Raw genomic sequence first — 56344 nt, 5'->3', positions numbered from 1 at the left:
ACCTCGACCAGCTGTTTTTCCAACCCGGCAGTGTGCTGACCAAGACCGGCACCTACTTCCAGGTATTCAGCCAGTTCCGCAAGGTCTGCTACACCCGCCTGCACAGCGCCTTGCCGCGCCTGGTTGCAACGCCAGAAGCCCAGCAGCCGATCAAGCTGAAAAGCGATCCGATCCCTGAACACGTCGAAGGCTTCGAACCACCCAGCGACACCCTGCGCGCCCTCTGGCCCGCCGGTGAAGACGAGGCCCGGCGGCGCCTGGATGCTTTCGCCGACCAACAGATCAGCTACTACAAAGACGAACGCGACTTCCCGGCCAAACCCGGCACCAGCCAGCTTTCCGCCTACCTTGCGGCGGGCGTGGTGTCGCCGCGCCAGTGCCTGCATGCCGCGCTGCAAACCAACCGGGGCGAGTTCGAAACTGGCGACATCGGCGCCATCACCTGGATCAACGAGCTGCTGTGGCGTGAGTTCTACAAGCACATCCTGGTGGGCTACCCGCGGGTTTCGCGGCACCGCGCGTTTCGCCCCGAGACCGAGGCGGTGGCCTGGCGCAATGCGCCCAAGGACCTCGCCGCCTGGCAGGAAGCGCGCACCGGTTTGCCGATCATCGACGCAGCGATGCGCCAATTGCTGGAAACCGGCTGGATGCACAACCGCCTGCGCATGGTGGTGGCGATGTTCCTGACCAAGAACCTGCTGATCGACTGGCGTGAGGGCGAGCGCTTCTTCATGCGCCACCTGATCGATGGCGACTTGGCGGCCAACAACGGCGGCTGGCAATGGAGTTCATCCACCGGCACCGACTCTGCGCCGTACTTCCGGATTTTCAGCCCGCTGAGCCAGTCGGAAAAATTCGACGGCGAAGGCGTGTTTATCAAGCACTGGCTGCCGGAACTGGCCGCGCTGAACAAAAAGGAAGTGCACAACCCCGAAGCAGCCGGCGGCCTGTTTGGCGTGGCGGACTACCCGCGCGCCATCGTCGACCTGAAAAAATCCCGCGAGCGCGCGCTGGCCGCCTTCCGCAGCCTGCCTTCACGTCAGGAGGTGGCTGAACATGAGTGACTTCCTGCGCCGCTTCGCCCAGGCCTTTGCCACGCTGGACAAGCACAACCTGCAGCTGCTCGACAGCCTCTACAGCAAAGACATCGCCTTCACCGACCCACTGCACGAAGTGCACGGGCTGCCGGCGCTGCACCAGTACTTCGCCGAGCTGTACGGCAACGTCAGCCAGCTGCGTTTCGACTTTCACGGGTTCGACCAGATCACCGAAGGCGAAGGCTACCTGCGCTGGAAAATGAGTTTTTGCCACCCGCGCCTGGCCAACGGCAAGGTGATCCGGGTGGAAGGCTGCTCGCACCTGTTGTGGCGCGATAACAAGGTGTATCGCCATCGTGATTATTTCGATGCCGGCGCCCTGCTCTATGAACACCTGCCAGTACTTGGCCGCGTCATCAGCTGGCTGAAAAGGAGAATGGGATGAGCCTTACACCGCCTCGCCGTTATTGGTTGACCGGTGCCAGCAGTGGCATCGGCGCGTCGCTGGCCGTGGAGCTGCTCAACAGCGGCGCCCACGTGGCGCTCAGTTCGCGCAGCAAAGGCCCGCTGGAAGCCCTGTCCCAGCGTTTTCCCGGGCAAGTGCTGATCGTCGCCGGCGACCTGACCAACAGCCAGACCGTGCGCGAGATCGGTGAACACATCGGTGCAGTCTGGGGTTCGCTCGACACGGTGATCCTCAACGCCGGCACCTGTGAATATGTCGACGCGCGGCAGTTCGATTCATCGATCGTCGAACACGTGGTGCGCACCAACTTGCTCGCCAGCAGTTATTGCATCGAGGCCGCGCTGCCGCTGTTGCGCGCCGGGCGTACCCCGCACCTGGTGGGCGTAGCGAGCGCCGTGACCTACCTGCCGATGCCGCGTGCCGAAGCCTATGGCGCGTCCAAGGCCGGGCTGCGTTACCTGTTCGAAGCCCTGCGCATCAGCCTGTCGCCGGAAAATATCGACGTCACGGTCATCAGCCCGGGCTTTGTCGAAACGCCGCTGACCGAACGCAATGACTTCCCGATGCCCCTGAGCTGGACGGCCGACAAGGCCGCGCGGCATATCTTCGCCAAGCTGGAAAAACGCCCGCTGGAAATCGCCTTTCCCGCGCTGTTTATCGCCACCCTGTGGCCGCTGTCGAAACTGCCCAACCGCGCGCAACTGATCATCGGCAAGCGCATGCTGCGCAGCCCGCCACCGCAGAAGGACGACCTGTGAAAGTCGCCATCATCGGCAGCGGCATCGCCGGGCTCACCAGCGCCTACCTGCTCAGCCGGCGCCACGACATCGTGCTGTTCGAGGCCGGCGAACGCATCGGCGGGCATACCCACACGGTCAACGTGACCGTCGAGGATAAAAGCTACGCGGTGGACACCGGTTTTATCGTGTTCAACGACTGGACCTACCCCAACTTCATCCGCCTGCTGGGGCACATCGGGGTGACATTCAAACCCACCGAAATGAGTTTTTCGGTGTGCGACCAGGAAACGGGCTTCGAGTACAACGGCAACAACCTCAACAGCCTGTTTGCCCAGCGCCGCAATATCCTGTCGCCGGGGTTCTGGGGCATGTTGCGCGACATCCTGCGTTTCAACCGCGAGGCGCCGCTGGACCTGCAAGAGCAGCGCATCAGCGCCGAGATGACCCTGGGCGACTATCTTGAAGCCAAGGGTTACGGCCCACGGTTTATCCGGCATTACATCGTGCCGATGGGCGCGGCGATCTGGTCGATGTCGCTGGCGGACATGCTCGGTTTCCCCTTGCAATTCTTTGTGCGCTTCTTCAAGAACCATGGCTTGCTGTCGGTGAGCAACCGCCCGCAATGGTGTGTGATCGAGGGCGGCTCCAGCCGATATATCGAACCGCTGACCCGCAGCTTTCGCGAGCAGATCCGCCTCAATTGCCCCGTGCACCTGGTCGAGCGTGACGCCGAGGGTGTGATTGTCCACAGCGCCGCCGGTACCGAAGCGTTCGACAAAGTGGTGTTCGCCTGCCACAGCGACCAGGCACTGGCGATGCTCGGCGACCCCAGCCAGGCCGAACAGGAAATCCTCGGCGCCCTGCCCTACGCCGACAACGACGTAGTGCTGCACACCGACACCGGCCTGCTGCCGGACCGCAAGCTGGCCTGGGCCAGCTGGAATTACCGCCTGAGCGACGACGCGCAGAGCCAGGCCGCCGTGACCTACGACATGAACATCCTGCAAGGCATCGACAGCGCTACTACCTTTTGCGTCAGCCTCAACCAGACGCCGATGATCAACCCGCTCAAGGTGCTCGCCCGCTACACCTACGCCCACCCGCAATACAGCCTTGGCGCCGTGGCCGCGCAAAACCGTTGGGAAGAGTTGAACGGCACGCGGCACACGCATTATTGCGGCGCCTACTGGGCCAATGGCTTCCATGAAGACGGCGTGGTCAGCGCGCTGCGCGTAGCCAAGGCCTTTGGGGAAAGCCTGTGAACAGTGCGCTGTACAGCGGCTGGATTGCCCATCGCCGGTTTGCGCCCAAGGCCCATGCCTTTCGCTACCGCATCGGCCTGCTGTACCTGGACCTGAGCGAACAAGACCAAGTGCTCGGGCTGTCGCCCCTGGCCGGCCACAGCCGGCTGGCGCCCTTCGGTTTTCGCCAGCAGGACTACCTGCGTGAATTGACGCGCCACGGCATGAGTTTGTCCGATGCCGTGCGCCAGGAAGTCGGCAAGGCCTTGGGGCGAACGCCCCAGGGCGTTATCTGCCTGCTGACCCAGGCCCGCAGTTGGGGCCTGGCTTTTAATCCGGTGAGTTTCTTCTACTGTTTCGAGGCCGACGGGCAACTGGCCGCGATCCTCTGTGAAGTGACCAACACCCCATGGCGCGAACGCTACCACTACGTGCTACCGGCCCAAGCCCTTGAAGCGCATGAGCACCAGCACTTCGCGGTGGCCAAGGCGTTTCATGTGTCGCCGTTTTTGCCGCGCGACCTGGAATACCGCATGAGCTTCAGCCCGCCCGCCGACCGGCTCGGCGTGCACATGGCCGACTGGCACGGCGAGCACAAAGTCTTCGACGCCACCCTGAGCCTGCAAAAAGAACCGCTGACCCGCGCCAGCCTGCACCGTTACCTGTGGCGCTTTCCGTGGATGACCGCCAAGACCTGCCTCGCCATTTACTGGCAGGCGCTGCGTCTGCTGCTCAAACGCACACCGATTTTTTCCCATCAGGCCGCCGATGGCGCCTCTCGCACCGCAGTCGGGTATACCAAGGATCGCCGCCATGAAATCCCCTAGCTTATCGGTCAAGACCAACCGCCTGAACGTCAACGGCATGACCAGCGCCCTGTTGCGCAAAGGCGTGCTGCGCCAACTCAGCCAATTGCGCCACGGCCATCTGGTGGTGATCGAGGATGGCGAACGGCAAGTATTCGGCGCACGCGAAGCGCACCTGCTGGGCGAGATCCATATTCTCGATTCGGCGGTGTGGGGCCTGGTGGCGGCCAACGGTTCGATCGGCGCGGGCGAAGCGTTTATCCACGGTTATTGGAGCAGCCCGGACCTGACCGCGGTGGTGCGCGTGATGGTCAGCAACCTGGACGTGCTCGACGCCCTGGAAGGCGGCCTGGCGCGCCTGGCGCGGCCGTTCACCCAAGGTTTGCACTGGCTCAACCGCAATACGCGCAAGGGCTCGCAAAAGAACATCGCCGCCCACTACGACCTCGGCAATGACCTGTTCGAAGAATTCCTCGACCCAACCATGATGTATTCCGCCGCACAGTTTCTGACGGCCGATGACACCCTGGAACAGGCGCAACTGAACAAGCTCGAACGCATCTGCCAGAAGCTGGCCCTCAAGCCGACCGACCACCTGCTGGAAATCGGCACCGGCTGGGGCAGCATGGCGCTGTATGCGGCGCAGCATTACGGCTGCAAGGTCACCACCACGACCCTGTCCAAAGAGCAGTTTGCCTACACCGAAAAGCGCATCGAGGCCCTCGGCCTGCAAGACCAGGTCACCCTGTTGCTGCAGGACTACCGTGACCTCACCGGCGAATACGACAAGCTCGTCTCCATCGAGATGATCGAGGCGGTGGGCCATCGCTTCCTGCCGACCTACTTCAAACAGTGCGCGCACCTGCTCAAGAGTGACGGCCTGATGTTGCTGCAAGCCATCACCATCCGCGAGCAGCGTTTCGAACAGGCAAAGAACAGCGTTGATTTCATCCAGCGCTACATCTTCCCCGGCGGCGCCCTGCCCTGTGTGCAGAACATGCTGCAGATCGTCAGCCGCGACACCGACATGAACCTGCTGCACATGGAGGATTTCGGCCTGCATTACGCGCGAACCCTACGCCTGTGGCACGAGAACTTTCGCCGCGCCCATGGCCGGTTGATGGAATTGGGCTACGACGAATACTTCCTGCGGCTGTGGGAGTTTTACCTGTGCTACTGCGAGGGCGGCTTCATGGAGCGCACCATTGGCACCGCGCAGTTGCTGCTGGCCAAGCCGTCGGCCATCAACCCACCGCTGCTCGGGCGTTTCAGTGCTTAAGACGCTGGCCAATGCCGCGCTGTTCCAGTGCGGCTGGTTTGCCTGTGTGCTGGGGGGAGACAGCCGCTGGTTGCTGGTAGGGTTGGCGGTTCTGGCGGTGCATCTGCGGTGGATGAGTACGTGGTCGAAGGAGGGCCAGGTGATTCTGGCGGTGACCCTGTTGGGAACGGTGGTCGACACCTCGTTACGCACCTTCGGCGTGTTTCACTTCAACGTCCCCGGGCCGCTGATCCCTTTTTGGTTGATCCTGCTGTGGGCACTGCTGGCGACCACCTTGCGTCATTGCCTGGCATGGAGCGCCGAACCCTGGTGGCGCGCCAGCCTATTGGGCGCGGTGGGCGGCCCGCTGTCGTATTACGCCGGCAGCCAGTTGGCGGGGGTCAGTTTCGGCTATGGCACCACGCCCACCCTGATCGGCCTCGCGCTGCTCTGGGCCCTAGTGTTTCCGCTGCTGCATTGGGTCGCCAACCAATTGGGGCACTGACGCCCGTCAGAGCATTTACCGCCCATCACCGGCTTGCCTTACACTGCGCGCCTATGACCACCATCCCCCACACTCAAATCACCGAACCCGCCGTTACCTGCTCGACGTGCGCGGCCTGTTGCTGCCAGCTGGAAGTGATGCTGATCACTGACACCGGCGTACCGGAGCGCTATATCGACACGGACGATTGGGGCGGCGAAGTAATGCTGCGCCTGGACGACGGCTGGTGTGCGGCACTGGATCGGGACACGATGATGTGCACGATCTATGACCGGCGACCGCTGATTTGCAGGGAATTCGAGATGGGCGCACCGGAGTGCCTGACCGAGCGCGAAGGAATTGCGACGGCCTACCGCTGACAGTGAATGTTGCGAAGAGCCAATGTGGGAGGGAGCAAGCCCCCTCCCACAGTTTTTTGCAGTGTTCTGAAGACTTACAACGGCATGGTGTAGTGCAGCGCGTAGCTCTCTACCCCGTCGTTGTTGCTGCTGATCCCGGCGTTGGAATAGTGCGTGGCACGAATGCCCACTTCATGCCCACCGGTAAAACGCAGGCCGAAACCCAAACGGTCTTCGAACTGGAAGGCCTGGCCGATATTGTTGTCTTCCAGCTTGGTGCGCGAGAACACCGCCACGCCAATGCCCGCCTCGATGTAAGGCTTGACCGACTGCCCGGCGAACTCATACACGAATACCGGGGAGAACGACAGGCTGCTCGCGCCCGCACGGTCATCACCTTCCCAGTAGGTGTAGGCGCCGCTCCAGTAGCCGGTCAGGCGGCCGACATCGCTTTGCATCCAACTCTTGTCCCAATCCGACGTCAGCCCTAATCGGTAAGTGAGCGTCGAATCACTGGTGGCCCCCAGGCCAAACTCAAGGCCGGCCGCTTGCGCCGAAAAAGAGTGTCCCACCACAACGGCCGCAATCGCGGCCAAACAGAACAAGCGCTTCATAAGAAACATCCTTTCCGAACGAAGTTATATGATTGTGTACAGGCTATCTCGCTATAGAAGCTTGCGTATAGTCAGAAGTTCAGCCGCTATCCGCGATATTTCACGAATTTTTCACGCGATGAAGCTTCGCACAACTCCAGGATGTTTCCATAGTGTCGGTAGGATATTTCTGAGGTGATACACATCACCGCTGGTCCAGAACTGCGCCGGCTGCGGATTACCACTGGCCAGCAGGTCTCGCTCACCGAGCAAACGCTTCAGTTGACGGGCCACGGCGGCACCGGTGTCGATCAAGATGATGCTGGGGGGCAGCATCTGTGCGAGCAGCGGCTTGAGGAAGGGATAGTGCGTGCAGCCGAGGATGATGGTGTCGCAGCCGGCGCTGAGCAGCGGCTCGATATAACCCTGTAATAACTGGCGCAAGGCCGGGCTGTTCAGGTCACCGGTCTCGATCAGCTCCACCAGGCCGGGGCATGGCTGGGTAACCACCCGTACATCGGTGGCAAAGCGGTCGAGCAGCGCAGCAAATTTTGCGCTTTGCAGCGTGCCGGTGGTGGCGAGCACCCCGACCACACCCCTTTGGGTGGCCGCGGCGGCCGGTTTGACCGCGGGCTCCATGCCCACCAAAGGCCAATCGGGGTAATCCTGGCGCAGGTCCGCAACCGCCGCGACCGTCGCCGTGTTGCAGGCGATCACAAACGCCTTGGCGCCGTGCTCGCGGAAAAACTCGGCCACTCGCCGGGAGCGCTCAAGAATGAACGCAGGAGATTTCTCACCGTAAGGAATATGCCCGCAATCCGCCACGTACAGCAGCGACTCATGGGGCAGCAGTTGCTGGATTTCGTCCAGCACCGACAAGCCGCCGACGCCGGAATCGAACACACCGATCGGTGCGTCCTTAACCATGTTGGCTCCCACATACGCTGCAACCCGGGTCGCGCTTGACCCGCAGCTCACGAAAGCGCGTGGTCAAGGCATCGATCAGCAACAGTCGACCTACCAGCGGCTCGCCGAAACCGGCCAGCAACTTCAGGGCTTCCAGTGCTTGCAGGCTACCGACCAGCCCCACCAGCGGGCCGATCACACCGGCTTCGCTGCAGGTCAGCTCGGTGTCACTGCCATGCCCGTATAAACAGTGGTAGCACGGGCTGTCGGTGCGACGCGGGTCGAAGACCGACAATTGCCCCTCAAGGCGAATCGCCGCGCCGCTGATCAACGGCTTGCCGGCAACCACACAGGCGGCGTTGACCGCTTCGCGGGTGCTGAAGTTATCGCTGCAATCGAGCACTACGTCCACCGCCGCGACCGCCGCTGCCAGGCAATCGGCATCCAGCGCGGTGCGATGGGCAATCAAGGTGATTTCAGGGTTGATCGCGTGCAGGCGGCGCAGCGCCGAGTCGACCTTGGTCTGCCCGACGCTGTCGGTGTCGTGGATGATCTGGCGTTGCAGGTTGGTCAGGTCGACGCTGTCGAAATCCGCCACGTGCAACTCGCCCACGCCTGCTGCCGCCAGGTACAGCGCCACCGGCGCACCCAGGCCACCCAGGCCGATGATCAGCGCGCGGCTGTTTTTCAGGCGCAATTGGCCGTCGATGTCGACATGCGGCAACAAGATCTGTCGGCTATAGCGCAACAGCTCTTGATCGGTCAGCACGGCCGGCGCCCGAGGGTGATGCGCTCGTGGCCGCCGAGGTCGATACGGCTGTGCACGTCCTCAAAACCCTGGTTCAGCAACAGGTCACGCACGGCCGCAGCCTGGTCGTAACCGTGCTCGAGCAGCAGCCAGCCAGCGGCGTTCAGATGGGCCGGAGCTTGCCGGATGATCAGGCGCAAGTCGTCGAGGCCATCATGGCCAGCCACCAATGCGCTGGCCGGTTCGAAGCGCACATCGCCCGCCACCAGATGCGGGTCGTTGGCGGCGATGTACGGCGGGTTGCTGATGATCAGGTCGTAAGTGTGACCTTGTAACGCGCTGAACCAATGGCTGTTGAGCACGGTGGCGTTGTTCAGGTGCAAGCGCTGGCGATTGCGTTCGGCCAGGGCCACGGCTTCGAGCACGCGGTCGACGGCGGTGACGTGCCAGGCCGGACGCTCGCTGGCCAGGGCCAGCGCAATCGCCCCACTGCCGGTGCCCAGGTCGAGGACCTGGGTCGGCGTTGCCGGCAACAACGCCAGCGCCGCTTCCACCAGCAACTCGGTGTCGGGGCGAGGGATCAGCGTGTGCGGCGCGACCTCCAGGTCGAGTTTCCAGAAGCCTTGCTGGCCAAGGATATACGCCACCGGCTCACCGCCACGGCGGCGCTGCAGGTAGCCAGCAAAGGTCAGCGCGTGTTCGCTGCTGACGATTTTTTCCGGCCAGGTGTGCAGGTAGCTGCGTGACTTGCCCAAGGCAGCCGCCAGCAATAGCTCGGCATCCAGGCGCGCAGTGGGCGAGTCCGGCAGGTCGGCGGCGCGCAGCAAGCTGGCAATGATGGTCATTTATTCACCTATCGCTGCCAATTGATCGGCCTGGTATTCGGCGAGCAACGGCTCGATCACCGCGTCCACCCCACCGGCGAGAATTTCGTCCAGGGAGTACAGCGTGAGGTTGACCCGGTGGTCGGTGACCCGGCCCTGGGCAAAGTTGTAGGTACGGATGCGTTCGGAGCGGTCGCCTGAGCCCACCAGCAACTTGCGCTCGCTGGCAATCGCATTGGCGGCGGCGCTGGTTTGCTGGTCATTGAGCTTGGCCGACAACCAGGACATGGCCCGCGCACGGTTCTTGTGCTGGGAACGCTCTTCCTGGCATTCCACCACGATGCCCGACGGCAAGTGAGTGATGCGGATCGCCGAGTCGGTCTTGTTGACGTGCTGGCCGCCAGCGCCCGACGAGCGGTAGGTGTCGACCCGCAGATCCGCCGGGTTGATCTCGATGGCTTCCTGCTCGTCCGGCTCGGGCAACACGGCCACGGTGCATGCCGAGGTATGGATACGGCCTTGGGATTCCGTCGCCGGCACCCGTTGCACGCGGTGCGCGCCGGACTCGAACTTGAGCTTGCCGTAGACGTTATCGCCTTCAACCCGCGCGATGACTTCTTTATAGCCGCCGTGCTCGCCCTCGTTCTCGGACAGGATCTCGACCCGCCAGCCGCGACGCTCGGCGTAACGCGAGTACATGCGGAACAGGTCGCCGGAAAAAATCGCCGCCTCGTCGCCACCGGTGCCGGCGCGGATTTCGAGGAACACGTTGCGCCCATCGTTAGGGTCTTTGGGCAACAGCATGCGCTGCAGGTCGCCTTCCAGCTCGACGAGTTTTTCCTTGGCCTCGCGCACTTCTTCCACGGCCATTTCGCGCATGTCCGGGTCGCTGTCCTTGAGCAGCGCCTGGGCGCCTTCGAGGTCGGCCTGGACTTTGGTCAGGTGCTTGTAGGTCGACACAATCGGCTCGACTTCGGCGTATTCCTTGGAATAGGCGCGGAACTTGGTCTGATCGGAGATGACCTCGCCATCGCCGAGCAAGGCGGTCAGTTCTTCGAAACGGTCCTGGAGCACGTCCAGTTTATTGAGCAGTGACGCTTTCATTGCGGTTTTTTATCCGAAGAGCTATCTGACGCGCCCTCACCGAGGGCAAAGAGTTCCTGAGCCATGGCCAGCGCATCGAGGCGGCCTTCGGCGGTCAATTTCTTAAGTTGTACGCTGGGCGCATGAAGCAGTTTATTGGTCAGGCCACGGGCCAATTGCATCAACACCTCTTCAGCACTGCCGCCATTGGCAAGCAGGCGCTGGGCCTTGAGCAACTCTTCGTCGCGCAGGCGTTCGCCTTGCTGACGATACGCCTTAAGCACGTCCACCGCCGCCAGTTCGCGCAGGCGCACCATGAAATCGTCGGCGCCGACGCTGACCATTTCCTCGGCCGCCTGGGCAGCGCCCTGGCGACTCTTGAGGTTTTCGGCGACCACTTCATGCAAATCGTCGACGCTATACAGGTAAACGTCGTCCAACTCGCCGACTTCTGGTTCGATATCCCGCGGAACGGCGATGTCGACCATAAAGATCGGTTTGTGCTTGCGCAGCTTCAATGCGCTTTCCACCGCACCCTTGCCGAGGATCGGCAACTGGCTGGCGGTGGAGCTGATGACGATATCGCTGCGCACCAGCTCGGCGGGGATATCCGACAGCAGCACCGCGTGGGCGCCGAATTGTTCGGCGAGAATGCTGGCGCGTTCCAGGGTGCGGTTGGCGACCACGATACGCTTCACGCCGAGGTCGTGCAGGTGGCGGGCGACCAGGGTGATGGTCTCGCCGGCGCCGATCAGCAAGGCCTGGCTGCGCTGCAAGTCACTGAAAATCTGTTTGGCCAGGCTGACGGCGGCAAAGGCCACGGACACCGGGTTCTCGCCGATGGCGGTGTCGGTACGGACCTGCTTGGCGGAGTTGAAGGTGGCCTGGAACAGGCGCCCCAGCAGCGGCCCGACGGTGCCGGCCTCGCGGGCCACGGCGTAGGCGGACTTCATCTGGCCCAGAATCTGCGGCTCGCCAAGCACCAGCGAGTCGAGCCCGGCGGCGACGCGCATCATGTGACGAACTGCCGCATCGTCTTCGTGCACATAGGCACTCGCGCGCAGGTCATCCAGATCCAAATGGTGATAATCGGCCAGCCAGCGCAGCACCACATCCGCTGAAAGATGTTCCTGCTCTATATAAAGCTCGCTGCGATTGCAGGTCGAAAGGATCGCAGCTTCGCGACTGTCGGTGAGCCGGCAGAGCTGCTGCAAGGCCTCAACCAACTGCTCCGGAGTAAACGCCACGCGCTCGCGGACGTCTACAGTAGCAGTCTTGTGGTTAATACCGAGTGCAAGGAAGGCCATTCAATATCGCTGATGATGTCGGGAAGCCGACAATTGTCCTACTTCGAAAGATCCAGAACAACCACCGTCGTCTATTGTCCTAATGCCTTGTGTCTATAAAGGCGCCAACTGAGACTCGGTTATGTTTGGCCGAAGGCTTGTGTCATGATGATCCGACCGCAGGTTAGTCGTCCTCTTCCTATATGAATAGATCTTCCGCGTTGCTCCTTGCTTTAGTCTTCCTCAGCGGCTGCCAGGCCATGGCACCCGTGCCGCCGGACGGTACGCCGCCGGTAGAAGACAGCACCCCCGCCCCTGAAAAGCCCAAGGTTTATTCCTCGTTCAGTGAAGAAACGGTGTTCAGCCTGCTGAGCGCGGAGCTGGCCGGCCAGCGCAATCGCTTCGACATTGCGCTGGATAACTACGTGACCCAGGCCATCAACACGCAGGACCCGGGCATTTCCGAGCGCGCGTTCCGCATCGCCGAGTACCTGGGCGCCGATCAGGCCGCGCTGGACACCTCGCTGATCTGGGCCAAAAACGCCCCGGATGACCTGGAAGCCCAACGCGCAGCGGCCATTCAACTGGCGCGCGCCGGGCGCTATGACGACTCCATGATCTATATGGAGAAAGTCCTGCAGGGCAAGGGCGACACGCATTTCGACTTTCTCGCGCTGTCGGCGGCCGACACCGACCAGGACACGCGCAATGGCTTGATGAAAAGTTTCGACCGCCTGCTGCAAAAACACCCAAAGAACAGCCAGCTGATTTTCGGCAAGGCCTTGCTGCTGCAACAGGACGATGAAGCCGAAGCCGCCCTCAAGCTGCTGGAGCAGAACCCGCCGGAAGACGGCGAGATCGCGCCGATCCTGTTGCGTGCCCGTCTGCTGCAAAATCTCAATCGCGGCAAGGAAGCGATTCCGCTGCTGGAAAAAAGCATCAAGAAGTACCCGGAAGACAAGCGCCTGCGCCTGACGTACGCGCGTACGCTGGTGGAGCAGGACCGTATGGGGGACGCCAAAGTGCAGTTCGCCAACCTGGTCCAGCAATACCCGGACGACGACGAACTGCGTTACTCCCTGGCGCTGGTATGCCTGGAAGCCAAGGCGTGGGACGAGGCCAAGGGTTACCTGGAAGAACTGATCCAGCGTGAAAGCCATGTGGACTCGGCGCACCTGAACCTCGGCCGCATTGCCGAAGAACGCAACGACCCGCAGGCTGCCCTGCTCGAATACGCCCAAGTCGGCCCCGGCAATGACTACCTGCCGGCCCAGTTGCGCCAGGCTGACATTCTGATGAGCAACGGCCGCACCGACGAGGCGGAAAAACGCCTGGCCGCAGCCCGCGACGCCGAACCGGATTACGCGATCCAGCTCTACCTGATCCAGGCCGAGACCTTGTCGGCCAATAATCAGGGCGAGCGCGCCTGGAAAGTCTTGCAGCAAGCGTTGCTGCAATTCCCCGACGATTTGAATTTGCTGTATACCCGCGCCATGCAGGCGGAAAAACGCAACGACCTGACGCAGATGGAAAAAGACCTGCGCCTGATCATCAAGCGCGACCCGGACAACGCCATGGCCCTGAATGCCTTGGGTTACACCTTGTCCGACCGCACCACGCGTTATGACGAAGCCAAGGTACTGATCGAGCAAGCCCACAAGCTCAACCCGGAAGACCCGGCCGTACTCGACAGCCTCGGTTGGGTGAATTACCGCCTGGGCAACCTGGACGAGGCCGAACGTCTGCTGCGCCAGGCGCTGGAACGCTTCCCCGACCAGGAAGTCGCCGCCCACCTGGGCGAAGTGCTCTGGGCCAACGGCAAACAACGCGAAGCCCGACAAGTCTGGGAAAAATTCCTCAAGGAACAACCCGAAAGCCCTATCCTGCGCGGCACCATCAAGCGCCTGACCGGATCCGAGACCCTTTAAACTTATGTTCTTGCGCCACGTTATCGTTTTCAGTTTGATCGCCCTGCTCGCCGGTTGCGCGGGCTTCGGTTCCCGTGAATCCGTTGAAGGCCAGGGCAACCCGGCGCAATGGCAACAGCACAAGGACCAGCTCAGCAGCATTGATGGCTGGCAGATCGAGGGCAAAGTCGGGGTTCGCGCGCCGAAGGATTCCGGCAGCGGCACTTTGTTCTGGCTGCAACGCCAGGATTACTACGACATTCGCCTGTCCGGTCCGCTGGGCCGAGGCGCAGCCCGTCTGACCGGCCGACCGGGGCAAGTCAGCCTCGAAGTGGCCAACCAGGGCCGTTATGAGGCGACATCGCCGGAAGAATTGCTCGAACAGCAGATGGGCTGGAAGCTGCCCGTCTCGCACTTGGTGTGGTGGGTGCGCGGCCTGCCGGCGCCCGACAGCAAAAGTCGCTTGAGTCTTAACGGCGACAGCCGCTTGGCCACCCTGGAGCAGGATGGCTGGCAGGTCGAGTACCTGAGCTACGTGCAACAGGGCGGCTACTGGCTGCCCGAGCGTATCAAGCTGCACGGCACCGACCTTGACGTCACGCTGGTGATCAAGGACTGGCAACCACGCAAGCTGGGGCAATAAACGTGTCTGTACAAACGTTGACCCTGCCCTCCCCGGCCAAACTCAATCTGATGCTGCACATTCTCGGGCGCCGTGAAGACGGCTACCACGAGCTGCAGACGCTGTTTCAATTTCTCGACTATGGCGATGAGCTGACCTTCGCCGTGCGCGACGATGGCGTGATCCGACTGCACACCGAATTCGAAGGCGTGCCCCACGACAGCAACCTGATCGTGAAGGCCGCACAAAAACTTCAGGCGCAATCCGGCTGCGCGCTCGGCATCGACATCTGGATCGATAAAATCTTGCCCATGGGCGGCGGTATCGGTGGTGGCAGCTCAAATGCCGCGACCACACTGCTGGGCCTGAACCACTTGTGGCAGCTCGGTTGGGACCACGATCGCCTGGCCGCGCTGGGCCTGACACTGGGCGCGGACGTCCCGGTTTTCGTGCGTGGGCACGCGGCTTTTGCCGAGGGTGTGGGCGAGAAACTCAGCCCCGAATACCCCGAAGAGCCGTGGTATGTCGTGCTTGTTCCGCAAGTATCTGTAAGTACAGCAGAAATTTTTTCAGATCCACTGTTGACACGTAACTCTCCTCCCATTAAAGTGCGCCCCGTTCCCAAGGGAAACAGTCGAAATGACTGCTTACCGGTTGTAGCAAGGCGTTATCCAGAGGTACGTAACGCTTTGAATTTGTTAGGTAAATTTACCGAAGCAAAATTAACCGGAACTGGAAGTTGTGTGTTTGGGGGCTTCCCAAGCAAAGCTGAAGCTGATAAAGTCTCGGCCCTTCTTACAGAGACCCTTACAGGGTTTGTAGCAAAGGGAAGCAACGTTTCGATGTTGCATCGCAAGCTGCAAAGTCTGCTCTAAAAGGAATCGAGTACTGGGTACTCGTTGCAACAGATACAGGGGCGTCGCCAAGCGGTAAGGCAGCAGGTTTTGATCCTGCCATGCGTTGGTTCGAATCCAGCCGCCCCTGCCATTTTCCTATACTCATCCAGGTTACCCTCAGCCTCTAGGTACTGCGCGTGTCCAAGATGATGGTCTTTACGGGGAACGCCAACCCCGATCTGGCTCGACGTGTCGTACGTCAGCTGCATATCCCTCTCGGTGACATCTCTGTCGGTAAGTTCTCCGACGGCGAAATTACAGCCGAGATCAATGAAAACGTCCGCGGTAAAGACGTCTTCATTATTCAGCCGACCTGCGCTCCGACCAACGATAACCTGATGGAACTCGTCGTGATGGCTGATGCCTTCCGCCGCTCCTCAGCGACTCGAATCACAGCTGTAATCCCTTACTTTGGTTATGCCCGTCAGGATCGCCGTCCGCGTTCCGCACGTGTGGCTATCAGCGCGAAAGTCGTGGCTGACATGCTGACCGTGGTAGGCATCGACCGTGTTCTCACGGTTGACCTGCACGCTGACCAAATCCAGGGGTTCTTCGATATTCCGGTAGATAACATCTACGGTTCGCCAGTATTGGTGGACGACATCGAAGACCAGCGCTTTGAAAACCTGATGATCGTGTCCCCGGACATTGGTGGCGTCGTGCGTGCACGGGCTGTTGCCAAATCCCTGGGCGTGGACCTCGGGATCATCGACAAACGCCGTGAGAAAGCCAATCACTCTGAAGTGATGCATATCATCGGTGATGTCGAAGGGCGTACCTGTATTCTGGTTGATGACATGGTCGACACCGCCGGCACCCTGTGCCACGCGGCGAAAGCCTTGAAAGAGCACGGTGCGGCTAAAGTCTTCGCCTACTGCACACACCCTGTGCTGTCGGGCCGAGCGATCGAGAACATCGAGAATTCCATGCTGGACGAATTGGTGGTGACTAACACCATCCCGTTGTCCGCAGCTGCTCAAGCCTGTTCGCGTATCCGTCAATTGGATATCGCACCGGTAGTTGCCGAAGCGGTTCGCCGCATCAGCAACGAAGAATCGATCAGCGCGATGTTCCGTTAAGGCTCAACCCTTCGGAACACCTCACTGACGAAAAGCGCCCCGCCCCAGCATACTGCCGGGGCGGGGCTTTTTTGCCCATATCGCCTTTAGCGCTGGTCGCAAACGCTAGGGCGAATGTGGTTATTTTGGAGATACAACATGAACGATTTTACTCTGAATGCTGAAGCGCGTTCCGACCTGGGGAAAGGTGCGAGCCGCCGCCTGCGTCGTCTCGCAAGTCTGGTTCCAGCTGTAGTTTACGGTGGCGAAAAAGCCCCTGAATCCATCAGCATGCTGGCCAAAGAAATCGCCAAACTGCTGGAAAACGATGCGGCCTACAGCCACATCATCGAGCTGAACGTTGGCGGCAAGAAGCAGAACGTCATCATCAAGGCACTGCAACGTCACCCAGCCAAGGGCCACGTACTGCACGCCGACTTCATTCGCGTTGTAGCCGGTCAAAAACTGACCGCTATCGTGCCTGTGCACTTCATTGGTGAAGAAGCTCCAGTCAAGAAAGGCGGCGTTGTTTCCCACACCGCTACCGAGCTGGAAGTAACCTGCCTGCCGAAAGACCTGCCTGAGTTCATCGAAGTCGACCTGTCGGCTGCTGAAATCGGCACCATCATCCACCTGTCCGACCTCAAAGCCCCTAAAGGCGTTGAGTTCGTAGCACTGGCTCACGACGACGACAAGGCTGTTGCCAACGTCCACGCGCCACGTGTTGTAGCAGAAGATGAAGAAGGCGAAACCGCTGCAGAGTAATTTGCTCTGTAACGTCGGAGCTTGAGGAAACATCGCGGACCGGAACGTAGCGAGAAAGCGGGCGACAACGCGAAGTTTATCTCTGGATAAGTTAGCTCCCGTCGTCCACTTTCGCCGCACACTGATTGCGGCGATGTTATCCACAACTCCAAAGGAAGGGCCCCTGTCGTGACTGCCATTAAACTGATCGTTGGCCTGGGAAATCCAGGCGCCGAATACGAACAGACCCGGCATAACGCGGGGGCCCTTTTTGTTGAGCGCATCGCCCACGCTCAAGGTGTGAACCTTGTGGCCGATCGCAAATATTTCGGCCTGACCGGGCGCTTTTCGCATCAGGGTCAGGATGTTCGTCTGCTGATTCCCACCACCTACATGAACCGCAGCGGCCAGGCTGTCGCGGCGCTTGCGGGCTTCTTCCGGATCAAACCCGAGGAAATCCTGGTGGCCCATGACGAACTGGACCTGCCACCCGGGGTTGCCAAGCTCAAGCTGGGCGGCGGGCATGGTGGGCACAATGGCCTGCGCGACATCATTGCGCAGCTGGGCAATCAGAATAATTTTTACCGTCTGCGGCTCGGCATTGGCCACCCAGGCGTTGCCAGTATGGTTTCAAATTTCGTCCTGGGTCGTGCGCCACGCGCCGAACAGGAAAAACTCGATGCCAGCATCGACTTTGCCCTCGGCGTGCTGCCGGATATCTTCGCCGGTGAATGGAACCGTGCGATGAAAAACCTGCACAGCCAGAAGGCCTGACTCTTACCGAGGGGAAACACCATGGGATTCAATTGCGGCATCGTCGGCCTGCCCAACGTCGGCAAATCCACCCTGTTCAACGCGCTGACCAAATCCGGTATTGCGGCGGAGAACTTCCCCTTCTGCACCATCGAACCCAACAGCGGCATCGTGGCCATGCCGGACCCGCGCTTGCAGGAACTGGCGGCTATCGTCAACCCGAAGCGCATCCTGCCGACCACCATGGAATTCGTCGACATCGCGGGCCTGGTCGCCGGCGCGTCGAAAGGTGAAGGCCTGGGTAACAAGTTCCTGGCCAACATCCGTGAAACCGATGCGATTGCCCACGTGGTCCGCTGCTTTGAAGACGAGAACGTGATTCACGTCTCCAACAGCGTTGACCCGAAACGCGACATCGAGATCATCGACCTGGAACTGATCTTCGCCGACCTCGACAGCTGCGAAAAGCAGCTGCAGAAAGTTGCACGCAACGCCAAGGGCGGCGACAAGGATGCCGTAGTCCAGAAAGGTCTGCTGGAGCAGTTAATCGCTCACTTCACCCTGGGCAAACCCGCACGCAGCCTGATGAAGAGCATGAATGCCGACGAAAAAGCGGTGATCAAGGGCTTCCACCTGCTGACCACCAAGCCGGTGATGTACATCGCCAACGTCGCTGAAGACGGCTTCGAGAACAACCCGCTGCTCGACGTGGTCAAGGCCATCGCCGACGAAGAAGGCGCGATCGTGGTGCCGGTGTGCAACAAGATCGAAGCGGAAATTGCCGAGTTGGATGACGGCGAAGAAAAAGACATGTTCCTCGAGGCCCTGGGCCTGGAAGAGCCTGGCTTGAACCGTGTGATCCGCGCTGGCTATGAAATGCTGCACCTGCAGACCTACTTCACCGCCGGTGTCGAAGAAGTGCGTGCCTGGACCGTCAAGGTCGGCGCCACCGCCCCACAGGCTGCCGGCGTGATCCATACCGACTTCGAAAAAGGCTTTATCCGCGCCGAAGTGATCGCCTACAACGACTTCATTCAGTACAAGGGTGAGGCCGGCACCAAGGAAGCCGGTAAATGGCGCCTGGAAGGCAAGGAATACATCGTCAAGGATGGTGATGTAATGCACTTCCGGTTTAACGTGTAAGCACTACCTGCGGTTTACCTCGCACAATGAAAAGCCGATGCAATGCATCGGCTTTTTTGTGGGCGAGAACCACACACCCTGTTAACAAACTCATATATATACCTTCCATTTTAAGATTCCCCCTACTGACTACCCCATCAAAAGAAATAAACCTGCAACCGTCTAACTTATCCTACACCGCCTGCGCAAGTTCCTACTTTAATGCAGGAAGAAAAAACTTATGCTTTCCATTCTACTGAACCGCGCGTGCTAACTCTTCCTCAACCAGCGCGAAGTAATAATGGAGCACCCTTTCGATGTCGGCCGTGCCTCTCGTGGAAAATGAAACAGTCATCTCATTGATCGAAAGCCCGGATCTTGAAAGTACGCTCGCTAGCACCGCCTCTCTCAGTATTGACATACTGTTATTGGGCGAAACCGGCACGGGCAAGGATACCTTGGCCCAACGGATCCACAGTCTATCGGGGCGTCGAGGCAACTTTGTTGCCGTGAACTGCGCCGCCATCCCGGAAAGTCTCGCAGAGAGCCAATTATTCGGTGTCAACAGCGGCGCGTTTACGGGAGCACTGCAATCGCGGGCCGGCGTTGTAGAGGCCGCTCACCTGGGCACCCTGTATCTCGATGAGATCGACAGCATGCCACTGAGCATGCAAGCCAAGTTGTTGCGCGTACTGGAGACGCGTGGCGTGGAGCGCCTGGGCTCAACCCGATTCATCCCCGTGGATATGCGCGTTATTGCGTCGGCCCAGCAGTCGCTATTGGCAATGGTCGAGCAAGGCACCTTCCGACGCGACCTGTACTTTCGCTTGAATGTCGTCAGCTTCCAGCTTCCTGCCCTGCGGCACCAGCGAGAACGGATCATTCCATTGTTCCTGAAGATGATCCGGCAAGAAGCCGACCATTTCAAATGCGACATGCCGTCCCTGCCTCATCAGCTCCTGCAGGAATTACTGTGCCACTCCTGGCTAGGCAATATTCGCGAATTACGCTCAACGGCCAAGCGGTTCGTGCTGGGCCTGCCACCGCTCTCAAGCCCCAGTAGCAATCAGCCGGACAGCCCGATGTGCCTGAAAGATCGTCTGCAACAAATTGAAAAGGCACTGATTGAAGAGTCGCTTTATCGTAACGACCATTGCGTAGATAAAGTGTCGATTGAGCTAGGGATCCCCAAGCGCACACTTTACTACCGTATGAAACAACTCGAGATATAGCCAGCAACGTTTCAAGACAATAAAACAGCAGGAAGGCGACTGAAAAACAACTTTCACCCCCTGCAAGAAATAATTTTATACAAATCCTCCAAATAAGCATGGAACCCCTGATCGGCTGCAGACCACGTATAAGTCGAGCGACTTAAGTTTCTCAATACACGCTGGTAGCCAATCTCCGCTATCAGTATTCATTCAGAAATCACATAGGTGATCTATGGCAATTCCAAACGTAAGTAACGCTGCCAACCAAGCACAGCTGGAAGCAATCAATGCCAACAAAGAAAAGGAGATCGTCAGCGAGGCCAAGAAGAGTGCCGATCAGGAACTGCTCACAGCAAAAGCGGGCCGCACCAAAACCTTGCGATTCGCCTAAGTGACACCGACCTTCCCTGCCCATCAAGCCGGGGAGGTTTTTACCGTCACGACGGGCGCAATAGTCGATTCATTCGCTGGAGATTCATATGTACACCACCACCTCAGGGCTCCCAGAAGATAGAAACATCACGGGTCAGAACGATGCACCTGATGCGGTCAACAGAGCGTCTGACATCCATTTATTCAACGCCCGGCCGGTCACCAACGAACAGTCTGGTAGAGCAATCGCCCCCGTCATGGCATCTCCGCCTATTTCCTGGGAATCCCCTGAGTCGGCTAAGTTATCCAGACGCGTCTCCAAAGCGTTCCGGGAGGCGAGCATGAACAAGGAATCCAAGGATGCGAATGAGTTCGCCCAGGCGCTGGCCGAAGCACACGTCGACTTGACGTCGCGCATCAAGGTGATTGGCGCAGTCGCAAAATGCACCGACAAAGTTTGCAACATGGGATAGATGCATGTCTCGCCATCTAATTGCCCTAGTGTTTTTTTCATCGGTGTTGATGCTATCCGGCTGCGGTGACAGCGTAGAGCTTCATCGCAATATTTCAGAGCAGGAAGCCAACGAGGTCATCGCGGAGCTCGCAGACAAACAGATTCGTGCCCAGAAAATCCCTGGAAAAGATGGCGTCGCCGTTCGCGTCAAGGCAAGTGACATCAGTCGAGCTGTTCGCACTCTGGACGCAGCCGGATTGCCCAAAACTGCTCGCTCGACACTGGGAGATATCTTCCGCAAAGAAGGTGTGATTTCCACCCCGCTGGAGGAGCGCGCGCGCTACATCTATGCGCTGTCGCAGGAACTGGAATCGACCTTGTCAAACATAGACGGTGTGATCGTCGCACGGGTGCATGTGGTGCTGCCTGAGCGAGTAGCGCCAGGCGAGCCGGTACAGCCGGCCTCAGCGTCTGTATTCATCAAGCACGATCCGCGACTGGACCCTGACAATATCAATCCTCGCGTTCGCAGGATGGTGGCCAGCAGCATCCCCGGGATGGCTTCAGCCATAGACAACACCACAAAACTGACCGTCATTTTTGTACCCGCCACCGCTTATAAGGAGCAGCAGCAGCTTACATATCTCGGTCCTTTTCTGGTACCGGAGCACGACCTGGGATTCTGGCATGCCACCCTGACTGTGCCTGTAGTCGCCCTGTTGCTGGGAGGCATTGCCTGGTTGCTCTGGCGTCGTAGGAAAAGGCCCGCCCCTGTACCTGAGCCTTCCATAGCATACAGCCATGAGTGATGGTCTCAGTTGGGCAAGATGGTGGGCCTTCCCCTGGGAGAATGCCCACATCGATTGGCTCACACACACCGGCTTTGTAGAGACAGCGGCGCTTTCACGCTGCCATCATCGCCAAGTGAGCAACCTTTTCGGCATCGAACCAGAGCTACCCCCACCCCCCTCTGCGGCCATATTGCAACTGATACTGAGCAACAAGCTAAAACGAGATCTCGTACTGATACTCGTCAATGAGGTGTACAACGCCCCCCACGACAGCCGGTTGAATCAAGACCAGCTTCTTTGGTGCCAGCGTTTGAGCAAGGCACTGCCACCCGACTCAATACCGGTGAGCCTCGACGACCCATTACACTATCTGCGCGCGTGGGTCGTCCCCACTCTCTGGAAACGCCTACGATTGATCTTCCCTCGCCAGAGGGTACTTGAGTTGGAGCAGCATCCTACGCTGGCGGATGCTCATAGCCGGCTGGATACCCTGTGGAAAGCCACCATCTGGCGTGCAACCGCTAACAGCGTCGATGATGCTGCGCGCGCCCCCCGCGAGAAATCCGAACATGTTTTGCGCCCACAAGATTGAGCTGAACACCCAAGATCAACCGGCAGCCCTGATACCCCGGGAAATGCTTTCTGACTACGCCCAGGCCCGTCAAATCATCGAACACGCCGAAGCCCAAGCACAGGCGCTCATACAACAGGCTCAAGCCCAGTGCGAAAAACTACTCGAAAGCGCTAGTGATGAGTTCTGGCAGCGCGCCAATGCCCAACTGTCCCGCTGGGACGCGGAGCGCCAAGCGATGTTTGACAGTTTGGAACAGGCCGCCACTTGCGTCATTAACGCAGCTATTCGAAGTCTCCTGGGCGAGACCGTACCCGCTCAACGCCTCACCGCCCTGCTCAATAAACTGCTGGACGCCCAGCTACCGACAGTGGAGGCAAGCTTACTGTGCAACCCGGCGGACCGCGAACACGTTGAGCACTGGCTCGATCTGCACTGTGATGTGCCATGGACGCTTCGAGTCGAAGACCGCCTTGCCGCCCAGTCGCTGCTTCTGGAGACGGAGGACGGCGGATTTCAAATTAATTGGGCTGATGCCGTCGACAACCTGGTGGTCATTCCACCCTTGGCCAAAACCCAGTAACAACCTTTCCGGATAAAAAGCTTTTCTTTCTCAAAAAAAATAATCGGTTGCTGGAACTGGCCATCAATTCGGCGCCACACAGCGATACAACCCCACTGGAGATATTGTGATGAATAATGATTCACGCGTACTCAGTAATCTCTACAGGCAGCAAATGCGTTCCGAGAGAATAACCGAGCAAATTGGGGTCGAGGCTCAATACAGCCAAGGGACCGAAGAAATCTCACAGCTCTTCGATCAGCTCATAGAGCAGAAATCCCTTCTGGTTAACAACTTAGCAGTGAGCACAACCTTCCTTGGCTATAAGCATGAAACGCTTAAATCGGCCATCAATGTCGTCTAGTGATTGGCAACAAAAGCTGACGGATTGCTTGAATGGACGCGAACTCCATACCCCATTGCGGCGCGTGTGCCATCTGGGTCATTCCAGCCTGGCGCACTTGCCTTGGCTGCAAGCCCACCGCTGGTTGGTGCAATGCTCGCCGCGACATTGCCGGCAGGAACACCTGTTGATATCACTTGAAGCACTTCTGAACCAACGTGACACCGGGCGCAGCGTAACCGCGCGCCTGACCAAGCCTGGGCGCCCATTGCGGCCCACTTCATTACGTAAGCTACCGCGCTGAAACAGAGAACCTGTCATGTCTAGCAAGATCAACAAGCACACCGGCTTGCGTTTAAACTCGCCCGCTACTCTGGCAAAGCGCGTTCACTGGCGCTGTCTGTTCGCCCTGCCCCTGCTGTTGGCGCCACTGCAGAGCACCCTTGCCGCCATTCCTCCTGAATGGAAAAACACCGCCTATGCTTATGAGGCCGAGCATAAACCCCTGCGCGATGTACTGGAGGATTTCGCTCAGACGTTTGGCACCCAACTGCAAATTGACGGCCTTCTGGACGGGATCGTAAACGGCAAGATACGTGCGAATACCCCCCAGTCAATGCTCGACAGACTGGCGGTAGAGCACCGTTTCCAGTGGTACTTGTACAACAATACCCTCTATATCAGCACCCTGGACCTGCAAGAGTCCGCGCGCCTGGAAGTCTCTTCCGAGACCGTCGCCGACCTCAAGGGGGCCCTGACCGATATCGGCCTGCTCGACAGCCGTTTCGGCTGGGGTGAACTGCCGGATGATGGCGTGGTGCTGGTGTCTGGCCCGAAGCGATATATCGACCAGATCAAGCAATTCAGCAGCCAGCGTAAAACCCCCGACGAAAAGCAAAGCGTACTCAGCTACCCGCTGAAGTTCGCCAACGCAGCGGATCGCCAAATTGACTACCGCGGCGAAAAGCTGACTATTCCAGGTGTCGCCAGCATGCTGAAGGGGTTATTGGAGCCGCGGGATGCGTCCGCTCTTTCGGCGATTAATGCGCGCTCCGGGTCATCGCAGCCCTCACCGATAATGCCTAACATTCCCCGGTTGAATAACCCTTTGCTGGGGCAAATGCTAGGTCAAACAGGAAGCGTAGGACAGCTGGAAACCGGTGCAACGCTCAGCCCCCGGGCGCCGGTATCCAGGGGCAGAATCCGTGTCGAAGCCGATGTACGCAACAACGCCGTGCTGATCTACGATCTGCCGGAGCGCCAGGCGATGTACCGCGAACTGATTACCCAGCTCGACATAGCACGCAGGCTGGTGGAAATCGACGCAATCATCCTGGACATAGATCGCACTCAATTGCGCGAATTCGGGGTCACCTGGGGCTTTCAGAACAGCCGCTTCGGTGGCCGCGCAAACATGGCACCGGGCGGTACCTCACAAGTGTCCATCGGAAGTCGGGACCACTTCTTTGCCGAAATACGCGCCCTCGAGCAACGCGGCCTGGCGACCATGGTGTCCAACCCCTCGGTCCTTACCCTGGAAAACCAGCCGGCGGTGATTGATTTCAACCGTACCCAGTACCTCCAGGCAGGCACCGAGATTGCGACCATCCTGCCCATCACCGTCGGCACCAGTTTCCAGGTGGTGCCCAGGGTGACGACCTCGGGTGGCACGCATCAGGTTCACCTGGCCATCGATATCGAAGACGGTAATTTCGACGAATCAAACCCCGATCGCATCGGGCCCGACGTACGCCGCGGCAAGGTCAGCACCCAAGCGGTCATCGCGGAAAAACGCTCATTGGTGGTGGGTGGCTTCCATGTCACCGAAAGCACTGACAAACGCAGCAAGGTCCCGCTGCTGGGTGATATTCCACTGCTGGGCAAGGCGCTGTTCTCTTCCTCCGAACGCCAGAACAATCGCCGCGAGCGCCTGTTTATCCTGACCCCACGGGTCATGGGCGATCAAGCTGACCCGTCACGCTATTTGCCGCAGGACGATCAGGTCGAGCTGCAAGCCGCGCTCAAGCCACTGGCAAGGCGGTATGCCGCCCACGAGCCGGTCATTAAACGCAGTGACATCACGGGCACGCTGGCGCGCCTGGTGTCCGGCGAAGTGCCTCTGGCATTCAAGGCGGCCCCAATGCCACTGGGCCTCGGCACTCTGTGCAACACCCGTGAACTGCTGGCCATGAACACCGAGCGCAGCCAGTGGTATGCCGGCCCGGAGTTCAATGTGGCGGTGGTGGTGCTGCGGAACCAGTTCAAGCGCAATGTGCGTATCGATGAAAAGGAATGCAGCAATTCGCAAACCCTGGCCGTCACCGTGTGGCCGCGCGCCTGGCTTAAACCGGGTGAAGAGGCCGAAGTCTTTATCGCCATGCGCCCGGTGGTGAAAGATGAACACATCGGCGTGCCTCGCCCCTCCTTGATCACTCCAGCTAAGAAGACTACGCCATGAAACACCCCTTGTTGTGCGTCACCCTGATCGGCACCGTGCTGTTCATCGCCGGCTGCACCCCAACGTGCAAGGGCGACTCCTGCTCACGCCCACAAGCGACCAAGGATCAAATGGTGATCTGGTGGCCGCCGCAGATGCGCGTCGAGCCTGGCCCTTCCGGGGAACGGGCGGACTACCAGACGATATCGCTGGAACGATAAGCCCCGACAAAATGCCTGGTGATCAGCGCCAGGCATTCGCAGCGCTGTGCACTGGTCAGCGCAACTCTAGCTCTGGCAGCTGCAGGGTTTCACGCTTGGTTTCATCATCGAGTTCACGCAACGTGCGGTAGATCAGCGCCACGGCCTGCAAGGTTTCGCGCGGGATACTCGCCCCGAGTTTGTGAGTGTAGAGCGTGCGGGCCAGCCACACACACTGGATCACCGGCACCTCGGCGGCCTTCGCCCGCTGAATTAATTGGCGGGCGTCGGCGTCCGTACCTTTGCTGACCAGCAGGGGCAGCGGCGTCACACCGGCGCGGTAATACAGGGCAACAGCAAAGTGCGTCGGGTTGACCACCAGCATGTCGGCTTCTTCCAGCTTGGGCAGCTTGACCTTGGGCTCCTCGTTGGCCAATTGATAGGCCAACGAGCGACGCTGCCCCTTCACATGGGGGTCGCCTTCCATGTTCTTGTATTCCTGGGTGACCTCGACCTGGGTCATGCGCATGCGCTTGGCAAAGAAGTGCTTCTGCATCGCCAGGTCTATCAGCGCCAGCACCAGCAGAAGCCCCAGGCAGGCATGCAGCAAGTGGCGGAACAGGCTGATCAGCGCAACGATGTAAGTCTGCAGATCAGTGGTGGCCAGGTTGATCAACGTGCCCAATGAGGGCCTGATCACCACGTACAGCACCAGGCCCAGGAGCACCGCCTTGGCAATGCTCATCAGCAGGTTAATGATCGACTGGGCAGAAAACATCTGCTTGAGCTGATTGAGGGGGTTGATGCGGTTGAAATCGAGCTTCAAGGTCTCCGGCGCAAACAGAAACCCTATCTGCATCCAACTGGCGATCAGCTTCATGATAATCGCCACGCCGACCATCAACAGGGCAAACGCGAAAAACATCACCAGCCCCGAAAACAGCACTTCCTCCACCGCGCGTACGAAGGGCTGACTCATGCTCGACATGGGCAACACCATCAGTTGCTGGAAACGTTGCATACTGCTGTCGGCGGCAAACAAAGCGATCTCACTGATGGCCGTCAGCACCAGTAACTTGCCCACATCCTGGCTTTGGGAGACCTGGCCTTTCTTGCGCTGATCGCGCAGCTTCTTGGCTGACGCGGGGTGCTTTTTTTCACCTGAGTCACTCATGGCGTCGAGTCCTTGAACATCAACCCGAGTGAGTGTTTAAGGTCATCCAGCAGGCCCAAGCGCTCGACGATCAGGTCCTGGAACAACGCGAAATACAACAGCAGAATACCAAGGCCCGCCAGGGACTTGACTGGAGGCGCCAGCGAACTTACTTGCAGTTGCTGGCTGTAGACCCCCAGCAGCGCAATGCCGAACTCCAGGAACAACAGCACCGCAATAAACGGCGCCGCGTAGAGCATCATGTGCGTAAAGGTATCGCCGAGTATGCCCAGGAACGTACTGAAACCATTGACTGCCGGCAGCGGCACCCAGGCGGTTGCGGGCCAGATCAGGTAACTGTCCCAGATCACTTGGGTGAGCACGCTAAGCCCCAATACGGCGATCAACAGGTAAATCACCAGCTGTTTGAACAGATGCCCGATCGGCGTCGCGTCCGGCCCCAGCGACGGGTTGAGTTGCCCGCCCGCCAGCGCGCCTCGCTGGTTGTCCAACAGCGCGCCGACCGACTCGAACATCCAGAACGGCATGGCCAGCAAGACGCCCAGTAAAATGCCCAGGGCCGCCTCCTTGAATATCAGCCCGGTGATCATCAGCGCCGAGTAGTTCTCAGCCATCAGTACAGCATGGATGCCTGGCGCCGGAATCAACGCCATGACCATCACCACGATGTGGCGCAGCATGCCGCGTATATGTTGGAACAGGAACGCAGGCACCAAAATGGCACAGGGATAAATACGCGCCATGCCCACCACCAGGCTGGATAAATACTCAAGATAAATCACCACGCGTATTCCCTCAGTTCAATGCCGAGCGGGCGATCATTTCGAACATCAGGTTGATCAGTTGGATCAACTCCACACCGATCCAACGACCGGTCAAAATCAGCGTGATACCTACCGCAACCAGTTTGACGCCAAAGGGCAACGTCTGGTCCTGGACCTGCATCAAGGCTTGTATCAGCGACGTCAGCACGCCGACGATGACTGCCACGATCAGTGGCGGTGCCGACAACACCACCACCAGCAGCATGCCCTGCTTGAACAGTACGATCGGTTCCATAGGGCACTCAGAGGTAAGAAAGGAACAGGCTGTCGAGCAGTCGCGACCACCCCGAGACCATCACGAACAACAACAGTTTGAGTGGCAGGGAAATGGTCATGGGCGAGACCATTTGCATGCCCAAGGCAAGCAGCAGGTTCGACACGATCAAATCGATGACGATGAACGGAATGTAGATCAGGAAGCCGATCTCGAATCCCGCCTGCAACTGCGACAGCACAAAGGAGGGAACCAACAGGATCAGGTCATCGCGCTGGGTGCTTTGTGCCATTTCAGGCGGCCACATACGCGCAGTGTTTTCAAGCATGTGTGTCAGCACATCCGGGTCAGTGTTGCGCTTCATAAACGCACGTAGCGGCTCTATGGCAACAAGCCCCGACGTTTGAAGCGTCTGCACGCTGCTCATGTCCAGAGGCGATTGCTTGAGGGTCTGGGCGACCTCGTAACCCACCGGGGCCATGACGAACAGCGTGGCAGCCAGCGCGACGCCATTGATCGCCATACTCGGCGGCACCTGCTGAACGCCAATGGCGTTGCGCGTGATCATCAGCACAATGACGATCTTCAAGAATGCCGTGCATACGATCAACAGCATCGGCAATACAGACAACGCGCCAAAAAACAGCGCCAGAGCAGTGGGGTCAACGCCCTGGAATATCATCGGGAAAGAACCACGCGAGACAACTGCAGGCCGAGTCGTCCATCCACTTCCACCAGTTGCCCTTGGCCTATTGAACGGTCGCCGTAATACAGGCCGGCCATGCCGGGTGCATACCCGGTGATCCCCAGCACTGCCCCCGGAGCTAGGTTGCGCAATTCACCCAAAGTCAGGTTCAGCGCACCACAGCGCACAGTCAGCGCCATGCTCAACTCATCGAAGGGTTCGCGCCCGAATACATCTGCTACCGGGTGGTCCGACTCGGCCCCCGCGTACTCTTCCATCATGAAATCTTCGTCCACGGACGCTTCCTCGATCGAAATAAGGTTCAGGCATAACGGCCCGGATTCATCGTCAATACGCCCTCGCAAACGACGCCTGGCGGCAGGCAGGTAGCCGTCGCCGCGCGCATCGAAAAAAGCCTGCTCGAGCATCAGCACATCGCCTTCACGCAGGTCGCGCAATTGCGTAATAGGCAGGCTCAAGCGCCCCAGGGTCACGACCATGAACACCGCAAACGTCGCTGGTAACGGGTCGGCTGTGGCCCGCCAGGGGCCCGCCGCGCACAACGCCAGCAGGCTTTGCGGAGTCAGCCACACATAGCCCGCGACTCTGGAGGGGCCCAGCATCACCGTGAAACGGCAACCGAAGTTCAGTTTCTGAGGCGCAGGCAGCAACCGCAGGTACCCGAAAATTGCCTGCAGCTGCGGGCTTAAATGATGCTGGAACAGCTCCCAGATCCACGACTGCGGGTCATTGCCAGCCTCTGCCAGGGGCACCGGGCATTCGCCCATCAGGCTGAACAGCGGCCCGGGCTCGGCGAATGCCAGCACTCCGCAAGCGCTCTCGAAAAACAAAGGGCGAATACCCGCGGGCGCGCGGCCGGGCTCGAGCAACAATACGCCCTCCTGATCAGCGACCCGAAACGGCAAACGCAAGCCGCGGCCCAGGCGCTGCAACGCCGCCACCCTGTCCGCCGCCACCAACGGCAGTTTCAAAGGCGTGATCATGTGCGGCCCACGAGATGGATATCCACAGGCTGGCCCAACGCTTCGGCCAGCCCGTCCTGGCAGCGTTTCCTGACGCCGCCGAGCCAGTGCGCGGTGCGCTCCTCTTCGGCATCCAGCTCAACGTTCCAGGCGCTCGCCCCCTTCTCGACACGGGCATTGATGCGACCCAGCCGCGGCAGGTAAAGCACCGCGTTCAGGGGCAACTGCACGCTGACCTGTATGCGAGGCGCCAACTGCTGAGTCAATGCTTCGATCATCGCTACATCAGCCGAGGCCTTTGGTCCCGACAAGCCAGAAGCGAAACCGCCTCCGCCATCATCGTCAGGGGCGAACAGTTGGGCGAACAAACGTCCATGTTCCCAAGGCACCACCCCTGCCGCATTGGGCTCACGGTCCTCGCGGGGCTGGCGCACGCGGGGTGCATCAGGTTTGCTCACAGGTTCTTGCTTCATTCTCTTCCTGCACCAGTAACTGGGATAATTCCCGAAGTTTTTCAACCTCGCGCAAACAGCGGGTAGCCTGCTTCTGCGCGCTGTCGATGTGGATCACTTGCTGCGCTTGCTGCCCGTGCAATGCATGCAATTGCGCTTGCTCGCGCTGCGTACTGGCAGACAACGAGCGCTCCTGGGTGCCCCAGGATTTGAGTTGCTGAAACGAGAGCACTTGCCCTTGATGCTGGCTCAAGAGCGCCGCGGCTTCCTCGGCTTCCTGCAGCCGGGTTTGCTCCAGGACCTGATGGGCCTGTTCAACCTTCACTTGCAACACACGCTGCTGCCTTTTAGCTTCACTCAGCGCGCGCTCGGCACGATCCGCCCGATGTTTGCGCAGACGCCGCAGGGTCTCCAATTCAGAAAGGAACATCGCCGGTCAGCTCCGTCAGTTGATCCAGGGTTTCAGCCATCGGTGAAGGTTCACGCAAGTCCTGGCGCAGAAACCCGTCCACCGCCTGGCGGCTGTCCACCGCCAGGTCGGTCAGGGCATCACTGCCAGGCTGGTATTCACCCAACTTGAGCATCAGCTCGATCTGCTGGTACGCCGACAACAACCGGCGCAGTGCCGTACCCGCCTGAATATGCTCGGGCGCGGCGACGTTGCTCAAAATTCGTGAAAGGCTGGCCAGTACATCTACCGCTGGGTAGTGACCTCGCTCGGCCAGCTTGCGCGACAGCACAATGTGGCCGTCGAGCAACGAGCGGACTTCGTCGGCGACCGGGTCGTTCATGGAGTCCTGCTCGATCAGTACCGTGTAGATCGCCGTGATCACACCGTCACGGGTCAACCCGGCGCGTTCCACCAGGCGCGGCAGTAAGCTGTACACCGAAGGCGGCAAACCGCCGCGGCCCAGGGGTTCACCCGCCGCCAGGCCGATTTCGCGCTGGGCCCGCGCAAAACGCGTCAGGGAGTCGATCAGCAGCAGCACCCGCTTGCCCTTGCGTCGATAGCCTTCAGCCAACGCTGTCGCCGTAAACGCCGCGCGCGCACGCTCCATGCTTGAGCGATCGGACGTCGCGCACACCAGGACGGCCTTGGCGCGCAATTGATCATCCAGCTCGTGGTCAAGGAACTCGCGCAACTCCCGGCCGCGCTCGCCGATCAGGCCGAACACGATCACATCGCACTCGACGTTACGGGCGATTTCCGCCAACAAGGTGGTCTTGCCACAACCGGCACCGGCAAACAGGCCTACGCGCTGGCCTTCACCCAGGGTCAACAGACCATCGATTGAACGCACTCCTGTCGCCAGCGCCCGATTGATCCTCGGCCGTTCGGTAGGCAAAGGTGCCTCGCACAGCACCGTGCTCGCTTCTGGGTCGTCGGCGTCGACAAAGGCACTGGGGCCATCGCCCGCAATCGGCCGCCCGAAACCATCCAGCACCTGGCCCAGCAGTTCATCACTGACCCGCACCCGATGCGGCACCCCCAGGCGCTGCACACTCGCCCCCACACGCACACCTTCGAGGTTGCCCAGGGCGCTGAGCACGGCATCCTGCTGATCAAACCCGATGATCTCGGCCAACATGTATTCGTCAGTGTTTTTTTCAACCTGGCACAAGTCACCGATGCGCGCGTTGGGCAACCGGCATTGCAACAGCATGCCGTTGACGCGCTGGATCCGACCGCGCATCGTCACCGGCGCAAAGGTGGCCAGCGACTGGGCCTGGCGCTTTTGCCAGACGTCGAGACGTGCTTGCACTTGCTCGTTCACCACCGCACCTCGTAGCGCTGCACGCCGTCAAAGACCACCTTGCTGTTATCGATAAGCACCAGGCGCAGCTCATCCACTTCGTCACCCACGAACAGTCGGCTGCCATCTTCCAGAACGACATGGCCGTTCGGTCCACCGACGATCTGCACAATCTTGAATGGCAATGCCCCGTCGCGTACGCGCACACGACTGATCACCGGCACCGCGCTGTCGAACTGCTCGCCGAAACGGCTGAGCATGCGCGCTACCAGCTCCACCTCGTCCTGCGAGACATCGCCGTTGAGCGCGACCTGGCCATTGATCACTTGCAAGCTGACCCGCTTGCTCAACTCACGCTCGCCGAGCATCTTCAATAACTGCTGGCGAACTTCAAACGGCGAGTCCAGGGCTTGCTTGCGGACCTCGGGCGGCATCAAAGACGCCTGCGCCTCGCGCTCCCCCGTGGAGAACATGCTCACTAGCGCAACGATTACCGCCACCAGCAATACCAGGCTGATCAGGCGCTTTTGCTGCGAGTGCGAGATGGACGATAACTTCAATACCGGCACAGGCTGACTGACGGGCGGTGGTAGTAGTGGTGGTGGAACTGGAGCCTGGGGCCAGGGCTGATCGGCCAAGGCGACACACAGGCGCACGACCCCGATCAAAAACACCGCGTTGAGTGGCAGGTTGGCGATATGTGCCAGCACCTGACCCTCAGCGCTGTGCAGCAGACCCGCCTCGGCCTGCACCGACCAGTTGGCGTCAATCAGCCTCAGCCGCGCATGCTGCTCGGCAACGCCCGGATCGCTCAGGACAAGGTCGGCGTCAGGGTGGCAACCAATGCTCCATTGCTCGCCGAACAACGGCAACGCTGCACCTTCATGCCGCCCATCAAGTACCCGCAGCTCAAACATCAACGGGCACTCCGCGCGTGTCGATTACTCATGCCACTGCACCACGCATCAACTCGTCCTGGCCAAGATCGAAACGCCCCAGCACTTTCACCTTGGACGTGCTGCCCAATTCGGCGAAGGACAGCACCGGCACGTGGTTGAACTCTTCCAGCAACAAGGTCCGCAAAGGGCTGCGCAAGTCCTGGGCGACGAGCATCACGCACTTAGTCTTGGGACGTTGTGGAAACGCTTGGTTGAGCAAGCTGACCAGTGCGGCGCTGCTGTCGTTGTCGAGCGCAAAAAACACCCCCGTCTGAGTCTGGCGCAGCGCCTCACGCAAAATGTTTTCGGTCTGCGGGGCGAGCAGCCACGCATGCAGGCCGTCGGATTCACTGTACTGATGGAAGATCTGCGATTTGAGGGCAATGCGCGCATAGTCGGCCAACGCGTCAGGCTCACGTTCATGCTGGCCGTACTCGATCAGCGACTCGACAATCAACCGCACGGCGCGCAAAGGCACCCCCTCACTGGCCAGACGCTGCAAAACCGCCGAAAACCGCGCGAGCGGCATGATGCGTTGCAGCTCCTGCACCAGGTCCGGCTGGTTATGCTCCAGCCAGCCGAGGATGGCCTTGCTTTCCTGGATGCCGAGGAATTGCGGCCCGCTGAGTAACATGGCCTGCTTCATACGCTCGACGATCAGGCTCGCTGCGCTGAACCGCTCTATCGCCGGATCATCCAGCAGCGGATCATTGGCAGCCAGCCACACCCAATTCTGTTCATCGCGCTCGGCCAGCCCCGGCACGCCATGCTCAGGCTCGAGCTTCAGCGCTGCACGCTCCACCGCCACCAGGTTGACAACCGACGCCTTGAGCATCGGCACTTCATGCACGCAAAAACGCATCTCATCATCGGCCAGCGTGTCATCGAGCTCGACTTCGAATGGCGGCAGTGTCAGGCCAATGTTGGCGACCATTGCGTTTCGCGCCTGGCGAATCGCATGAATCAGGTCGGTCACCTCGGGCGTGCCGCGCAGCACCGGCGAAAACTGTAAAAGGTAGGGCCGCGAGGGGTCGAACCCACGCAAGTCTTCGCTGCCGTTTTCTTCCGGGCGAACGGCTTCGGTGGCTTGGACCGCGGGTACATTTTGCTGTTCACGCTTACGCGCGAGGTAGTAGCCCAGGCCGCCCGTCATCAGCGCGATGGCGATAAACACCAGGGTAGGCATACCGGGCACCAACGCAAAGACCAGCATCCCAACCGAGGCAATCATCCAGCTCTTGGGCTCACTGGTCATTTGCCGGGCGATCTCGGCGCCCATGTTACTGATGCCCTTGCTTCCATCAGGTGCTACACGGGTGATGATCATGCCCGCCGTGAGGGAGATCAACAGCGCCGGAATCTGCGCAATCAGGCCATCGCCGATGGTCAGTACCGAATACAGCGCTATCGATTCCGCCGCGCTCAAGTCGTGCTGGAACATCCCTGTGGTGAAACCGCCCAACAGGTTGACCACAACGATGATCAAGCCCGCAACGGCGTCACCCTTGACGAACTTCATGGCCCCGTCCATGGCACCAAACAGCTGACTCTCGCGGGACAACTGCTCGCGCTTGTCCCGCGCTTGCGTGCCGTCGATCAGACCGGCGCGCAGGTCGCTGTCGATGGACATCTGCTTACCGGGCATCGCGTCCAGGCTAAAGCGCGCCGCCACTTCTGCCACGCGCTCGGAGCCTTTGGTGATCACCAGGAAGTTGACCAAGGTCAGGATAAGGAAGATCACCAGACCCACCGCCAGGTTGCCACCCACCACGAAATTGCCGAACGCCTCGACGATATGCCCGGCATCCTGCTCCAACAGGATCAGGCGCGTGGTGGCGATCGACAGCGCCAGACGAAACATGGTCGTCAGCAACAAAATCGACGGGAACGACGAAAACGCCAACGGCCCCGGCAGGTACAACGCCAGCACGATCAACAGACACGATATGCAAATGTTGACCGCAATCAGGATGTCCACCAGCCAGGTGGGCAGCGGCACGATAAAGATAAACACAATGCCCAGGACCACCACGGCACCCAGCACTTCGGCACGCTGCGCCACTTTGAGCAATACATTGTTGATGGCCGACAGTGCGGTCACACCCGCGCCCCCAGGCCACCGATAACGTGTTTATGCCCGCGGTCGGCTCGGTCCAGTTCGCTCATCACCGCCAAAAACGTGTCCAGTGTGGACTGGCGCATGCGACTGTCCGGCCACAACGCAATGGGCAAATCCCGAATGAGCGGGTAAAGCGCGTTGAGGATGACCACTTGCCGGGTGGTCAGGCCACCCGCCAGATCACTCCCAAGCCGCAGGATTTCACTCGCATCGAGACCACTGCTGGCGTACCCCAGCATTCGCTGCAACAGAGCCACGGCATCATAGTCGTTACCCAGGCGCTGGTTCAGCGCCAGGCAACCCGACAGCACGGCGCCCAACTGCCCGCAACTTTGCAAGGCCAGCAACAAGGTGCGCAAACGAGGCGTGGCCATTTCTGAAACCAGGTGCGCAATGTCGTCAGCCAAGGCTTTACGCATGCTGCTGAGCCTGGAGGAAAACGTATCCACACCGTATACGCCGAGCAGCGCCTGCATCATCGTCGACAGCGATTGGCGCGCGGCCACGCTGGCGTAGTAGAGCGCACGCAGCGCTTCGCGTTCTTTAGGCTCGCCACCGGCCTCCAGCAGCGCCGTGGCGACTTTGAGACCCGCCTGGATTTCGCCTTTGTAAGCAACCGACAGCATGGCAATCGCATCCCGCGCCTTGGCTGCATCGGACGGGCGCCCCTCATTGTTCGCCTGGACCTCCAAGTGCTTGAGCAGTACGTACGCGCGCGCGGGGTCCCCTTCAGCAAGATGCATCAACTTGTCGACACTCGTATTGTGCTGCAACACATGCCTGAAACGCCGAGAGACCGTCGCCATGGACTCTTGGGCCGGATGGCCCAACAGCTCGTACAGCTGCGGCAGCTGCTCGGCAGGTGGGACGTGTATCGATGTCGCATGCTGGGCTTGATTAGGGGCAACCCCTCCCGGATGAAAATGATGAGCAAGCTCACCGGCCTTGTCGGGCGTGTGAACAGGCGCAACGGCGGGTTGAACCTGACGCTGGGCAGGAGACACATCTTGATGAGATTCAATTTTCATGAGCAGGCCAAGACAGGAAGTATGTGCCCCTATGTGGCGAGACCCGCCTCTACGGTTCCATAAAAACTCATCGATCGGCGTTAATGAAAAGACCGGCACAAATCCTCAGCGCCTTTTGCAAAAACTTGCGCAAAAACCATCCAAGCCAAGATATTTATCTATATAAATCAGTAGCTTGATCAATTTTTTTCTTTGGCATAGCTGGTGCTATGGGGTTCTCGTCGAAACCAATTCGACAGCGTCCACCCTGAGGAAAAATTTGTGAATATCCCTATTGATGCTTTAGCACACCTGGTTGGCGGCTCACCTCAATTCATGCTCCAACTGACGGAAGACCAGCAAAAAAAACTGCGTCGTTTCATTCATAAGCGCGTACTCAACCACGAAGATGCGGACGACATCCTGCAACTGACGTACCTGGAGGCGTGGCGCAACAGGGAGCGTTTCAGTGGCCAGGCCACGCTCAGCACCTGGATGTGCGGCATCGCGCAAAACCTGATCCGCAATCACTTCAGGCGCCTGTATGCCAAACCGGTGCATTGCGAATTCGATGAGTCGCTATGGCATGGTCATGAAGAAAACAAAAACCTCGACTGGGAGTTCGAGGTCAACCGCCGCCTGGAAAATACCCTGAGCGCGATTGACCACTTGCCCACGGAAATGCGCAAAACGCTGTACGCCTCACTGGAAACCGACGGCAGCTACCAGGACACTGCCGACGTACTGGACATTCCGATCGGCACCGTCCGCTCGCGCCTGTCACGGGCGCGTGAACAGCTCAAACGCGCCACCCAGAAGTCGATATACCCGTAAGACACACCCCGTGTTGGGCGGCAGGGATATCTGCCCAACTCGAACAGGGATTTTTGGTAAGACGCAAAAAGATCGCCAGCACCTCCCCCCGAAGCGCCCCTCACAGCACAAGTAAATCACCAGCCGCTCGTCGCCCGAACCGGTGATTCCGGTTAAACAGTTGAAAGCGTAGATAAAAATTCAAAATAAACGCTTGACGCATTCCTGTTCTACGCGAATAATGCGCGCCACTTGGCTACATAGCTCAGTTGGTTAGAGCATAGCATTCATAATGCTGGGGTCCGGGGTTCAAGTCCCTGTGTAGCCACCAAGTACCGATTTATAGAGATCCAAGGATGTCTATGAATCACCTCAAGAAGCCCGCCTCGTGCGGGCTTTCTTGTATCTGGACGTCCAAGCTAATCCATCCACAACCTTCACATCCTGTATGCCCCTGTGTATGCTTCAATAAAAATTGAACTGGAGGCATACACGCATGAAACGCAGCGATATTAAACGCCGTCCTCTCTCCGATACTGCACTAGTCAACCTCGCCCCTGAAGTGGTGGCCTACCGTGAGCTAGACAGCTCGGGGCTGTATTTTAGAGTAAAGCCTAACGGGCAGAAATCGTGGGAGTTGCGCTATAAGAAGCCCGACGGCAAATGGTCGTGGCTCGGGCTAGGCGGTTATCCAGAAGTCAGCGGCGCCCTTGCCCGGCAAAAGGCTGCCGAATTGAGATCAGATGCAGCAGAAGGCAAAAATCCGATAACCGCCAAGAAAGCTAGAAAAGCTGCGGAAGTAGCAGCAACAAACGAAACCTTTGAAGCCCTCGCTCGTGAATGGCATACATCTCGCTTGGGTGGCTGGGATGTCGGCACAGCAAAAAGAGTCCTTGGAGCCTTGGACCGTCACGTATTCCCTCTTGTCGGAAAACGTCCCTATGTTTCCATCATGTCGATGGAATGGATGGAGCTTTTGAGAGGGCTCGAACGTCAGGGCATCCTCGAGCAGATGAGTCGCGTGAGGGCTTACTGCAAAGACATCTACGACCTGGCTCGCGTAACCGGCAGGGCTATGAACAATCCTTTAGAGGGGGTTCATAAATTTCTGTCATCAGGAAAGGCTGAGAACTACGCCCATGTCTCCTTGGAAGAACTTCCCACACTGCTCAGAGCAATACGATCATACCCTCACGCCAAAGATGTTCAGCTTGGCCTCCAACTGCTTACTCTCATGGCTGTCCGGCCCAGCGAGCTTCGAGAGGCATACTGGGCTGAGTTCGACTTTGACAAACGGCTTTGGACCATCCCCGTTGAACGCAAAGGCCGTAAAAAGGGGCGTGAACACCTTGTGCCACTCTGTAAGCAGGCATTAAGCGCTCTTACTGAACTACGGAAAATCACGGGAGCGTACCCATTGCTGTTCCCTGGTCGAAGTGATCGAACCAAGCCTCGCTGCGATACCGTTTTTCTGATGGCGCTAAGGCGCCTTGGTTACGAAGGACGACAGACCGGACATGGCTTCCGTCATATTGCAAGCACTGTCCTCAACGAGCACGGCTTTCCAGCGGACCACATTGAAGCACAGCTCAGTCACAAGCCGTCAGGTGTCCGAGGGATCTATAACAAGGCTCAGTATCTGGAGCAACGTACGACAATGATGCAGTGGTACGCCGATCATCTTGACGGGCTTGAGACAGGAAATACCAGAGCCGTGTAAAACTACGGCCTCTTAGCTTCTTGCCCAGTGAAGTGCGTCCGCAGAGCGTAGTGATAGGCTTAGCTTGAAGTCGACCATTTAGGTTGCGGGATGCCACAGCTTGGTGAGCACTTATCCAAATTGAGCTGAATGTCAGCTTTGATACTTTCACGCCGCCTACGAATTAGAGCTGTTGTTAACTCATAATAGTAGACGGTAGCTGGAGCTGAGCAACGCAGGTGGTGCTGCAGAAACCACCTCACATGTTTTTCTTTCCAGGAGTATGGAGTCGCGCAACCCCAGCGCCGACCAATTGCCTCTTGCATCCTTTCCGCTTGCCTGATGTGCCGCTGCCGCGTGGCATGCGCACCTTTGAGCACTGGACTCAGAAACAACGCCATGTCGAACGCGGATGTCATCGCCGACCTCCGATGTAGGCACTCACCACATCGATGCGGTTATGTCCCAACTCATGGCTGATTTGCTGGCGGGCTTGCCGATCAAGCTCTCGATCTTCTCGATGGCCACGACCGCCATTGACGGGTGCCGAGAAGCCCGTCAGTTGTTCATAACGCTCACAGGCATAAGCCGCACGCAGCTCATGAAAGCCTTTCAATCCATGCTCATGCAAGATGTCACGTGCCGATCGCACAACTGACTGCATAAACTCTTTGTAGCTCTCGTTGGGGGCCAACAGGTTCCGACTGCGACTGGGTGAAGCCTCCGAGGCCCTATCCAAGGCGCCACGAATTTGATCAGTAACCGCGATCCAGCGCGGTGCTGACGTGCCTGATCGACCGCCTTTGGTGCCGTCCTGGATGTTGAACTTGCCCAGTTGCCTGGCCTCTCGTTGCAGTCGGGGCAGGTCCGCCAGGATAGCTTCACGCAGACGCATGCCGGTCTCCCGGGCCAGGTGCACAATTGCGCTTACTCGTTGCTGACCGCGCTCTGACAACGCCAGTGCGATCTGCTCGACCTGCACACGGTCTTGTCCTTGCGGTGCCTCACTGCGCACGCTTGAGCGCTGCAAGCCAAGCGCCTTACTCGGACTCGGGATTTTGACGTACTGATCACCGCGCAGCGCGGCCATCGTTCGGTTCACGCTGGACAGTCGGTTCTGCGCGGTGGCAATGCCCACGTTGCCCTGATCAACCTGCTCCCGCACGTGGACGGCGTACCGCATGAGGATCTCGCGGTCTATCTGGCGCGCGTCGTTGACCCTCGGTCCTTCATCGGATCGACACCAATGCACGAACGCCTGCCAGCGATCACTATGGGCTTTGACGGTAGCAAAATGGCCGTCGCCAAACAGGTCTTTCAGGGCTTGGGGTCCAGCATAGCTAAGCTGGCGACCGAAGCCGAAATTGCGCCCCGATCGCTTACCGACCCGAGCCATTCTTCTATTCCTGATCGACTGCCGCGAGCTCATAAAAAAGGGCTCGCCAGTGTGCATTCACAATAGCGAACTGGGCCCAATCAGTCGGGCGAAAGCACAGCGTGTTGCCGGCGACGTATAGTTGCGCGCCCTCCTTTTTCAACCATTGGATTATGGCTGTCGTCGAGGTGCTAGCTTTACGGGTGATGGCGACACCGGCGACACCGGCGACAACCCTTGCCTTGTCTGGCTTTGAGCGTGGCGACAAAGTGGCGACACTCGCGGCGACAAACCGCACTTTCGGTTCATTTTGGCGCTGAGCCAGATGGTTACGCAGCGCTTCATCAAGATTGAACATGACGCACCTCGAAGGTGTGGCCATCGGTGATCAACCACTGATGATCAATCAACTCGACCAGCAGCTTGGCCGCATGACGGCTGCTCTTGCGGGCAAAGCGAGGACCGTTGCGATTCAGCTCTCGAATACTGAAGCGTTTCCAATTCTTGACCTGCAGCCAGCGCAGCAGCCGGTCTGCCTCCTCTTTTACTCGGCACACCGGCTCCTGTTCGGTCAAGCGCTGGATCTCGGTGAGGTAATAGCCAACTAAGGTTGAGGCCCGCTGGATGTGATCGACCTCCACAACACTGCTCTCCTCCACAACGGCCAAAATGCCGGCGACGCGCAACAGGTTGTCGGCGGCCTTCGAACCGCTGGGCCGCACGCTGGCCAGCTCACCAAACTCACCCAGTTGAGCTTCGATGGCATCATGCAAATCAATCCAGCGACGGCGGGCTAACGGACTCAGTGTCAGCGGTGATAGCCGCAAGGCACCGTCAGCGGAAAGTGACCAAGGCTGATAAAACAGGGCCGAAAGACGGTGGTGATATCGCTTTAGGGCGGCGTCTTTGGACAAGTCGACAGACTGGTAACTGCGTTGTCCGGCCAGGCTGGTGGGCCAGGTGATGAGGCAGCGACCGAGAATGCCTTGCCCCTGCAGCAATGGGTCACTGAGTAACTGCATGGCTAGATACGGTTGCAGCATCAGGTGCAGGCTTAAGCGTCGGTCATAGGCTCGTAGGCTTTCGCCTGCCATAGAGCGAGCACGATCAATCGGGCTACCGTCCCAGAGTGACGACAACGTCGTGACCGCTTTCAAACGGTTGTCCCGACTCATGGTACTGCTGCCGAGGAATTGTCCGCCTTCATCACAGAACAGACCCATGCTCGGCAAGTCATGGCAGAGTCCCTTGATCAGGGCCTCGATAGTGGGATCCGTGGTGATCAGCCTAGGTGCTGAGGGCTCCGCTTCGAGCGACATTCCGTTTGCGGGCTCAGAATCGCCAGGCTTGATACGCTGCGCCTGTCGCTGTGCGGCACGGTACCGGACAAGTTGTTCGCGATAGCGCTGCCACTGTTCACGCTCCCATTGCCGTGCTGGGAGCAATGCACATCGATCCACCGCCGTTTTACGATCCCCTGACGCGGCCACCGTGATCAGGTACAACGACAGGGGATAATGTCTCCCATCGAGCTGTAAGCCCGCATGACCTTGAGTGGCCAGCGCCGAAGCAGCCAACACCGATTGTGCAGCCAATGCCTGGGGCACCCCGATGACCTCGGCCATGCGTTCGACTGCAGGCCCAAGAATCCCACCCAGTGCCTGCACCGGATAAGGCGGGGCCACGGGATTCGACTCAATCAGCAGTCGAGGTGGTCGTGGTAGTTCAAGCTTCGGATCTAACTGCTGCATGGGCCCTCTCCTCGATCATTGCTGGTTGTCCTCACGTAGTCCCGCCACGGCTGTTGAGTGTTATCAGGGATCAAGGCCCCTGCGGCCTGTGAGGTGTTCACTGACGCGGAACGAACGGCTCCTTACGACCGGGAGCAAGGGCATGACCCCATGAATCTGGCCTCCTCAGACGCATCCGAAGATGCGGGCGGGTGGAGGCTGTGCCGACTGACGAGTTCGGCACCAGGAGATCCGGAGTAGGAGAAGGCAATGACATGGACACCTGGGGCATGCCTGACTGTCAGTCAGATGCAGCCTTTCCATTGGCTGCGGCACCGGTGCCTGTGTCGTTGCGGATGGCGACGAATCGGATTTGTCAGGTCGATTGTCACGAGGAGAGTTGCGGCAATGCGCTGTACGACGTGGCTTGCAGCAATGGTACGAGCGCCCGTCTCTTTCCAGCAGAAAGAGACGGGCAAGGTCTGGCGCAGCGAAGTGTGCCAAGAGGTGAGGTTGCTGCAATGCAGCGAGGTAGGTCCATCGTCGGCCGCAGGGGGCAGATTGGTCGAGTAGGCATCCATCACTCTTGGGGAGTGACCGTGCGAGCCGCCGGACACTAATCGCACTTGGGGAAGAACCACCACGCGAGGGGCGTAGCCTTAAAGGTTCTGGCTACCTGGGCAGGTGCTGTCAACGACAGCGATCCGTGCACCACTTTTTATACCCACTCGAAAAGGTGGTCAAGCGTCACAGCCAACGCGCTGAGAAAGTGGCGACTGTCGCCACTTCTGTCGCCATGCCCCAGACCACGTTATACGTGGGTTGTCGCCGCCGTCGCCGCTGTCGCCACACCTACATCCATGCCCAACGAAAAGATTCGGACACATACACTGAATAACGTTGCGCTCGATGGAAATCAGGGGGAAATACTGATGGTGAAAGTAGGCGTGGTGTGAATTAAATTTGAGCATGAAGGGTGGAACGCGGCGGCTTCCAGAAAAAGCGAGTGAACCCTCCGATCGGCACGATCAAAGATCGCTTGATCGGAGGGTTTGGCGGGAAAAGCAAATCTCAAACGTCAATTACAAACTCAGGCATCGAAGCGGGTTGATTGGGAGGTGACGGCCTCACGTCGCATGATCAGCGTCTGCTGCAACCGCAGCAAAAAACCTGCTTCAAATGCCTCTTGTGGATCACCTGGACGATGACGTTTTCGGTTCTGAGACAGCGCCCACCATAACGGTAATGATGAGCCCTCAAGCCAAGTCTCTGCGCAACGAACGCCCTCCTTGATTACCGGAGCGAACTCATCGCCCCACGGAGTTTGGATCGCGGGAGCCCCTTCAACTGACGGGACAGAGACATATTCATGAATCTGTTGATGGACGCTTTGAGCTGGGATGCCAGTCAGATTCCGGAACGCCCTGTCGTACAACACCGCGGCGTCATCCAACAGCTCTACTGCCAGCTCAACGTCTTGCGGAAAATGAAGCAGAATACTCTGGGCTCCGTTAAGCCGGAGAGTGGCAGCCTGCCGCAGTTTAATCGCAGCATCTTCAGGGGTAAGCACTGAAGTATCGATGCTGTTGGGTTTGGGGAGTCCGATGAGAAGCGAAAGATCAAACATCACGGAGTCCTCCGAGATAGTTTGCAGCCTGAACCATTTGGCCGGGGTGGCGCACGAGCTTAAAAGGGGGACATGCCATTTTCCTTATCTCCTTGGTTTGATTAAGGAATGCCATCCACCGTTGCGACACGAATGGGTGGCACACCGTACAGGGGTCGCAAACCGGAAACCAAGGAACCCGGCCAGGCCGAAGCCTGCCCTGCACGGTGCGCCATAGAAAAGCAGCAGCTAGCACTTGAAGTGCTGACTGTGCGATATGGCACATACCGCGCCTTGGTTTCGATTCAGGTTGCGACACCCGGTCGCGGGATTGACCGCGACCGAGCAAAGCGTAAATGTGAAGCGGCGACAACACAAGCATGAGTGTCAATAAGGCTGCATTCGAACAAGCGCTCTGAGCAGAAACTCACGCACGTTCGGATTTAGTGGCTATGGCAAGTCAGATACCACGTCAAGCCTTCTTATTTCCGACGCTGTCCGCAGTGATAGAATCGAAAACGCTATACACGACCCCCTCTTGAGAAATGGTATGACTACAGAGCTGACGGAAGAAGAAATGCGTCGGGCGCTATTCGGTGCGCCAGAGGCCCCTGCATCAGTGATCGACACCCATGAGCAAGACACTGCACCAGAAATCGTGATCGCGGAGCAGACAAAGGTAGTGAAGAAAAAGAAACTCTCAAAATCCTTTACTCCCAGATTGAAAGTCACACTGAGGGTGGGGAATGAATTCGAAGGCAAGATGCACGAGATCGTACATGAAGCCGATACGCTCAGTTCTCTAGTTGCAGAGCAAGAAGCTACAAAGTTAGCCAAGAAAAAATTCAGATTTGTGGAAGTTATCTCGGTCAAGTCGATGTAAGCGGGCACGCTAACGTCCGATTAAAGGGCATTTCATCCCTGCGGCCCGCCCGGCCGACAAGTTCATGTGAAGTGAGGGTCTTAACCTCGATTACCGTAGCCGTTCGCAGGCTTCAAAGCTAACGGTCAATCTAACGTTTCAAGGCATAACGGAACTACCAGCCTCCCCCGCTGACCTCGGTCTACGACGGGCAGAAAACGGCCAAAAGCAGCCGCTCGTGGGCAACTTTTATGACCCCAGAGGGTGATATCGCTCCACCTTTATACTCAACCAGAATGGCTCCGAAGCAAAATTGGCGTTAGCATTCCGTCCACTCGGCTTAAACAGCCTGTTTTCAGATCAGGGTCGCATTGTGGAAAAGCTAAAACGCCTCGAAAGTGGAATCGAAGGACTCGACGCTCTGCTCAAGGGCGGGCTGGTCGCAGGCTCTTCTTACATAATCCAAGGGCGCCCAGGGTCTGGAAAAACGATTCTGGCCAACCAGCTTGGGTTTCATCATGCGAGCAATGGAGGTCGTGTTCTAGTCGCCACGCTGCTGGCCGAATCGCACGACCGTCTCTTTCAGTTCCTTTCTACACTGAGCTTTTTCGACTCTTCCAAGGTAGGCGCCGAAATTCAGTTTGTCAGCGCGTTTGACACTCTGGAAAACGAAGGACTGGACGAGGTAGTAAAGCTGCTCCGACGCGAGATAAGCCGTCAGAAAGCCACAGTGATGGTGGTAGACGGCCTGCTCAATGCGCGTTCAAAAGCCGATTCGCATATCGATACCAAGAAATTCATTTCTGAACTGCAGGGGCACGCCGCTTTTGCTGGTTGCACGGTGCTATTCCTTACCAGCTCCCGCCTCGACGACGGCAGTCCTGAGCACACCATGGTTGATGGCGTCATAGAAATGGGCGAAGAGTTATATGGCACTCGCTCAGTGCGTCGCATTCAGCTACGTAAAACTCGCGGCAGCGGAGCCATGACCGGTCTTCACGAGTGTGAAATTACCGATAATGGCTTGGTGGTTTATCCGCGACTCGAAAGTCTCTACAGCCACCCGTCTTCTCCCGATAACGCCGATATGACGCGAATTCCTAGTGGCATAGGTTCGCTGGACGGCATATTGGGTGGAGGCCTGTACAGTTCCAGTGTGTCTCTGGTCATGGGCCCCTCCGGCATTGGTAAAACGACTCTGGGTCTCAAATTTCTTGCAGAGTCGACGGTCGATGCTCCAGGGCTGCATTTTGGCTTTTACGAAAGCCCACAACGGTTGCGACTCAAAGGCCAATCACTTGGTATCGATATCAAGGGTATGGAGGGCTGCGGCGCCTTGAGCATTGCCTGGCAGCCCACCACGGAAGGCCTGCTGGATGGGCTGGGCGCACGACTGCTGAGTATCGTTGAAGAAAAGAGTATCAAGCGCCTGTTCATAGATAGCCTTAGCGGTATGACACGAGTCTCCACAAATTCGGCGCGAATTACTGACTTCTTCAGTGCGCTCATGAATGAGCTGCGATCCAGGGGCGTAACCGTATTCGCATCCTGGGAAATGCGTGATCTATTTGGCTCCGAGGTAAGCGCGCCAAACTCTGACCTGTCCAGCATCGTAGACAACCTGATGCTTATGCGTTTCTCTGAGAATCACTCTGAACTAAGCAGGACGCTTTCCATTCTTAAAGTACGAGACAGCTCTTATGACCCCTCGCGCTTTGAGATAGTCATCCATGATAAAGATGTTTTTCTGACAAAGGCTTCAAGACATGAACCGTCAGTCCCCACTGAGTCACCTCCAGGTTCGATTTCTTAAGCTTTTGAGTGGGTTGAACTGAAATGACCACCATCCTGGTCGTCGACGACGAGTATTTGATCGCTGACATTCTCAGTTTCGCGCTGGAGGATGAGGGGTTCATGGTGGTAACCGCCAGCAATGGTCGAAAAGGGCTCGAGGTACTGGATAGGGAAAGGCCTGCCCTAATCATTACCGACTTTATGATGCCGGTCATGGACGGTCTAGAATTCGCTACATCTGTGCGAGCACTTCCTTCCGCTAACGATTTGCCGATCATCTTGATGAGCGGTGCTCAGGCACACATCGGTATGCAGAGATCGGATCTGTTTGATGCAGTATTGGCAAAGCCATTCAATATCGATTTGATCATCGCCGAGGTTAGAAAGCTCTTAGGTTCCGAGTAGCTCCCAGCCGCTCAAGGCAATTTGAATCACCCTGGTTTTCGTAGACATTCTTGGCTTCCGTTTTTGGACGACAGAACTCACTCATGAACAGCCGCTTCGGGTCGATTTCAGCCGGTCCCGACAGGCAGCTATTGGCCGGATGCGGGCTATTCCTAATTCCCGCTCTCGGCCAAAGGCAGGCACTCGGGACTTACGATCTCACCCTGAGCACCACCGCTGTACCAAAAGCACTCAACTTAGGCAGGAAGATGTCGGAAAGAGCATCATCACAGCGATGCCGCGTAAGCGTGCGGTGAACACACCTACCGAACTCCAGCATTAAGGACGATGGTGTCCGTCTATTTTTGCGGACGCGATCACCCTTATCGCCAGGATTTCCATGCGCCAACGAAGCTCTTACCCGAAGCCCTTCAAAGCCCAGGTCGTGCAGGAATGCCTGCAACCCGGAGCCTCAGTTTCCAGTGTCGCCATCAGCCACAGTATCAACGCCAACGTCATCCGCAAGTGGCTGCCGATATACCGCTACAAGGCGGTTGCGCCACTTCCAGCATTCGTACCACTGCAAACCATGCCCAAGCGGCATGCTGACGAGGCGGTGGTGATCGCATTGCCGCTGGGCGCTCAAACCATCACGGTCAAATGGCCCGTCTCCGACCCGGATGGCTGCGCACGCTTCATCCGCAGCCTTTCGCAATGATCCGCATCGACACCATCTGGCTTGCCACCGAGCCAATGGACATGCGCGCCGGCACAGACACAGCGCTGGCCCGCGTGGTCGCGGTGTTCGGTGCGGCGAAGCCGCACTGCGCTTATCTGTTCGCCAATCGCCGCGCCAATCGGATGAAAGTACTGGTGCACGATGGCGTGGGTATCTGGCTGGCAGCGCGCCGCCTGAACCGAGGTAAGTTTCATTGGCCCGGCACGCATCGAGGCCACGAAGTTGAACTCGACGCAGAGCAACTTCAGGCGCTGTTGCTGGGCCTGCCTTGGCAGCGGGTCGGTGCTAACGGCGTAATTACGTTGCTCTGAATCGGGTCTTTTAGCTGTGTCTGGTGGGCGGCTTTGGTAAAATCCACGGCATGACCTTCTCGCCCAATCTCGACCAAATGACGTCCGATCAACTGCGCGCACTCGCTGCGCAGTTGTTGTCGAAGGTCGACACCATGGGCCGAGAGAGCCGCCGCGACAAGACCGTCATCGAGCAGCTCTCTCACGAGATCGCCATCCTTAAACGCCACAAGTTTGCCAAGCGCAGTGAGCAGATCAGCCCGGCGCAAGGCAGTTTGCTGGATGACTTGCTCAGCACCGATCTCGAAGCCATTGATGCCGAGTTGAAAGCACTTCGTCCCGCCCCGGCACTGGACGAGCCACGCCAACAACCCAAGCTTGCAGCGTTGCCACCGCAGTTTCCTCGTACCGTGATTCATCACGAGCCAGAGAGCACTCAGTGCTCCTGCGGCTGCCAACTTCAGCGCATCGGCGAAGACGTCAGTGAGAAGCTGGATTACACGCCGGGCGTGTTCACTGTTGAGCAACATGTACGTGGCAAATGGGCCTGCCGTCAGTGCGAAACACTGATTCAAGCGCCGGTACCGGCACAGGTGATCGACAAGGGCATCCCCACTGCCGGCTTGTTGGCCCACGTGATGGTGGCCAAGTTCGCCGACCATCTTCCGCTGTACCGGCAGGAAAAGATCTTCGGCCGTGCCGGCCTGGCGATCCCGCGCTCGACGCTGGCTCAGTGGGTCGGCCAAACCGGCGTACAACTGCAACCGCTGGTCGATGCGCTGCGCGAAGTGGTGCTGGCCCAGCGCGTGGTTCACGCCGATGAAACGCCGGTACAAATGCTGGCGCCCGGCGAGAAGAAAACCCACCGCGCCTACGTTTGGGCCTACAGCAGCACGCCGTTCTCGGCCCTCAAAGCCGTGGTGTACGACTTCAGCCCCAGCCGTGCGGGTGAACACGCACGCAACTTCTTGGGCACCTGGAACGGCAAGCTGGTCTGCGATGACTTCGCAGGCTACAAAGCTGGCTTCGAGCAGGGCATCACCGAAATCGGCTGCATGGCCCATGCTCGGCGCAAGTTTTTCGACCTGCATGTGGCGAACAAAAGCCAGTTGGCCGAACAGGCGCTGCACTCCATTGGCGGCTTGTACGAAGTCGAACGGCAGGCCAAGGACATGAGCGATGAAGATCGCTGGCGATTACGCCAGGAAATGGCGGTGCCCATCGCGGAAAAGTTGCATGAGTGGATGATCGCTCAACGCGCGCTTGTACCCGAGGGATCGGCCATAGCCAAGGCACTGGATTACAGCTTGAAACGCTGGGTAGCGCTGACGCGCTACCTGGATGATGGTGCTGTGCCCATCGATAACAATGCCGTGGAAAACCAGATCAGGCCGTGGGCGCTCGGTAGGTCGAACTGGCTTTTCGCTGGATCGCCGCGCAGCGGTAAACGGGCGGCGGCGATCATGAGCCTGATCCAGTCGGCGCGCATGAACGGGCATGATCCGTATGCGTATCTCAAAGATGTTCTGATGCGGTTGCCGACGCAGAAAGCCAGCGAGATCGAGCAACTGCTGCCGCATTAGTGGGTGCTTAGCTGACCTACGCAAGGCGTATCCCCAGTACGCTTACCCTCGTCGTGCATCGTAGCAAGGTGCATGACTTTGTGAGTATTAAAGTTTACTTCGCCCCTGCCGCTATTCTCTTCAAGGAAACGACGCTTCTAACTCCCTTTGATCTCCTAATGAGTAATCCCTATGTCTTGGCTGAGAAGTCTGAAACTGAAGTCCAAGCTACTAACTGCATTTGGTCTATGCGCGTTGATCACTGTTGTTGTGGCAGCACTGGGTCAGTCCGGCATCGCCAAGCTGTATGGCCAACTGCAAGATACTGTGACCAACAACATGGTATCGATCCAGAAAACCGACGCAATCATGGCAAACGCCATTGCCACCAACCGTGACTTTTTTAAGGCCATTGTGCTGACAGCTGCGAACGCCAGCGATGACGATATCAACGCCGTTATCCAGTCGTACCGCGATAATCAGTCCGAGGCTCAAGATGCATTCAAAACTTACCGTGCCACCCCGCTAGAGGCAGACGAACGGGCTGCGGGCGACGATTTCGAACGTGACTGGCCGGCCTACATTGCTGCTGTGGATTTGGGTTTCGCTGCGCTAAAAAGTGGCGATATTGAACAGGCTCGAAGGCTCGCTACAAACAACGTTACACCGCCTTACCTCAAACTCATTGCTGAGATCAAGATCATGATCGAGTCCAACAGTCGCCAGGCTCTCGATGTCGCGAAAGCAGGCGAAAGCACTAACAACCAAGTGACTTGGGTGCTGATCGTGGGCTGCCTGATCGCCATGCTGTGTGCCGGCGTACTTGGAATGATCGTCACTCGCATGATTACCCGTCCGATTTACCTATCGGTCGAAGGTGCAGAGCGCGTAGCTAAAGGCGATCTGACCCAGGCCATCGAGGTTCGGGGCACCGATGAAACTGGCCAGTTGTTGCAGTCTCTGTCCGTTATGCAAAGCAACCTCAAAGGCACCGTGCAGCAAATTGCCGACGCCTCGAACCAACTGGCTTCCGCAGCTGAAGAATTGACTGCGGTTACAGAGGACAGCGCGCGTGGACTGGTGCGACAAAACGACGAAATCCTACAAGCTGCTACTGCGGTCAACGAGATGACGGCTGCAGTGGAAGAAGTGGCGCGCAACGCAGCCAGCACATCTCAGATCTCCAGCCAGACTGCTGAAGACGCATTGAAAGGGCAGAAGCAGGTACAGCAGGCTGTAACGGCTATCAATACTGTGACAGAGGAAATTACTGACTCCACACAGCGAGTCGAGGCATTGGCCGGACAGATCCACGACATTACCAAGGTATTGGACGTCATCCGTGGTATCGCTGAGCAGACCAATCTGCTCGCTCTTAATGCTGCGATTGAGGCCGCACGTGCTGGTGAGCAAGGTCGTGGTTTTGCTGTAGTGGCCGACGAAGTACGTGCTTTGGCACACCGTACCCAGACATCCACTGGCGAGATCGAGGCTATGATCAGCAGGGTTCGTGGCGGTGCTGACGATGCGGTGCAGGCGATGGAGAAAAGTCAAAACCTCGTGCGCAGCACTCAATTACTTGCCACTGAAGCCGGCCTGGCACTAGAGCGGATCAGTAAAGGCGTTAGCCAGATCAATGAGCAAAACCTGGTGATAGCAAGCGCAGCAGAGGAGCAGGCTCAAGTAGCGCGAGAGGTGGATCGCAACCTGGTTAACATTCAGGATCTATCGACGCAGACGGCGGCGGGTGCCAACCAAACCAGCGCTTCTAGTCACGAGCTATCGCAGTTAGCAATTTCGTTTAATACATTGGTAAGGCAATTCCGATTGTAGGTCAGCACAATATAAGTTTGTATTGTGTCCGCTTAAACGTGGGCGCAATTTTCATTCATGAATGTGTGAGTTCCGAAGGTGTGTTCGCCATCCGCTTACAGAAAATGTGCATACTGGCGGGACATCGAAAACAATAGAGTCAGCGAAAAAGTAAATGTGAGCTATTTGTTTTGCGCACATATTCGGGTAGCGGAGGGTATAGGGCTTCGGCTGAAATGGAACCTTTCCGGAGGCCTCCACAGCCTGCTGGAACGCTCGACGGACCGAAGCGCCATTAGCCTTTGGCTGTTATAGAGCGCTTCCAATAACGCGCCCTATGTTCAATGGCCTCCCACATCAAGGCCCGCTCCGGCGGGCTTTTTTGCGCTTGACGGAAACCAGACCCCCGGAGCCTGGTCTACCATTACCCTTGATAACGGCTGAGCATGATCGCTAAGGACGAGAGACGTGTCGCTACCCATCACCGCACGGCAGATGAATGCGCTCAGGGCGCTGCAACACAAGGACCCGGACCTGGGCGAGCTGGCCACCGCCATCGCGCTGGCCTTCGATGCGACGAAGGTCGAGAACCCGCAGATGGCGCGATTGATCCTGGAAAAGACCTGCCGTCGCATGATCGCCCGGCAACCCGGCAGTCATGAAGCAATGATTCAGCACCTGGCGACCTTCGGGAAACTGAATTGCCTGACACCGGCGCAGGTTAGTGACTTTATCGTTCAAGTCAGAAGGCACGCTTAATCATGCCCCAAGGCATTCATGAAGAAGCCCTGCGCGCCCTAGTGGAGGGCGGCGCGGTGCGCGATACGCTGGTCAGTCACCAGGAGGACAAGTGGACACTGGCCATCCGCCTGGGCGGCGCTGGCAGCCGCTGGCAGCCGCTGGTTGGCGGTACGCTCGCGCCGCGAAACGCTACGCATCTGGGCCAGCCTGACGGCGGTAGGACAATTTGCCGATGCGGTGGGGTTGCGCGGATTCTGTGTGGAGCTGTAACCGGCGATAGCTTCAATGCCAGCTGTAGCATCCCTACCACGTCCGGCCCGTCCTCGTTGATCCAGGTCCCATAGTGCTGACGGATCATATTGCCATTGGTGCGTCCCATCTGTTCGGCGATCCAGTCGATTGAAGCAATGCCTGTGGTAAGCGAAAGACCGCTTTGGGTCGTTTTCAGTCGGTCGCGACAGGCAGTAATCGGCCAGAAGCGGACGCTGATGACATGTCACCTCCCGGAGGTCATTCAGGGCTCTACAATAATCAGCAACGATACAGAGCGCCCTGAATAAATTCCCAACAGATGGTTCATATCTGGATGGGTAATGGATGCTCGAGCTCACTGCCGTTGGTTGTCTACTGTAATTTACTTAGTACGTACCGAGGCAGCGAGCAGATGGGCGAATATCGCCCCAGCTTGGATTAAACAGAGCAGTAGTTAGCGGGCGATCATTCCGGCAGCTTGTTCGGTTGCTTCTGTAGTGCGAGTCGCGAGCTTGCGAACCTCGTCGGCAACGACCGCGAAGCCACGACCCGCTTCGCCAGCGCGCGCGGCCTCGATCGCCGCGTTCAGTGCCAGGAGATTTGTCTGGTTCGCAATGCTCTGTATAGTCCCAACTATCTGAGACAATTGAGCGATGTTTTCCTCAAGCGTCTGCTGATGCGCGACCTCTGCCTGTCTTAGCGCTTCCTGCTCGTGCTGCAGATGGACATCCACAAGGGCCCCTACCACCCGAAGCGGCGAGCCGGAGGCGTCGCGCCGAGTCTGACCTCGAGCTCTGAACCATCGATATTCACCGCTCTTCATCTTTAGCCGATACTCGATATCAAAGGGCGTCCTCCCAGACCGGTCGTTCAGGTGAGCTCCAAAGGCTTTTAGGCTTTGCTCCTTATCATCCGGGTGCAGCCTGGATGCCCAGCTATCCAAGACATCAGGGAACTCCTCCACGGTTTCAAATCCAAGCAATCGTCTGAATTGAGGAGACCACCAGAATGGGTTCTTTGGATTTACCGGGTCACCCGCGATAACTTCCATATCCCACAAACCATCCGAGAGCATTTCCCTGGCCAGTTCGAACCTGGTGATGATCACATCGTGCTCTTCGTCTCGCTCAAGCTGATCATGGATGTCACGCAGAGAACCCGCTACGCGTATAGGCATACCTCGGTCATCCCGCAGCGTTTCTCCTTGTGCATAGAACCAGCGGTATGAGCCGTCCTTCATCGCAAGCCGATTTTTCACCTTGTAAGGGGTGTGCCCGGATTTATCGTTCAGATGGCGGGTGAAAGCGTCAAGAGTGGCTTGCTTATCCTGCGGATGCAGGCGATCAGCCCAACTCGCTAGAACATTTGGGAAGTCGCGCTCATCGCTGAACCCCAGAAGGTTGCGTAGTTGCTGAGACCACCAAAAACGATTTTTAAGATTCACGGGGTCGCCGGCGACTACCTCCATATCCCACAGCCCTTCGCTGGAAGCGCGGTTCACAAGGTCGAATCTGATCTCGTGTGCAGAAGCGGACGATGCTGCGTCGCGAAGTAGCTCACGAGCTGCTTCCAATTCCTGCTCAAGCTCCTGTATACGGGATCTGGAACTGCGATCGAGTGAATCAAACGCCCTCCAGGCATCAAGGACTGCAACTGCTTCAGCGCATCCGTCTACTTTTGGCGGTACACCGCGAGTAATCGCAGTCACCAATTGTTTTATCGCGCGACGATCACGGCGCATTCCAAAGAAGGTAGTCATGGTAATTGGACTCATAATTGTTGCGGGCCCTATCCATGGCACCTCGCCACCTATATCGTCACTGAAGAAAAAAGCTGTACACAAATTTAAGTTTGTACACGTTCTTTTTGTATGAATTGCCCCTGAATGAGCAAATGTGTCAACAGACCTCGTTTAAAGGTCGCTTGTGGTCGGTTTCTACCTTTAGTGATCGGCAGTGTTCGGCCAAAGGCGGACGCTTTCCGAACTGAAGCTCAAACTCTGCAAGCAAGAAGCCCATCCTTCGCTTACATGGCTACCTGAAACATATCACCCCATCGCTTTCCGGCGCCTACAGGATGCATCTGCACGTTTGACGTAATCTTACGTCGATGCGGCTGTGGGCTATTCGATCAAGAAATAGCGCTCGGCAGAACGCAATGTGAGCAACGTGATTGGCTAGCGGTAGTTCGCCAACTTTAAAAGATGCATTAATTGGCTTCGCGGGCGGCAAGGCATGAAGGTTGCGAATTGCTTGGCGTGTGCCTGAGTTGTCGAGCCTGCTCATCGTTGAGAGATTAAACGCTGCACAATTGCTTTGAGCTCTTTTAGGGCAAAGGGTTTCAGCAGGAGTTCGGTCTGGCCGCTTTTAAGTGCAATCGCCGGGACAGCATTTTCCAAGAAGCCGGAAATGAAAAGAACTTTGAGCGTAGGGCATTTTTCGAGCGCGATCACCGCCAATTCATCGCCACTCATACTGCCGGGCAGGCCGATGTCCGTGATCAGTAACGCTGCCTCTACTTGTGTTTCCACCTCCCGCAGCGCTTGTGCGGCGGTTCCAGCTTTGGTGACCTGATAGCCGACCTCTTCCAGCGCCTCACCAATAAGGTCACGAATAGCGACCTCGTCGTCGACCACGATTATTCTGGCGTTATCTGCCTGGAAATCGTGTTCCATACTGCTGGGGGCGCAGAAATCAACAGTTGCGGCCTCGCTGTGGTGCAATGGCAGGAGAAGGCTCACCGTAGTGCCTTTCCCCATAACTGATTCGATCCGGGCTTCACCCGAAGATTGCTGGGCAAAGCCATATACCATCGAGAGGCCCAGGCCGGTTCCAGAGCCCAAGGGTTTGGTGGTAAAGAATGGGTCGAAAGCTCGCTCAAGCACGCTCTGTGGCATACCCGTCCCGGTGTCGGATATCCGGAGAAGTGCGTATTGCCCTGCGTTCAGCGCTGTAGCGCCATCCGTGGTATCAACGCGGGTCTGGCTAATTTCGATCTGTAGTCGACCTCCATTAGGCATAGCGTCGCGCGCATTGATGCACAGGTTTAGTATCGCGTTTTCCAATTGGTGGGCATCACATAAGCACAGCAAGGATTCTTCTGGCACCACTAGCTCCAGTTCGATCCGCGGCGTGAGGCTCCTGCTGATGAGTTCCCTCATTTCATGAACTAGCAACGCCAGGTTGACCACTGAGCTAGCCAGAGGCTTACGTCGGGCGTAGGCCAGCAGCCGATGCGTCAGAGAGGCTGCTCGGGCAGAAGCATTTCGTGCGAGCCCTACATATAGTGGTAGATCCTCTTGCTTGCCCTGGGCGATACGTCGATCAAGCATATCTAAGCTGCCAGTGATCACGGTCAGCAAGTTATTGAAGTCATGGGCCAATCCACCTGTTAGCTGGCCCACTGCTTCCATCTTCTGGCTCTGCTGCAATTGCGAGCTCACTTGTTCGAGAGCTTCTTGACGTTCTTTGTAGAGAGTAACGTCTCGCGCGACCGCAAAGTACACCCCCTCTCGACGTGCTATTCGCCAGTTCAGGTGCAGCGGCTTGCCATTGGCGCGAGAGCCTTGGGTATCGAGCTCTGCGATATCCCCTCTGCCCAGGGTGCGTAGGGCATCTGACAGTTGTGAGGGGGAGATGAAGCAGAAAAATGCACCGCCCTTAAGTTCCAGATCTGAAAGCCCGGTTTCGGTTTGCCAGGCCGGGTTCATCGCCACGACGTCCCCGCCCTCGGACAGTGTGCAGATTAGGTCAGGAGAAACATTCCAGATACCATCTCGCTCCAGTGTACGACGCTCGACCTCATACTCCAGAAGATCGTTGACTGAGTAGAGGGCACTCAAGGTTCTTCGGAACAAAGCGCAAACAACCGCCATGCCGAAAGTCACAAGGGCGAAACTTGCACTACTCGCCCAGGCGGTAAAGCCATCACTGAAGCCAATCTCGCCAATGAAGAAATAGTGTGCGGTGATCACTGCTAACACGCAGCCCAGGAACGACGGGCCAACACCGAAGACGAAACCGATGAACATCAGGCCCGGTATGAAAAATAGGTACGGTAATGCCGTGAATGGAAGCTGAACGCGCACGGCGGCACAAAGCGCAATCACCGTGACGGTGCCCGCGTAGCTAACCGAAGGGCTTGGCTGATAGCGCACCAATCGGCGCACCACCTCAAGAGTGCGAGATAGAATACTAATCAAATGTTGCTCCGTCGGGGCCGGGTCGGAGAGCTGAGGTGCGAATTGTCGGCAGTCGATACGGCCACGGTTCGCCACCGCAGATAATTATCGGCAACAAGGCCTTCAGCTTTAAGCAGTTCACAACCAGCGTCTATTGTTTCTGACTAACAGCGTAATGGCTATCCATAATTGTGGGATTTTGGCGCCGTGATAATCTCAAGGCGCAGAGTTAACACTTAAAATTTGTGTTTTCACCCGACTTATTACTGAATAGTAACCGACATGACCACTAGTAACTCATCGCCCGAAGACGAACGCGCTCGGCTAGTCGACGTAGACCGTTTGACCTCCGACTTGGAAAGCGGCTCGGACCCTGTGCTAAACAGCATTGTGGCGATGGTCTCCAGCTATTTTAAGGTGCCTACTTCGCTGGTCAGCATCATCGAGCGCGACTATCAAGTTTTCAAAGCCCGTGTGG

The 56344-nt window shown here is 58.1% G+C and carries 57 protein-coding genes, 2 tRNA genes and 6 pseudogenes (1 of these 65 cut by a window edge); 39 read left to right on the top strand and 26 right to left on the bottom strand.

Translation table 11 applies throughout. From position 1 onward, the window contains the following. The 8 genes in view from phrB to WBR57_RS00570 are tightly spaced (at most 53 nt apart) and all read left to right on the top strand, a layout consistent with a single transcriptional unit that may run on beyond the window. Nucleotides 1-1064, top strand: partial view of a deoxyribodipyrimidine photo-lyase gene (phrB, locus tag WBR57_RS00605; RefSeq protein WP_424081164.1) — the 3' portion only. 379 nt of this gene lie to the left of the window's left edge; 1064 of the gene's 1443 nt are visible here — the last part of the coding sequence; the start codon falls outside the window, past its left edge; the stop codon is at nucleotides 1062-1064. After that, the gene (locus WBR57_RS00600) at nucleotides 1057-1482 is read left to right on the top strand and encodes a nuclear transport factor 2 family protein (protein ID WP_424081162.1); all 426 of its coding nucleotides are present in this window, start codon (nucleotides 1057-1059) and stop codon (nucleotides 1480-1482) included. Before phrB ends, WBR57_RS00600 begins: the two co-directional genes overlap by 8 nt. Next, complete coding sequence (locus WBR57_RS00595) at nucleotides 1479-2261, top strand: SDR family NAD(P)-dependent oxidoreductase (RefSeq protein ID WP_424081160.1); 783 nt, start codon at nucleotides 1479-1481, stop codon at nucleotides 2259-2261. Before WBR57_RS00600 ends, WBR57_RS00595 begins: the two co-directional genes overlap by 4 nt. Beyond that, nucleotides 2258-3505, top strand: a complete 1248-nt coding sequence (locus tag WBR57_RS00590; protein ID WP_424081158.1) for an NAD(P)/FAD-dependent oxidoreductase — start codon at nucleotides 2258-2260, stop codon at nucleotides 3503-3505. The genes WBR57_RS00595 and WBR57_RS00590 overlap by 4 nt, the downstream gene beginning before the upstream one ends. Next, entirely contained in the window at nucleotides 3502-4311 is an 810-nt protein-coding gene (locus tag WBR57_RS00585; protein ID WP_424081156.1) for a DUF1365 domain-containing protein, read from the top strand. The genes WBR57_RS00590 and WBR57_RS00585 overlap by 4 nt, the downstream gene beginning before the upstream one ends. Beyond that, nucleotides 4298-5569, top strand: a complete 1272-nt coding sequence (locus WBR57_RS00580; RefSeq protein ID WP_424081154.1) for a class I SAM-dependent methyltransferase — start codon at nucleotides 4298-4300, stop codon at nucleotides 5567-5569. Before WBR57_RS00585 ends, WBR57_RS00580 begins: the two co-directional genes overlap by 14 nt. Beyond that, nucleotides 5562-6053, top strand: coding sequence for a DUF2878 domain-containing protein (locus WBR57_RS00575; protein WP_424081152.1), 492 nt, complete (start codon nucleotides 5562-5564; stop codon nucleotides 6051-6053). Before WBR57_RS00580 ends, WBR57_RS00575 begins: the two co-directional genes overlap by 8 nt. A gap of 53 nt (nucleotides 6054-6106) precedes the next feature. Continuing rightward, nucleotides 6107-6412 (top strand): YkgJ family cysteine cluster protein, encoded by a 306-nt coding sequence (locus WBR57_RS00570; protein WP_424081150.1) that lies wholly within the window; start codon nucleotides 6107-6109, stop codon nucleotides 6410-6412. A gap of 74 nt (nucleotides 6413-6486) precedes the next feature. Here WBR57_RS00570 and WBR57_RS00565 read toward each other — a convergent pair whose 3' ends face one another. From WBR57_RS00565 to hemA, 6 genes are all read right to left on the bottom strand, one after another. Next, a complete protein-coding gene (locus WBR57_RS00565; RefSeq protein WP_424081148.1) occupies nucleotides 6487-7005 on the bottom strand; it encodes an acyloxyacyl hydrolase in 519 nt (172 codons plus the stop codon). 111 nt (nucleotides 7006-7116) lie between these two features. Further along, on the bottom strand, nucleotides 7117-7911 hold the full coding sequence (murI, locus tag WBR57_RS00560; RefSeq protein ID WP_424081146.1) for a glutamate racemase: 795 nt from the start codon (nucleotides 7909-7911) through the stop codon (nucleotides 7117-7119). Continuing rightward, nucleotides 7904-8659, bottom strand: coding sequence for a molybdopterin-synthase adenylyltransferase MoeB (locus tag WBR57_RS00555; protein ID WP_424081144.1), 756 nt, complete (start codon nucleotides 8657-8659; stop codon nucleotides 7904-7906). Before WBR57_RS00555 ends, murI begins: the two co-directional genes overlap by 8 nt. Next, on the bottom strand, nucleotides 8653-9483 hold the full coding sequence (gene prmC / locus WBR57_RS00550; protein ID WP_424081142.1) for a peptide chain release factor N(5)-glutamine methyltransferase: 831 nt from the start codon (nucleotides 9481-9483) through the stop codon (nucleotides 8653-8655). Before prmC ends, WBR57_RS00555 begins: the two co-directional genes overlap by 7 nt. Then, entirely contained in the window at nucleotides 9484-10566 is a 1083-nt protein-coding gene (gene prfA, locus WBR57_RS00545) for a peptide chain release factor 1 (protein WP_424081140.1), read from the bottom strand. It abuts the gene before it with no gap. Further along, nucleotides 10563-11852, bottom strand: coding sequence for a glutamyl-tRNA reductase (gene hemA / locus WBR57_RS00540; RefSeq protein WP_424081138.1), 1290 nt, complete (start codon nucleotides 11850-11852; stop codon nucleotides 10563-10565). Before hemA ends, prfA begins: the two co-directional genes overlap by 4 nt. A 182-nt stretch (nucleotides 11853-12034) precedes the next feature. Between hemA and WBR57_RS00535 the strand changes: the two genes are divergently transcribed. The 17 genes from WBR57_RS00535 (at nucleotide 12035) to hrpT (ending at nucleotide 25898) form a co-directional block, all read left to right on the top strand. Beyond that, nucleotides 12035-13759, top strand: a complete 1725-nt coding sequence (locus tag WBR57_RS00535) for a tetratricopeptide repeat protein (protein WP_424081136.1) — start codon at nucleotides 12035-12037, stop codon at nucleotides 13757-13759. A 4-nt stretch (nucleotides 13760-13763) separates the two neighbouring features. Continuing rightward, the gene (gene lolB / locus WBR57_RS00530) at nucleotides 13764-14381 is read left to right on the top strand and encodes a lipoprotein insertase outer membrane protein LolB (RefSeq protein WP_424081134.1); all 618 of its coding nucleotides are present in this window, start codon (nucleotides 13764-13766) and stop codon (nucleotides 14379-14381) included. Nucleotides 14382-14383: 2 nt separating this feature from the next. Further along, the gene (gene ispE, locus WBR57_RS00525) at nucleotides 14384-15235 is read left to right on the top strand and encodes a 4-(cytidine 5'-diphospho)-2-C-methyl-D-erythritol kinase (protein WP_424081132.1); all 852 of its coding nucleotides are present in this window, start codon (nucleotides 14384-14386) and stop codon (nucleotides 15233-15235) included. A gap of 37 nt (nucleotides 15236-15272) precedes the next feature. Further along, nucleotides 15273-15347: transfer RNA gene (locus WBR57_RS00520), tRNA-Gln, on the top strand. A gap of 46 nt (nucleotides 15348-15393) precedes the next feature. Next, on the top strand, nucleotides 15394-16335 hold the full coding sequence (locus tag WBR57_RS00515) for a ribose-phosphate pyrophosphokinase (RefSeq protein WP_003208392.1): 942 nt from the start codon (nucleotides 15394-15396) through the stop codon (nucleotides 16333-16335). A gap of 138 nt (nucleotides 16336-16473) precedes the next feature. Continuing rightward, entirely contained in the window at nucleotides 16474-17079 is a 606-nt protein-coding gene (locus tag WBR57_RS00510) for a 50S ribosomal protein L25/general stress protein Ctc (RefSeq protein ID WP_424081130.1), read from the top strand. Between the two features lie 168 nt (nucleotides 17080-17247). After that, nucleotides 17248-17832 carry an aminoacyl-tRNA hydrolase gene (gene pth, locus WBR57_RS00505; protein WP_010213318.1) on the top strand — a complete coding sequence of 195 codons (585 nt, stop codon included), beginning with the start codon at nucleotides 17248-17250 and terminating at the stop codon, nucleotides 17830-17832. A 21-nt stretch (nucleotides 17833-17853) separates the two neighbouring features. Beyond that, complete coding sequence (gene ychF / locus WBR57_RS00500; RefSeq protein ID WP_053254256.1) at nucleotides 17854-18954, top strand: redox-regulated ATPase YchF; 1101 nt, start codon at nucleotides 17854-17856, stop codon at nucleotides 18952-18954. Between the two features lie 296 nt (nucleotides 18955-19250). Beyond that, the gene (locus WBR57_RS00495; RefSeq protein ID WP_424081126.1) at nucleotides 19251-20165 is read left to right on the top strand and encodes a sigma 54-interacting transcriptional regulator; all 915 of its coding nucleotides are present in this window, start codon (nucleotides 19251-19253) and stop codon (nucleotides 20163-20165) included. 214 nt (nucleotides 20166-20379) lie between these two features. Continuing rightward, nucleotides 20380-20538 (top strand): hypothetical protein, encoded by a 159-nt coding sequence (locus WBR57_RS00490; RefSeq protein WP_424081124.1) that lies wholly within the window; start codon nucleotides 20380-20382, stop codon nucleotides 20536-20538. 88 nt (nucleotides 20539-20626) lie between these two features. Beyond that, nucleotides 20627-20992 (top strand): hypothetical protein, encoded by a 366-nt coding sequence (locus tag WBR57_RS00485; RefSeq protein ID WP_424081122.1) that lies wholly within the window; start codon nucleotides 20627-20629, stop codon nucleotides 20990-20992. Between the two features lie 4 nt (nucleotides 20993-20996). After that, a complete protein-coding gene (gene sctJ, locus WBR57_RS00480) occupies nucleotides 20997-21782 on the top strand; it encodes a type III secretion system inner membrane ring lipoprotein SctJ (RefSeq protein ID WP_424081120.1) in 786 nt (261 codons plus the stop codon). Then, the gene (locus WBR57_RS00475; protein ID WP_424081118.1) at nucleotides 21775-22356 is read left to right on the top strand and encodes a type III secretion protein; all 582 of its coding nucleotides are present in this window, start codon (nucleotides 21775-21777) and stop codon (nucleotides 22354-22356) included. Before sctJ ends, WBR57_RS00475 begins: the two co-directional genes overlap by 8 nt. Next, nucleotides 22334-22918: a type III secretion system stator protein SctL gene (gene sctL, locus WBR57_RS00470; RefSeq protein WP_424081116.1), complete on the top strand. Its 585-nt coding sequence runs from the start codon at nucleotides 22334-22336 to the stop codon at nucleotides 22916-22918. Before WBR57_RS00475 ends, sctL begins: the two co-directional genes overlap by 23 nt. A gap of 109 nt (nucleotides 22919-23027) precedes the next feature. Then, on the top strand, nucleotides 23028-23261 hold the full coding sequence (locus WBR57_RS00465; RefSeq protein ID WP_424081114.1) for a hypothetical protein: 234 nt from the start codon (nucleotides 23028-23030) through the stop codon (nucleotides 23259-23261). 298 nt (nucleotides 23262-23559) lie between these two features. Further along, nucleotides 23560-25698, top strand: coding sequence for a type III secretion system outer membrane ring subunit SctC (gene sctC, locus WBR57_RS00460; RefSeq protein ID WP_424081112.1), 2139 nt, complete (start codon nucleotides 23560-23562; stop codon nucleotides 25696-25698). After that, the gene (gene hrpT / locus WBR57_RS00455) at nucleotides 25695-25898 is read left to right on the top strand and encodes an HrpT family type III secretion system protein (RefSeq protein WP_424081110.1); all 204 of its coding nucleotides are present in this window, start codon (nucleotides 25695-25697) and stop codon (nucleotides 25896-25898) included. Before sctC ends, hrpT begins: the two co-directional genes overlap by 4 nt. A 55-nt stretch (nucleotides 25899-25953) precedes the next feature. On the opposite strand, the gene sctU is transcribed toward hrpT, so the two are convergent. Genes sctU through WBR57_RS00400 form a run of 11 tightly spaced genes read right to left on the bottom strand, consistent with a single transcriptional unit; the run spans nucleotide 25954 to nucleotide 36048 of the window. Next, nucleotides 25954-27051: a type III secretion system export apparatus subunit SctU gene (sctU, locus tag WBR57_RS00450; RefSeq protein WP_424081108.1), complete on the bottom strand. Its 1098-nt coding sequence runs from the start codon at nucleotides 27049-27051 to the stop codon at nucleotides 25954-25956. Next, nucleotides 27048-27836 carry a type III secretion system export apparatus subunit SctT gene (sctT, locus tag WBR57_RS00445; protein ID WP_424081106.1) on the bottom strand — a complete coding sequence of 263 codons (789 nt, stop codon included), beginning with the start codon at nucleotides 27834-27836 and terminating at the stop codon, nucleotides 27048-27050. The genes sctU and sctT overlap by 4 nt, the downstream gene beginning before the upstream one ends. 10 nt (nucleotides 27837-27846) lie before the next feature. Then, complete coding sequence (sctS, locus tag WBR57_RS00440) at nucleotides 27847-28110, bottom strand: type III secretion system export apparatus subunit SctS (protein ID WP_424081104.1); 264 nt, start codon at nucleotides 28108-28110, stop codon at nucleotides 27847-27849. Between the two features lie 7 nt (nucleotides 28111-28117). Next, entirely contained in the window at nucleotides 28118-28771 is a 654-nt protein-coding gene (gene sctR, locus WBR57_RS00435) for a type III secretion system export apparatus subunit SctR (RefSeq protein ID WP_424081102.1), read from the bottom strand. Beyond that, nucleotides 28768-29778: a FliM/FliN family flagellar motor switch protein gene (locus WBR57_RS00430; protein ID WP_424081100.1), complete on the bottom strand. Its 1011-nt coding sequence runs from the start codon at nucleotides 29776-29778 to the stop codon at nucleotides 28768-28770. Before WBR57_RS00430 ends, sctR begins: the two co-directional genes overlap by 4 nt. Then, nucleotides 29775-30230 carry a type III secretion system HrpP C-terminal domain-containing protein gene (locus tag WBR57_RS00425; RefSeq protein WP_424081098.1) on the bottom strand — a complete coding sequence of 152 codons (456 nt, stop codon included), beginning with the start codon at nucleotides 30228-30230 and terminating at the stop codon, nucleotides 29775-29777. Before WBR57_RS00425 ends, WBR57_RS00430 begins: the two co-directional genes overlap by 4 nt. Further along, entirely contained in the window at nucleotides 30202-30639 is a 438-nt protein-coding gene (locus tag WBR57_RS00420) for a type III secretion system stalk subunit SctO (protein ID WP_424081096.1), read from the bottom strand. Before WBR57_RS00420 ends, WBR57_RS00425 begins: the two co-directional genes overlap by 29 nt. Continuing rightward, entirely contained in the window at nucleotides 30626-31984 is a 1359-nt protein-coding gene (locus tag WBR57_RS00415; RefSeq protein ID WP_424081094.1) for a FliI/YscN family ATPase, read from the bottom strand. The genes WBR57_RS00420 and WBR57_RS00415 overlap by 14 nt, the downstream gene beginning before the upstream one ends. Next, the gene (locus tag WBR57_RS00410) at nucleotides 31981-32880 is read right to left on the bottom strand and encodes an FHA domain-containing protein (protein ID WP_424081092.1); all 900 of its coding nucleotides are present in this window, start codon (nucleotides 32878-32880) and stop codon (nucleotides 31981-31983) included. Before WBR57_RS00410 ends, WBR57_RS00415 begins: the two co-directional genes overlap by 4 nt. Nucleotides 32881-32908: 28 nt before the next feature. Then, nucleotides 32909-35002 (bottom strand): type III secretion system export apparatus subunit SctV, encoded by a 2094-nt coding sequence (gene sctV, locus WBR57_RS00405; RefSeq protein WP_424081090.1) that lies wholly within the window; start codon nucleotides 35000-35002, stop codon nucleotides 32909-32911. After that, a complete protein-coding gene (locus WBR57_RS00400; protein WP_424081088.1) occupies nucleotides 34999-36048 on the bottom strand; it encodes a TyeA family type III secretion system gatekeeper subunit in 1050 nt (349 codons plus the stop codon). Before WBR57_RS00400 ends, sctV begins: the two co-directional genes overlap by 4 nt. A 261-nt stretch (nucleotides 36049-36309) precedes the next feature. Between WBR57_RS00400 and WBR57_RS00395 the strand changes: the two genes are divergently transcribed. The 3 genes from WBR57_RS00395 (at nucleotide 36310) to WBR57_RS00385 (ending at nucleotide 38560) form a co-directional block, all read left to right on the top strand. Next, nucleotides 36310-36861, top strand: a complete 552-nt coding sequence (locus WBR57_RS00395) for an RNA polymerase sigma factor (RefSeq protein WP_424081086.1) — start codon at nucleotides 36310-36312, stop codon at nucleotides 36859-36861. A gap of 233 nt (nucleotides 36862-37094) precedes the next feature. After that, nucleotides 37095-37171 (top strand) — tRNA-Met (locus WBR57_RS00390). 165 nt (nucleotides 37172-37336) lie between these two features. After that, nucleotides 37337-38560 (top strand): tyrosine-type recombinase/integrase, encoded by a 1224-nt coding sequence (locus WBR57_RS00385; protein WP_424081084.1) that lies wholly within the window; start codon nucleotides 37337-37339, stop codon nucleotides 38558-38560. 149 nt (nucleotides 38561-38709) lie between these two features. Here the strand turns inward: WBR57_RS00385 and WBR57_RS00380 are convergent. From WBR57_RS00380 to WBR57_RS00360, 5 genes and pseudogenes are all read right to left on the bottom strand, one after another. Then, nucleotides 38710-38958, bottom strand: a pseudogene (locus WBR57_RS00380) (hypothetical protein); the annotation flags it as partial. Continuing rightward, the gene (locus WBR57_RS00375) at nucleotides 38955-39935 is read right to left on the bottom strand and encodes an integrase domain-containing protein (RefSeq protein WP_424081082.1); all 981 of its coding nucleotides are present in this window, start codon (nucleotides 39933-39935) and stop codon (nucleotides 38955-38957) included. The gene WBR57_RS00375 and the pseudogene WBR57_RS00380, both read right to left, overlap by 4 nt. A gap of 4 nt (nucleotides 39936-39939) precedes the next feature. Beyond that, nucleotides 39940-40272 (bottom strand): hypothetical protein, encoded by a 333-nt coding sequence (locus tag WBR57_RS00370; protein WP_424081080.1) that lies wholly within the window; start codon nucleotides 40270-40272, stop codon nucleotides 39940-39942. Continuing rightward, nucleotides 40259-41665, bottom strand: a complete 1407-nt coding sequence (locus WBR57_RS00365) for a YfjI family protein (RefSeq protein WP_424081078.1) — start codon at nucleotides 41663-41665, stop codon at nucleotides 40259-40261. The genes WBR57_RS00370 and WBR57_RS00365 overlap by 14 nt, the downstream gene beginning before the upstream one ends. 1069 nt (nucleotides 41666-42734) lie before the next feature. Continuing rightward, entirely contained in the window at nucleotides 42735-43271 is a 537-nt protein-coding gene (locus tag WBR57_RS00360) for a LasR-specific antiactivator QslA (RefSeq protein WP_065950575.1), read from the bottom strand. A 529-nt stretch (nucleotides 43272-43800) separates the two neighbouring features. On the opposite strand from WBR57_RS00360, the gene WBR57_RS00355 reads away from it, so the two are divergent. The 10 genes and pseudogenes from WBR57_RS00355 (at nucleotide 43801) to WBR57_RS00310 (ending at nucleotide 51778) form a co-directional block, all read left to right on the top strand. Further along, on the top strand, nucleotides 43801-44133 hold the full coding sequence (locus WBR57_RS00355; RefSeq protein WP_065950574.1) for a hypothetical protein: 333 nt from the start codon (nucleotides 43801-43803) through the stop codon (nucleotides 44131-44133). A gap of 349 nt (nucleotides 44134-44482) precedes the next feature. After that, nucleotides 44483-45925, top strand: a complete 1443-nt coding sequence (locus WBR57_RS00350) for an ATPase domain-containing protein (RefSeq protein ID WP_424081187.1) — start codon at nucleotides 44483-44485, stop codon at nucleotides 45923-45925. 23 nt (nucleotides 45926-45948) lie between these two features. Next, on the top strand, nucleotides 45949-46311 hold the full coding sequence (locus WBR57_RS00345) for a response regulator (protein WP_424081075.1): 363 nt from the start codon (nucleotides 45949-45951) through the stop codon (nucleotides 46309-46311). A 379-nt stretch (nucleotides 46312-46690) separates the two neighbouring features. After that, nucleotides 46691-47008, top strand: a complete 318-nt coding sequence (gene tnpA, locus WBR57_RS00340; protein ID WP_065951391.1) for an IS66-like element accessory protein TnpA — start codon at nucleotides 46691-46693, stop codon at nucleotides 47006-47008. Then, nucleotides 47005-47340, top strand: coding sequence for an IS66 family insertion sequence element accessory protein TnpB (gene tnpB / locus WBR57_RS00335; RefSeq protein ID WP_065951390.1), 336 nt, complete (start codon nucleotides 47005-47007; stop codon nucleotides 47338-47340). Before tnpA ends, tnpB begins: the two co-directional genes overlap by 4 nt. A 50-nt stretch (nucleotides 47341-47390) precedes the next feature. Next, nucleotides 47391-48902 carry an IS66 family transposase gene (gene tnpC / locus WBR57_RS00330; protein ID WP_065951389.1) on the top strand — a complete coding sequence of 504 codons (1512 nt, stop codon included), beginning with the start codon at nucleotides 47391-47393 and terminating at the stop codon, nucleotides 48900-48902. 171 nt (nucleotides 48903-49073) lie between these two features. Beyond that, nucleotides 49074-49856: pseudogene (locus tag WBR57_RS00325) on the top strand (MCP four helix bundle domain-containing protein); the annotation flags it as partial. Next, nucleotides 49851-50714, top strand: a complete 864-nt coding sequence (locus tag WBR57_RS00320) for a methyl-accepting chemotaxis protein (RefSeq protein ID WP_371914505.1) — start codon at nucleotides 49851-49853, stop codon at nucleotides 50712-50714. The pseudogene WBR57_RS00325 and the gene WBR57_RS00320, both read left to right, overlap by 6 nt. A 447-nt stretch (nucleotides 50715-51161) precedes the next feature. Beyond that, the gene (locus tag WBR57_RS00315) at nucleotides 51162-51452 is read left to right on the top strand and encodes a hypothetical protein (protein ID WP_065951387.1); all 291 of its coding nucleotides are present in this window, start codon (nucleotides 51162-51164) and stop codon (nucleotides 51450-51452) included. A 2-nt stretch (nucleotides 51453-51454) separates the two neighbouring features. After that, the gene (locus WBR57_RS00310) at nucleotides 51455-51778 is read left to right on the top strand and encodes a hypothetical protein (RefSeq protein WP_424081072.1); all 324 of its coding nucleotides are present in this window, start codon (nucleotides 51455-51457) and stop codon (nucleotides 51776-51778) included. Here WBR57_RS00310 and WBR57_RS00305 read toward each other — a convergent pair. The 4 genes and pseudogenes from WBR57_RS00305 to WBR57_RS00290 form a co-directional block, all read right to left on the bottom strand. Further along, nucleotides 51712-51849: pseudogene (locus WBR57_RS00305) on the bottom strand (site-specific integrase); the annotation flags it as partial. The gene WBR57_RS00310 and the pseudogene WBR57_RS00305 sit on opposite strands and share 67 nt — an antisense overlap. 300 nt (nucleotides 51850-52149) lie before the next feature. Continuing rightward, nucleotides 52150-52377 (bottom strand): annotated as a pseudogene (locus WBR57_RS00300) (methyl-accepting chemotaxis protein); the annotation flags it as partial. A gap of 45 nt (nucleotides 52378-52422) precedes the next feature. Continuing rightward, nucleotides 52423-53154: pseudogene (locus WBR57_RS00295) on the bottom strand (PAS domain-containing protein); the annotation flags it as partial. A gap of 813 nt (nucleotides 53155-53967) precedes the next feature. Continuing rightward, the gene (locus tag WBR57_RS00290; protein WP_424081070.1) at nucleotides 53968-55887 is read right to left on the bottom strand and encodes an ATP-binding protein; all 1920 of its coding nucleotides are present in this window, start codon (nucleotides 55885-55887) and stop codon (nucleotides 53968-53970) included. A 261-nt stretch (nucleotides 55888-56148) separates the two neighbouring features. Between WBR57_RS00290 and WBR57_RS00285 the strand changes: the two are divergent. Continuing rightward, nucleotides 56149-56344, top strand: a pseudogene (locus tag WBR57_RS00285) (sensor domain-containing phosphodiesterase); the annotation flags it as partial.

Origin of the sequence: Pseudomonas sp. (assembly GCF_049590575.1) — a bacterium.
Taxonomy (GTDB): Bacteria; Pseudomonadota; Gammaproteobacteria; order Pseudomonadales; family Pseudomonadaceae; genus Aquipseudomonas.
Note: the sequence above shows the minus strand (reverse complement) of the source record. Positions and strands in the feature narration are given on the sequence as shown.

What these genes read in the sequence shown, in the direction of transcription:
- WBR57_RS00600 (WP_424081162.1), top strand. Translation starts at nt 1,057, where the DNA reads ATGAGTGACTTCCTGCGCCGCTTCGCCCAGGCCTTTGCCACGCTGGAC.
- WBR57_RS00595 (WP_424081160.1), top strand. Translation starts at nt 1,479, where the DNA reads ATGAGCCTTACACCGCCTCGCCGTTATTGGTTGACCGGTGCCAGCAGT.
- WBR57_RS00580 (WP_424081154.1), top strand. Translation starts at nt 4,298, where the DNA reads ATGAAATCCCCTAGCTTATCGGTCAAGACCAACCGCCTGAACGTCAAC.
- WBR57_RS00570 (WP_424081150.1), top strand. Translation starts at nt 6,107, where the DNA reads ATGACCACCATCCCCCACACTCAAATCACCGAACCCGCCGTTACCTGC.
- WBR57_RS00565 (WP_424081148.1), bottom strand. Translation starts at nt 7,005, where the DNA reads ATGAAGCGCTTGTTCTGTTTGGCCGCGATTGCGGCCGTTGTGGTGGGA.
- murI (WP_424081146.1), bottom strand. Translation starts at nt 7,911, where the DNA reads ATGGTTAAGGACGCACCGATCGGTGTGTTCGATTCCGGCGTCGGCGGC.
- prmC (WP_424081142.1), bottom strand. Translation starts at nt 9,483, where the DNA reads ATGACCATCATTGCCAGCTTGCTGCGCGCCGCCGACCTGCCGGACTCG.
- prfA (WP_424081140.1), bottom strand. Translation starts at nt 10,566, where the DNA reads ATGAAAGCGTCACTGCTCAATAAACTGGACGTGCTCCAGGACCGTTTC.
- hemA (WP_424081138.1), bottom strand. Translation starts at nt 11,852, where the DNA reads ATGGCCTTCCTTGCACTCGGTATTAACCACAAGACTGCTACTGTAGAC.
- WBR57_RS00535 (WP_424081136.1), top strand. Translation starts at nt 12,035, where the DNA reads ATGAATAGATCTTCCGCGTTGCTCCTTGCTTTAGTCTTCCTCAGCGGC.
- lolB (WP_424081134.1), top strand. Translation starts at nt 13,764, where the DNA reads ATGTTCTTGCGCCACGTTATCGTTTTCAGTTTGATCGCCCTGCTCGCC.
- WBR57_RS00510 (WP_424081130.1), top strand. Translation starts at nt 16,474, where the DNA reads ATGAACGATTTTACTCTGAATGCTGAAGCGCGTTCCGACCTGGGGAAA.
- ychF (WP_053254256.1), top strand. Translation starts at nt 17,854, where the DNA reads ATGGGATTCAATTGCGGCATCGTCGGCCTGCCCAACGTCGGCAAATCC.
- WBR57_RS00495 (WP_424081126.1), top strand. Translation starts at nt 19,251, where the DNA reads ATGTCGGCCGTGCCTCTCGTGGAAAATGAAACAGTCATCTCATTGATC.
- WBR57_RS00490 (WP_424081124.1), top strand. Translation starts at nt 20,380, where the DNA reads ATGGCAATTCCAAACGTAAGTAACGCTGCCAACCAAGCACAGCTGGAA.
- WBR57_RS00485 (WP_424081122.1), top strand. Translation starts at nt 20,627, where the DNA reads ATGTACACCACCACCTCAGGGCTCCCAGAAGATAGAAACATCACGGGT.
- sctJ (WP_424081120.1), top strand. Translation starts at nt 20,997, where the DNA reads ATGTCTCGCCATCTAATTGCCCTAGTGTTTTTTTCATCGGTGTTGATG.
- WBR57_RS00475 (WP_424081118.1), top strand. Translation starts at nt 21,775, where the DNA reads ATGAGTGATGGTCTCAGTTGGGCAAGATGGTGGGCCTTCCCCTGGGAG.
- sctL (WP_424081116.1), top strand. Translation starts at nt 22,334, where the DNA reads ATGTTTTGCGCCCACAAGATTGAGCTGAACACCCAAGATCAACCGGCA.
- WBR57_RS00465 (WP_424081114.1), top strand. Translation starts at nt 23,028, where the DNA reads ATGAATAATGATTCACGCGTACTCAGTAATCTCTACAGGCAGCAAATG.
- sctC (WP_424081112.1), top strand. Translation starts at nt 23,560, where the DNA reads ATGTCTAGCAAGATCAACAAGCACACCGGCTTGCGTTTAAACTCGCCC.
- hrpT (WP_424081110.1), top strand. Translation starts at nt 25,695, where the DNA reads ATGAAACACCCCTTGTTGTGCGTCACCCTGATCGGCACCGTGCTGTTC.
- sctU (WP_424081108.1), bottom strand. Translation starts at nt 27,051, where the DNA reads ATGAGTGACTCAGGTGAAAAAAAGCACCCCGCGTCAGCCAAGAAGCTG.
- sctS (WP_424081104.1), bottom strand. Translation starts at nt 28,110, where the DNA reads ATGGAACCGATCGTACTGTTCAAGCAGGGCATGCTGCTGGTGGTGGTG.
- sctR (WP_424081102.1), bottom strand. Translation starts at nt 28,771, where the DNA reads ATGATATTCCAGGGCGTTGACCCCACTGCTCTGGCGCTGTTTTTTGGC.
- WBR57_RS00430 (WP_424081100.1), bottom strand. Translation starts at nt 29,778, where the DNA reads ATGATCACGCCTTTGAAACTGCCGTTGGTGGCGGCGGACAGGGTGGCG.
- WBR57_RS00425 (WP_424081098.1), bottom strand. Translation starts at nt 30,230, where the DNA reads ATGAAGCAAGAACCTGTGAGCAAACCTGATGCACCCCGCGTGCGCCAG.
- WBR57_RS00420 (WP_424081096.1), bottom strand. Translation starts at nt 30,639, where the DNA reads ATGTTCCTTTCTGAATTGGAGACCCTGCGGCGTCTGCGCAAACATCGG.
- WBR57_RS00410 (WP_424081092.1), bottom strand. Translation starts at nt 32,880, where the DNA reads ATGTTTGAGCTGCGGGTACTTGATGGGCGGCATGAAGGTGCAGCGTTG.
- WBR57_RS00400 (WP_424081088.1), bottom strand. Translation starts at nt 36,048, where the DNA reads ATGAAAATTGAATCTCATCAAGATGTGTCTCCTGCCCAGCGTCAGGTT.
- WBR57_RS00385 (WP_424081084.1), top strand. Translation starts at nt 37,337, where the DNA reads ATGAAACGCAGCGATATTAAACGCCGTCCTCTCTCCGATACTGCACTA.
- WBR57_RS00375 (WP_424081082.1), bottom strand. Translation starts at nt 39,935, where the DNA reads ATGGCTCGGGTCGGTAAGCGATCGGGGCGCAATTTCGGCTTCGGTCGC.
- WBR57_RS00370 (WP_424081080.1), bottom strand. Translation starts at nt 40,272, where the DNA reads ATGTTCAATCTTGATGAAGCGCTGCGTAACCATCTGGCTCAGCGCCAA.
- WBR57_RS00365 (WP_424081078.1), bottom strand. Translation starts at nt 41,665, where the DNA reads ATGCAGCAGTTAGATCCGAAGCTTGAACTACCACGACCACCTCGACTG.
- WBR57_RS00360 (WP_065950575.1), bottom strand. Translation starts at nt 43,271, where the DNA reads ATGTTTGATCTTTCGCTTCTCATCGGACTCCCCAAACCCAACAGCATC.
- WBR57_RS00355 (WP_065950574.1), top strand. Translation starts at nt 43,801, where the DNA reads ATGACTACAGAGCTGACGGAAGAAGAAATGCGTCGGGCGCTATTCGGT.
- WBR57_RS00345 (WP_424081075.1), top strand. Translation starts at nt 45,949, where the DNA reads ATGACCACCATCCTGGTCGTCGACGACGAGTATTTGATCGCTGACATT.
- tnpA (WP_065951391.1), top strand. Translation starts at nt 46,691, where the DNA reads ATGCGCCAACGAAGCTCTTACCCGAAGCCCTTCAAAGCCCAGGTCGTG.
- tnpB (WP_065951390.1), top strand. Translation starts at nt 47,005, where the DNA reads ATGATCCGCATCGACACCATCTGGCTTGCCACCGAGCCAATGGACATG.
- tnpC (WP_065951389.1), top strand. Translation starts at nt 47,391, where the DNA reads ATGACCTTCTCGCCCAATCTCGACCAAATGACGTCCGATCAACTGCGC.
- WBR57_RS00320 (WP_371914505.1), top strand. Translation starts at nt 49,851, where the DNA reads ATGCAAAGCAACCTCAAAGGCACCGTGCAGCAAATTGCCGACGCCTCG.
- WBR57_RS00310 (WP_424081072.1), top strand. Translation starts at nt 51,455, where the DNA reads ATGCCCCAAGGCATTCATGAAGAAGCCCTGCGCGCCCTAGTGGAGGGC.